Source organism: Enterobacter cloacae complex sp. 2021EL-01169, assembly GCF_020733125.1.
Taxonomy (GTDB): domain Bacteria; phylum Pseudomonadota; class Gammaproteobacteria; order Enterobacterales; family Enterobacteriaceae; genus Enterobacter; species Enterobacter roggenkampii.
Genome location: NZ_JAJFTC010000004.1, coordinates 224,212 through 270,730, shown reverse-complemented (window position 1 = coordinate 270,730; position 46,519 = coordinate 224,212). Strand labels below are relative to the sequence as shown.

Annotated in this window: 43 protein-coding genes and 1 pseudogene (1 of these 44 cut by a window edge); 28 read left to right on the top strand and 16 right to left on the bottom strand. The window is 57.9% G+C overall.

What is annotated here, in order from left to right; all coding sequences use genetic code 11:
* Positions 1-94, bottom strand: a 94-nt coding sequence (locus LLF79_RS14355) for a hypothetical protein (protein WP_223174913.1), incomplete at its 3' end; no start/stop codon positions are given.
* A 438-nt stretch (positions 95-532) separates the two neighbouring features.
* Here LLF79_RS14355 and LLF79_RS14350 point away from each other — a divergent pair.
* Positions 533-943, top strand: a complete 411-nt coding sequence (locus tag LLF79_RS14350) for an SgcJ/EcaC family oxidoreductase (RefSeq protein WP_021241204.1) — start codon at positions 533-535, stop codon at positions 941-943.
* A gap of 43 nt (positions 944-986) precedes the next feature.
* Here the strand turns inward: LLF79_RS14350 and LLF79_RS14345 are convergent, their stop codons facing one another.
* The gene (locus LLF79_RS14345; RefSeq protein WP_032651675.1) at positions 987-1,442 is read right to left on the bottom strand and encodes a hypothetical protein; all 456 of its coding nucleotides are present in this window, start codon (positions 1,440-1,442) and stop codon (positions 987-989) included.
* Between the two features lie 398 nt (positions 1,443-1,840).
* Positions 1,841-2,344 carry a helix-turn-helix domain-containing protein gene (locus LLF79_RS14340; protein ID WP_227879720.1) on the bottom strand — a complete coding sequence of 168 codons (504 nt, stop codon included), beginning with the start codon at positions 2,342-2,344 and terminating at the stop codon, positions 1,841-1,843.
* 61 nt (positions 2,345-2,405) lie between these two features.
* Between LLF79_RS14340 and LLF79_RS14335 the strand changes: the two genes are divergently transcribed.
* Positions 2,406-2,642, top strand: a complete 237-nt coding sequence (locus LLF79_RS14335) for a tautomerase family protein (RefSeq protein ID WP_021241201.1) — start codon at positions 2,406-2,408, stop codon at positions 2,640-2,642.
* A 64-nt stretch (positions 2,643-2,706) separates the two neighbouring features.
* On the opposite strand, the gene LLF79_RS14330 is transcribed toward LLF79_RS14335, so the two are convergent.
* Positions 2,707-3,591, bottom strand: coding sequence for a LysR family transcriptional regulator (locus LLF79_RS14330; protein ID WP_227879728.1), 885 nt, complete (start codon positions 3,589-3,591; stop codon positions 2,707-2,709).
* Between the two features lie 114 nt (positions 3,592-3,705).
* Here LLF79_RS14330 and LLF79_RS14325 point away from each other — a divergent pair, with 114 nt between their 5' ends.
* The 9 genes from LLF79_RS14325 to clcB all read left to right on the top strand — a co-directional run bounded on the left by LLF79_RS14325 (position 3,706) and on the right by clcB (position 12,794).
* Complete coding sequence (locus LLF79_RS14325; protein ID WP_059360334.1) at positions 3,706-4,833, top strand: alpha/beta hydrolase; 1,128 nt, start codon at positions 3,706-3,708, stop codon at positions 4,831-4,833.
* Between the two features lie 49 nt (positions 4,834-4,882).
* Positions 4,883-6,067, top strand: coding sequence for an MFS transporter (locus LLF79_RS14320; RefSeq protein ID WP_227879718.1), 1,185 nt, complete (start codon positions 4,883-4,885; stop codon positions 6,065-6,067).
* An 84-nt stretch (positions 6,068-6,151) separates the two neighbouring features.
* Positions 6,152-6,775 carry a glutathione S-transferase family protein gene (locus tag LLF79_RS14315; RefSeq protein ID WP_044596707.1) on the top strand — a complete coding sequence of 208 codons (624 nt, stop codon included), beginning with the start codon at positions 6,152-6,154 and terminating at the stop codon, positions 6,773-6,775.
* 159 nt (positions 6,776-6,934) lie between these two features.
* The gene (locus tag LLF79_RS14310) at positions 6,935-7,672 is read left to right on the top strand and encodes a YoaK family protein (RefSeq protein ID WP_070532734.1); all 738 of its coding nucleotides are present in this window, start codon (positions 6,935-6,937) and stop codon (positions 7,670-7,672) included.
* A gap of 276 nt (positions 7,673-7,948) precedes the next feature.
* Complete coding sequence (osmY, locus tag LLF79_RS14305) at positions 7,949-8,659, top strand: osmoprotectant ABC transporter permease OsmY (RefSeq protein ID WP_023327330.1); 711 nt, start codon at positions 7,949-7,951, stop codon at positions 8,657-8,659.
* An 18-nt stretch (positions 8,660-8,677) separates the two neighbouring features.
* Positions 8,678-9,577, top strand: coding sequence for an osmoprotectant ABC transporter substrate-binding protein OsmX (osmX, locus tag LLF79_RS14300; RefSeq protein WP_008502442.1), 900 nt, complete (start codon positions 8,678-8,680; stop codon positions 9,575-9,577).
* An 8-nt stretch (positions 9,578-9,585) separates the two neighbouring features.
* Complete coding sequence (gene osmW, locus LLF79_RS14295) at positions 9,586-10,233, top strand: osmoprotectant ABC transporter permease OsmW (protein WP_021241193.1); 648 nt, start codon at positions 9,586-9,588, stop codon at positions 10,231-10,233.
* Entirely contained in the window at positions 10,233-11,381 is a 1,149-nt protein-coding gene (gene osmV, locus LLF79_RS14290) for an osmoprotectant ABC transporter ATP-binding protein OsmV (RefSeq protein ID WP_008502444.1), read from the top strand. Before osmW ends, osmV begins: the two co-directional genes overlap by 1 nt.
* Before the next feature lie 102 nt (positions 11,382-11,483).
* On the top strand, positions 11,484-12,794 hold the full coding sequence (clcB, locus tag LLF79_RS14285; RefSeq protein ID WP_071580350.1) for a voltage-gated ClC-type chloride channel ClcB: 1,311 nt from the start codon (positions 11,484-11,486) through the stop codon (positions 12,792-12,794).
* Here the strand turns inward: clcB and bioD are convergent.
* The 3 genes from bioD to LLF79_RS14270 form a co-directional block, all read right to left on the bottom strand.
* On the bottom strand, positions 12,729-13,424 hold the full coding sequence (gene bioD, locus LLF79_RS14280; RefSeq protein WP_008502446.1) for a dethiobiotin synthase: 696 nt from the start codon (positions 13,422-13,424) through the stop codon (positions 12,729-12,731). The two genes, clcB and bioD, sit on opposite strands and share 66 nt — an antisense overlap.
* A gap of 130 nt (positions 13,425-13,554) precedes the next feature.
* Entirely contained in the window at positions 13,555-14,775 is a 1,221-nt protein-coding gene (gene mlc, locus LLF79_RS14275) for a sugar metabolism global transcriptional regulator Mlc (protein WP_059365155.1), read from the bottom strand.
* Positions 14,776-14,869: 94 nt separating this feature from the next.
* Positions 14,870-15,802, bottom strand: a complete 933-nt coding sequence (locus LLF79_RS14270) for a LysR family transcriptional regulator (RefSeq protein WP_063435706.1) — start codon at positions 15,800-15,802, stop codon at positions 14,870-14,872.
* A 121-nt stretch (positions 15,803-15,923) separates the two neighbouring features.
* Here LLF79_RS14270 and LLF79_RS14265 point away from each other — a divergent pair, with 121 nt between their 5' ends.
* Positions 15,924-17,177: an MFS transporter gene (locus LLF79_RS14265; protein WP_039266230.1), complete on the top strand. Its 1,254-nt coding sequence runs from the start codon at positions 15,924-15,926 to the stop codon at positions 17,175-17,177.
* A gap of 64 nt (positions 17,178-17,241) precedes the next feature.
* Here LLF79_RS14265 and LLF79_RS14260 read toward each other — a convergent pair whose 3' ends face one another.
* Together LLF79_RS14260 and LLF79_RS14255 are read right to left on the bottom strand one after the other, a co-directional pair.
* Complete coding sequence (locus tag LLF79_RS14260) at positions 17,242-18,633, bottom strand: APC family permease (RefSeq protein WP_023292582.1); 1,392 nt, start codon at positions 18,631-18,633, stop codon at positions 17,242-17,244.
* A 356-nt stretch (positions 18,634-18,989) separates the two neighbouring features.
* On the bottom strand, positions 18,990-20,408 hold the full coding sequence (locus LLF79_RS14255) for a glutamine synthetase family protein (RefSeq protein ID WP_008502452.1): 1,419 nt from the start codon (positions 20,406-20,408) through the stop codon (positions 18,990-18,992).
* 214 nt (positions 20,409-20,622) lie between these two features.
* Here LLF79_RS14255 and puuD point away from each other — a divergent pair, with 214 nt between their 5' ends.
* The 9 genes from puuD (at position 20,623) to LLF79_RS14210 (ending at position 30,179) form a co-directional block, all read left to right on the top strand.
* Complete coding sequence (gene puuD, locus LLF79_RS14250; RefSeq protein ID WP_023292584.1) at positions 20,623-21,387, top strand: gamma-glutamyl-gamma-aminobutyrate hydrolase; 765 nt, start codon at positions 20,623-20,625, stop codon at positions 21,385-21,387.
* A gap of 25 nt (positions 21,388-21,412) precedes the next feature.
* Positions 21,413-21,970 carry an HTH-type transcriptional regulator PuuR gene (puuR, locus tag LLF79_RS14245; protein ID WP_008502454.1) on the top strand — a complete coding sequence of 186 codons (558 nt, stop codon included), beginning with the start codon at positions 21,413-21,415 and terminating at the stop codon, positions 21,968-21,970.
* Between the two features lie 157 nt (positions 21,971-22,127).
* A complete protein-coding gene (puuC, locus tag LLF79_RS14240; RefSeq protein WP_227879716.1) occupies positions 22,128-23,621 on the top strand; it encodes an aldehyde dehydrogenase PuuC in 1,494 nt (497 codons plus the stop codon).
* Positions 23,618-24,898: an FAD-binding oxidoreductase gene (locus LLF79_RS14235; protein WP_025911468.1), complete on the top strand. Its 1,281-nt coding sequence runs from the start codon at positions 23,618-23,620 to the stop codon at positions 24,896-24,898. Before puuC ends, LLF79_RS14235 begins: the two co-directional genes overlap by 4 nt.
* A 25-nt stretch (positions 24,899-24,923) precedes the next feature.
* A complete protein-coding gene (puuE, locus tag LLF79_RS14230; RefSeq protein WP_227879712.1) occupies positions 24,924-26,195 on the top strand; it encodes a 4-aminobutyrate transaminase in 1,272 nt (423 codons plus the stop codon).
* Positions 26,196-26,345: 150 nt separating this feature from the next.
* Positions 26,346-27,833: a carboxypeptidase M32 gene (locus tag LLF79_RS14225; RefSeq protein WP_227879710.1), complete on the top strand. Its 1,488-nt coding sequence runs from the start codon at positions 26,346-26,348 to the stop codon at positions 27,831-27,833.
* A gap of 156 nt (positions 27,834-27,989) precedes the next feature.
* Complete coding sequence (locus tag LLF79_RS14220) at positions 27,990-28,529, top strand: thioredoxin fold domain-containing protein (protein WP_008502459.1); 540 nt, start codon at positions 27,990-27,992, stop codon at positions 28,527-28,529.
* A 174-nt stretch (positions 28,530-28,703) separates the two neighbouring features.
* Entirely contained in the window at positions 28,704-29,078 is a 375-nt protein-coding gene (asr, locus tag LLF79_RS14215; RefSeq protein ID WP_021241183.1) for an acid resistance repetitive basic protein Asr, read from the top strand.
* 279 nt (positions 29,079-29,357) lie between these two features.
* Complete coding sequence (locus LLF79_RS14210; protein ID WP_008502460.1) at positions 29,358-30,179, top strand: serine protease; 822 nt, start codon at positions 29,358-29,360, stop codon at positions 30,177-30,179.
* A gap of 1 nt (position 30,180) precedes the next feature.
* On the opposite strand, the gene LLF79_RS14205 is transcribed toward LLF79_RS14210, so the two are convergent.
* The 3 genes from LLF79_RS14205 to mdtJ all read right to left on the bottom strand — a co-directional run bounded on the left by LLF79_RS14205 (position 30,181) and on the right by mdtJ (position 33,106).
* On the bottom strand, positions 30,181-32,343 hold the full coding sequence (locus LLF79_RS14205) for a bifunctional diguanylate cyclase/phosphodiesterase (protein ID WP_227879709.1): 2,163 nt from the start codon (positions 32,341-32,343) through the stop codon (positions 30,181-30,183).
* A gap of 84 nt (positions 32,344-32,427) precedes the next feature.
* Positions 32,428-32,757, bottom strand: a complete 330-nt coding sequence (mdtI, locus tag LLF79_RS14200; protein WP_008502462.1) for a multidrug/spermidine efflux SMR transporter subunit MdtI — start codon at positions 32,755-32,757, stop codon at positions 32,428-32,430.
* On the bottom strand, positions 32,744-33,106 hold the full coding sequence (gene mdtJ / locus LLF79_RS14195; RefSeq protein ID WP_008502463.1) for a multidrug/spermidine efflux SMR transporter subunit MdtJ: 363 nt from the start codon (positions 33,104-33,106) through the stop codon (positions 32,744-32,746). The genes mdtI and mdtJ overlap by 14 nt, the downstream gene beginning before the upstream one ends.
* Positions 33,107-33,527: 421 nt before the next feature.
* On the opposite strand from mdtJ, the gene LLF79_RS14190 reads away from it, so the two are divergent.
* Complete coding sequence (locus tag LLF79_RS14190; protein WP_063435698.1) at positions 33,528-34,562, top strand: AI-2E family transporter; 1,035 nt, start codon at positions 33,528-33,530, stop codon at positions 34,560-34,562.
* A 3-nt stretch (positions 34,563-34,565) separates the two neighbouring features.
* On the opposite strand, the gene LLF79_RS14185 is transcribed toward LLF79_RS14190, so the two are convergent.
* Both LLF79_RS14185 and LLF79_RS14180 read right to left on the bottom strand, forming a co-directional pair.
* Complete coding sequence (locus LLF79_RS14185) at positions 34,566-35,513, bottom strand: zinc-dependent alcohol dehydrogenase family protein (protein WP_227879708.1); 948 nt, start codon at positions 35,511-35,513, stop codon at positions 34,566-34,568.
* A 25-nt stretch (positions 35,514-35,538) separates the two neighbouring features.
* Positions 35,539-36,564, bottom strand: coding sequence for an LLM class flavin-dependent oxidoreductase (locus LLF79_RS14180; protein ID WP_008500518.1), 1,026 nt, complete (start codon positions 36,562-36,564; stop codon positions 35,539-35,541).
* A 178-nt stretch (positions 36,565-36,742) separates the two neighbouring features.
* Between LLF79_RS14180 and yajD the strand changes: the two genes are divergently transcribed.
* Positions 36,743-37,090, top strand: coding sequence for an HNH nuclease YajD (gene yajD, locus LLF79_RS14175; protein ID WP_003857471.1), 348 nt, complete (start codon positions 36,743-36,745; stop codon positions 37,088-37,090).
* 37 nt (positions 37,091-37,127) lie between these two features.
* On the opposite strand, the gene LLF79_RS14170 is transcribed toward yajD, so the two are convergent.
* Positions 37,128-37,913, bottom strand: coding sequence for a MipA/OmpV family protein (locus LLF79_RS14170; protein WP_227879706.1), 786 nt, complete (start codon positions 37,911-37,913; stop codon positions 37,128-37,130).
* A 124-nt stretch (positions 37,914-38,037) separates the two neighbouring features.
* Here LLF79_RS14170 and LLF79_RS14165 point away from each other — a divergent pair, with 124 nt between their 5' ends.
* From LLF79_RS14165 to LLF79_RS14150, 4 genes and pseudogenes are all read left to right on the top strand, one after another.
* Positions 38,038-38,733, top strand: coding sequence for a response regulator (locus LLF79_RS14165; RefSeq protein ID WP_008500520.1), 696 nt, complete (start codon positions 38,038-38,040; stop codon positions 38,731-38,733).
* Positions 38,730-39,926: pseudogene (locus LLF79_RS14160) on the top strand (sensor histidine kinase). The gene LLF79_RS14165 and the pseudogene LLF79_RS14160 overlap by 4 nt, the downstream one beginning before the upstream one ends.
* Positions 39,927-40,004: 78 nt before the next feature.
* Positions 40,005-41,153, top strand: a complete 1,149-nt coding sequence (locus LLF79_RS14155; RefSeq protein ID WP_227879703.1) for an efflux RND transporter periplasmic adaptor subunit — start codon at positions 40,005-40,007, stop codon at positions 41,151-41,153.
* A complete protein-coding gene (locus LLF79_RS14150; protein WP_227879701.1) occupies positions 41,150-44,227 on the top strand; it encodes an efflux RND transporter permease subunit in 3,078 nt (1,025 codons plus the stop codon). Before LLF79_RS14155 ends, LLF79_RS14150 begins: the two co-directional genes overlap by 4 nt.
* An 18-nt stretch (positions 44,228-44,245) precedes the next feature.
* On the opposite strand, the gene LLF79_RS14145 is transcribed toward LLF79_RS14150, so the two are convergent.
* A complete protein-coding gene (locus tag LLF79_RS14145) occupies positions 44,246-45,013 on the bottom strand; it encodes an arylamine N-acetyltransferase (protein WP_227879700.1) in 768 nt (255 codons plus the stop codon).
* Positions 45,014-45,109: 96 nt separating this feature from the next.
* Between LLF79_RS14145 and LLF79_RS14140 the strand changes: the two genes are divergently transcribed.
* Positions 45,110-46,519: the 5' portion of a PLP-dependent aminotransferase family protein gene (locus LLF79_RS14140; RefSeq protein ID WP_227879698.1), read on the top strand. 36 nt of this gene lie beyond the right edge of the window; only the first 1,410 of its 1,446 coding nucleotides appear in the window; the start codon lies at positions 45,110-45,112; its stop codon lies beyond the right edge, outside the window.

Sequence of the window (46,519 nt, the reverse complement as noted above, 5' to 3'; positions counted from 1 at the left end):
CTTTATTGTAGGTGGGCCAGTTGGTGATTTTGAACTTTTGCTTTGCCACGGAACGGTCTGCGTTGTCGGGAAGATGCGTGATCTGATCCTTCAACTCAGCAAAAGTTCGATTTATTCAACAAAGCCGCATACAGAGACAGGTGGGCCATAATCATGTTCTTCGGCATGTAGAGTAATAGCAATAAGGAGGATAAACAATGTAAGAAATCTCAACTTCTTTTTCCCCTGATAAATACTGTTTCGTCAAATGACTGTCTTCCGGGGAGTTATCGACTTTGTGCAAAAAATCTTTAGTTACCCAAGGAAGTTATTATCCTGCTGTAGGGACTGCTGACACAAAACCTGACAGATGAAGGTTTTAATGACTCGATATCAGTTTAGAAATCGCCCCGTTGAGCTCACCACCCATAGCAGGCGTAACCTTAAAACTATCCGCTTCTATGCTAAACCTTCCAACCACAAAACCTGGTAGCTATACAAACACGCCAGACTGTTAAGTTAATACGCTTTCCCCCTCTCTGAGAAAATACGCATGACCCCACACCCGCTACGCCAGATAATCGAATCCTGCGATCGCGCCATCACCACCAAAAACTATGACGCGCTGATGAAACACTACGCCGAAGATGCAGCTCTGGTGGTCAAGCCCGGAATGGTTGTTAAAGGCAAAGACAACATCCGCAGCGCGTTTGTTGCCATCTCGGATTATTTCCAGGACCAATTGATTGCGGAACAAGGAGAGATGCAGGTGATCGAAGGCGGTGACAATGCCCTCGTTATCATGGAAACCGTTCTGCGTTTTCCTGATGGTCAGGGTGGAATAACGGAAATGTCGCGCCGCGCGACCTATGTTTTTCGGCAGGAAAGCGACGGTCGCTGGCTTTGTACTATCGACAACTCCTACGGCACGTCGCTTCTGGATACCGGGAACCGATCGCGTTAATCACACTTTCAAAGGGGCGCTGCCGCCCCTCCACGCCAGCCCCTTAATGCGCAGTAATGCGCGGCTCCTTCACAAACTCAGCCAGCAGCCACACCATATCGTGCAGCAGGCCTGTCAGCTCCTTCACTACGTGAGCGGGCAGCGTTCCCCCCATAACGGCTTGCGTCAGCGCCAGAACATAGTCCACCTGCGTTAAGGTGTCCTGCCAGCAGTCGGGCACGCAGGAGTTGGTTTTCTCACCCATGATCAACTGTTCAATCAGGTATGGCGGAAGATCGGCATCGCAGAGTGCGCGCAGCCTGCGCAGAGCCTCAAGGAGACGCTCGCACAGCGCAGTACGGCTCGCGACATCATCGGTTTCGACCAGCACGCTCACCAGCGCGGCGCAGTTGTCGGCGACGTCAAAGAGATCGGCATCGGCCGGAAGCGGTCGGGAGATACGTTGCAGAATGACGTTTTCGTCAGACGGGAGATAAGTCAATGTTGGGATAGTCGCCATACAAGGCTTCCTTCTATATGGAGTTTATTTAACCACCCTTTGAGTTCCTACGCTCGGGGGGTAGCGCTGACAGAGGTAGGAATACCGCCCATATAGAAAACGGCCAGCCTTACGGCTGCTCCGTCAGCGCCACCGTTATTGTAACGAGATCGGCACTGCTGCGACATACGTAATGTCACTATATGGTTGACGGGTTCCTACGCCCGATTGCGGATGTGCCGCAACGCAGGCACTTTACGACCGCGCCCCGTAGAGGAAAAGACATAACGCTGAATTTCATAAGGTTACTTTGCGGTTTGCGAGGCGCCTTCCAGAATGACAACGCTGCCCTAAATTTTAAGGGTATCAATCACCGCTCTCGCTGGGCTTTGACTCCCGGCAGTCCTTCAACCGCAGCTTTAAGCGTCAGTATGGTCAGGCGCCTTGGGCATGGCGGCGGAGTATTGGCTGTCGTGAAACGTTAACCGAACGTTTTTAGGATCAACGAACTTACCGTCGACGGTAACATAGGCGCTATTCACCACTTCTCCACTTTCTTTGTCTGTTAAGGCAATATGTGGTGCGTCGTGCAGTATGTTTTTATGACCCCACTCCATCAAAGAGAAAAGAATCGGCGCAAGGCTGCGGCTTTTGGCGGTAAGAACATACTCATACCGTTCACGCGCCCCTTCTTCCTGATAAGGGATTTTGCAAAGCAGGCCGAGTTCAGTCATTTTTTTTAACCGGTTCGCCAGCGTCTGCCGGGTGATTTTTGTATGATCCCGTATCGTTTCAAAGCGTGTTACCCCATAAAACGCCTCTCTCAGAATCAACAAAACCCATTGATCGCCAAGAAGCTCAGCGGCCGCCGCTAACCCACAAAGCTCAGGTAATAAGTACGGTAATGATTTATTTTTTGACATCTCTTCGTTTGCCTCGTAACCTGAGTATGATTTAAAGACTCAGTTATTTAAGGAGAATACAATGCCCTTCGTAAATGTGCAAACCATTAAAGGAATGATGAATTCGGAGCAAAAAAAAGAACTGCTACGTCGTATGACTGACCTTATTGTTGAAATTGAGGGAAACGGCGATCCTGAATTCCGGCGTTCAGTATGGATCCGTATTGACGAGCATGAACCGGAACAGTGGAGTCTTGGGGGAATACAGCCCACATCTGAAATGATTGCTGCAAAATTTGCCTCACCACAGCGGTCCTGATTTATTTTTAGTCATAGCTCACCGGCGGGCAGTTTGAATGTCCGCTCTCGTGATGTTATGCGCCCTAAATTTTCAGCGTATCGATCACAGCCCTCAGGGCAGGCGACACGTTGCGGTGCGGATAATAGAGGTACAACCCGTCCATGCGCAGGCTATAGCGCTGCAACACCCGGATAAGCGTTCCGCGCTCCAGATCGTCAGCCACCAGCTCCACCGGGACATAGGCCAGCCCAAGCCCCAGCCGGGCGGCCTCGGCTTCCATGTAGCTGTCAGACAGCGCCCATTGCCCCTCTGGCCGATGGGTGATTTTTTTCCCGTCCTGCACCAGTTCCCACTGATAGTCACTACCGTCGGCAAACTGGTAAGCAATGCAGGGATGAGCCACTAAATCGGCTGGCGTCTGCGGAAAACCGTAGCGTCTGAAGTGTTCCGGGGCAGCCACCGCGGCCATTTCCATATCAGGCGTGATACGCACAGCAATCATTCCCTGCCCCACTTCCGGCCCCAGTCTGACACCCGCATCGAACCGCTCGGCGATAATGTCGACGAAGCGGCTTTCATTGATCAGTTCCAGCCTGATGTCCGGGTAACGCTGTTTAAAAATGGCGAGCTTTGGCAGCAGACATTTATCGATAGCGTGCTGGCTGGCATTAATACGCACCGTGCCGGACGGCGTCTGACGATAGTGTGCCAGGGTCGCCAGACCCGTATCGAGCGTATCGAATGCAGACTCGGCGGTCTGATAAAGCTGTTCCCCGGCATGGGTGAGCGAGAGGTTGCGCGTGGTGCGGACCAGAAGTTGAACGCCCAATCGCTCTTCCAGCTCGCGAACCGAGCGGCTGATCCCGGATTGCGCCAGCCCAAGCCGAAGCGCGGCCGCCGTGAAGCTCCCCTCCCGTACCACCTGCATGAACAGGTACAGCTCATTATAGTTTTCCCGTTTCGCCATCATCCCCACCCATTTATAACAATATGATATGAATCCTAGCAGCTTTCGCCCTCTAATCAGCACTATTTCTGCTAACTATAATGACCGCAACACAACAACCCAGGGTTCATTTCTATGAAAACATTTACCCAAAAACTGTCCGTTGCGATGCTGCTATGTGCATCATTAAGTGGAGTGACAACAATGAGTTATGCAGAAACCACCAACCCAAACGCGCCTGTTTCGATGGTGAGCACATGGGATAAAACCTTTGCCGAAAGTGACAAAGTCGATCACCGTAAGGTGTCCTTCCAGAACCGATACGGGATCACTTTGGTAGGCGATCTGTATCTTCCCAAAAACCGCGGCGACCGCAAGCTGGCGGCGATTGCGGTCAGCGGGCCATTTGGCGCGGTCAAAGAGCAGTCTAGCGGCCTGTATGCGCAAACCCTGGCAGAAAATGGGTTTGTAACCCTGGCGTTCGATCCGTCCTATACGGGCGAAAGCGGTGGCCAGCCGCGCAACGTAGCGTCTCCGGATATCAACACCGAAGACTTTAGCGCGGCGGTGGACTTCCTCGGGTTGCAGAAAGAGGTTGATCGTAACCGCATTGGTATTCTCGGCATCTGCGGCTGGGGCGGTATGGCGCTCAACGCAGCATCCATGGACACCCGCGTGAAGGCGGTCGCCACCAGCGTGATGTATGACATGAGCCGGGCGATGGGCCACGGCGTGGGCGACGGGAAAGATCGCTATTCAACGTCTGACCGCCGTGCCGTTCTGCAATATCTGAACGCACAGCGCTGGAAAGATGCTGAGAACGGTACCTTCGCGCACGGCGGCCATGACATTTATGTCGATGAGAACGGCAAGGTGACGGCAGCTGAACGTATTCTGCCGGAGGCGTTACCTGACAACCCGAATCCGGTACTCAAAGAATTCTTTGACTACTACCGTATGCCGCGCGGCTTCCATGCGCGCTCCGTCAACTCCACCGGCGCGTGGACCGCGACCACGCCATTATCATTTATGAATATGCCGCTGCTGAGCTACGGCAGGGAAATTACTATCCCAACGCTTATCGTAACCGGTGAAAAGGCACACTCCCGCTACTTTGCGGAAGATGCGTTTAAAGCGGTCGGCAGCAAGCAGAAGGAACTGGTGATTGTTCCGGGCGCAAACCATGTCGATCTCTACGACAACGTTGCCGGGAAGATCCCGTTCGGCCAGTTTGAGCAGTTTTTCAAAACCAACCTGAAATAAACCTCTACGCCACCCGCCCTATACGGGTGGCTCTTTGTGAAATCTGACTATGTCTACACTGAGCCGCACCACATCACAGAACACAGAGCATGCACACTGGAGTGGCGTTTTTGCCATGACCCTGTGCGTATTTGTCTTGATTGCCTCGGAATTTATGCCCGTCAGCCTGCTTACTCCCCTTGCCAGAGATTTGGGCGTTACGGAGGGTCTCGCTGGCCAGGGGATCGCGATTTCCGGCGCGCTGGCGGTGCTGACCAGCCTCTTCCTTTCCCGGCTTGCCGGGAATATAAACCGCAAACACCTTCTTCTGGGCATGACGCTCCTGATGGCGCTCTCGGGGATGATTATCGCTTTCGCCCCAAACTATCTGGTTTACATGACGGGCCGCGCGCTGATCGGTATCGCTATAGGCGGGTTCTGGTCCATGTCTGCCGCAACGGCCATTCGCCTTGTTCCGCCGCATAAGGTTGCGCGCGCGCTGGCCATTTTCAACGGCGGTAACGCGCTGGCAACGGTGGTGGCCGCCCCGCTTGGCAGCTATCTTGGGGCCACTATTGGCTGGCGCGGCGCATTTCTTTGTCTGGTGCCCGTGGCGATAGTCGCGTTCATCTGGCAGTGTTTAAGCCTGCCTGACATGAACGCGCGTAAAAACGGTACATCACGAGCAAGTGTTTTTCGGTTATTCCGCCAGCCTGCCGTTTCCGTTGGTCTGCTGGCCTGCGGCCTGTTCTTTATGGGGCAGTTTGCGCTGTTTACCTATCTGCGCCCGTTCCTTGAAACCGTCACCCGGGTGAGCGGAGCCGGGCTGTCGCTAATTTTGCTCACCATAGGCGTTGCAGGTTTTGTGGGCACCCTTTTCGTTGCCCTGGTGCTTAATGCCGCGTTTTACATAACGCTGATCGCGATCCCTCTACTGATGGCGGTCATCGCAGTCGCGTTGATTCTCGCCGGGCATAACGTGTGGATTGTGGCCCTGCTGTCAGGCCTATGGGGGATGCTGGCAACATCAGCGCCGACGGGGTGGTGGACGTGGATTGCTCGAACGCTGCCGAAGGATGCTGAAGCAGGCGGTGGACTGATGGTCGCGGTGATCCAGCTCGCCATTGCGCTCGGCTCAACGGCGGGCGGTATAGCCTTCGATCGTTATAGCTGGCAGAGCACGTTTGCATTGAGTGGCATAGTGCTCCTCTTTGCGGCAGCGCTAACGTTTCTGCTTTCGCGTCTTCACAAATAACGCGCCGGATGATTTTTTGACGCTTTTCTTCACCGATCGTGTATTGTTTTTAAACAATAACATCCTCTAAAGGACACCTGCGCAATGATCAGCATCCTCGGCAAAACCACCTCCATCAACGTTCGTAAAGTGCTCTGGACCTGCGAAGAAGCGGGCATCACTTATCAGCAGGAAGATTACGGCAGCGGTTTCGCCTCGACGGAAACGGATGCCTTTCGCGCCCTGAACCCCAACGCCATGGTGCCGGTGCTGATAGACGGTGATTTCGTGCTGTGGGAGTCCAATTCCATCTGCCGTTATCTGGCGCGCAAGGCCGAACGTCACGATCTGCTGCCCGCAGAACCGCAGGCCTGCGCCAACGTTGAGCGCTGGATGGACTGGCAGGCCACTGAATTTAACAACGCCTGGCGCTATGTCTTCCCGGCGCTGGGGCGTAAAAACCCGGACTTTAACGACCCTGAGCGCATTGCGGCGGGAATCAAAGAGTGGAACCACTGCATCACCATTCTGGAAAACCAGCTGCAGCGCACCGGGGCCTTTGCGGCGGGCGAGACGTTTACCCTCGCGGACGTGGTGCTTGGGCTGTCGGTGAATCGCTGGAAAATGACGCCGTTTGATAAGCCAGACGTGCCCGCCATTGAGGCCTGGTTCGAGCGACTTAACCAGCGTCCGGCATTTTTGCGTCACGGCAATAACGGCATGATATAAAACTTAATGCCTGAATGAATACCGCAACGAGGCTGTTTTATTTAATTACGAAACCCTGATTGTCGTCAGAGGGAATAATAATTAAGCCATATCCTGGACAGCCCGTTGCACCGCTTTGCTAGCCTGAATAGTCAGGCAAAGCTCAACCCGGAGGTATTCTTGCTGATTAAACTCAAGAAAGAACGAACGCATAAGGAGGATCGCCGGCTTGCTCTCTGGCTGGCGACCTCGGCAGGTTTGCTGAACGCCATCGCCCTCGGGGCATTTGGCTTTTTCCCCTCACACATGACCGGCAACACCTCACAGTTATCCAGCGAAGTTTCTTCTACCGATCTGAGCGATATGATTTTCTTCGGCTCGATAATTCTCTCTTTTGTGGCTGGCGCCATTATTGCGCGCACGATCGTGATATGGGGAATTATCCATAACGTCAGGCTGGTTTTTTGCCAGATCCTTTTTGTCGAGGGGATATTACTGACCGGCGTTTCCTTCTACGAAATGTATTTCCATGCGCTCACCAGCAATCGCGAGATTATTCTTTTTCTCTGCTTTCTGATGGGCATTCATAATTCCACCTCCACGCAGCTTTCCGGCGGACGGGTAAGATCGACGCACATTACCGGCACGCTGACGGACGCGGGGATTTCCCTGGCCTCCGTCATGGTGGCGATGCTGCGCAGGGATTACTCCAAAGATACGGCGGCGCAAAAAAGTCAGCTAAAAACCCACTTAACCACCCTGTTTTCGTTCATTACGGGCGGCATCGCGGGGCTGCTGCTGTTCCGATGGATTGGCTTTAACGCCATGCTGACGCTGGGGGTGATGCTTGCGGTTGTCGCCACCGTCTCAATAATCACCGTCTCGTCGCGGGTTCGACGGGTTCGTGCCCCTCTATGAAGGTAATGACCTGTAATCGGCGTAAGCGCCCTTTAAATGTGACACTGTCACATCTAAATATTCGCTTTAGGACTATTCTGCCCGCCCCACAATCAGGCCTTATGCCATAAGGCCTGACCTCAGGTTGCCACTAGTTTCATGGGGTTACTGATTTTGCCCCTTCGCTGGAACCCTTCCCAAACGCTTGCTATAGGTCAATTACCCCTGCCGAAACATGGCATAACAACAGGCAACCGGTGGTTGCTATAACGCATGCGCACAGGGAGACACACCGCAATGCACCCATTATTCAAACGTTCGCTGCTGTTTGTCGGCGCCATTATCGTGGTTCTCGCCCTCCTCGTCTGGGGGATCGGGCTGGAGACCCTCAGAGCGCGTCAGGTTGACCTGATCTATCTCGGGCAACAGCATATGATTCTGGTTTTCTCATCAATGTTCTTTGCCCTGCTGGTGGGTATTCCGGCCGGTATTCTGCTGAGCCGCCCGGCCGCGCGGGGTATCGCCGAATATGTGATGCAAATCTTCAACGTCGGCAACACGCTGCCGCCACTGGCCGTGCTGGCGCTGGCGATGGTGGTGATTGGTATTGGCGATACGCCGGCCATCATCGCCCTGTTCCTCGCCTCGCTGCTGCCGATCGTGCGCAACACCTATGCCGGGCTGTGCTCGGTCCCGCCGTCGCTGCTGGAAGCGGCAAACGGCATCGGGATGACCAAATGGCAGCGTCTGCGCCAGGTTGAGCTGCCTGCCGCCTGGCCGGTCATGCTCTCGGGGATCCGCATCGCCACCGCCATTAACGTCGGTACCGCACCGCTGGCGTTCCTGATCGGTGCCAGCAGCTACGGCGAGCTGATTTTCCCCGGCATTTACCTGAACGATTTTCCGACCCTGATCCTCGGCGCGGCGGCCACCGCCCTGTTCGCCCTGATCCTCGATACCCTGCTGGCGGCGCTGGGTCGCGTGATGAGTCCCCATCTCGCTCGATAACAATAACAAGGAGCTTTTATGAGACTGATATCCAGCCTGGCGGCGCTGTGTGCCGCGGCGCTGTTCACCGGCCAGACCATTGCGGCCCCGCTGATTCTGGCGACCAAGAGCTTTACCGAGCAGCACATTCTCTCGGCGATGACCGTGCAGTACCTTCAAAAGAAAGGCTTTCAGGTGCAGCCGCAAACCAATATCGCCACGGTGATCTCCCGCAACGCGATGATCAACAAGCAGATTGATATGACCTGGGAGTACACCGGCACGTCATTAATCATCTTTAACCATATCAACAAGCGCATGTCGCCCCAGGAGTCTTACGAGACGGTGAAACGTCTGGACGCGAAGCACGGTCTGGTCTGGCTCAAGCCCGCCGACATGAACAACACCTATGCGTTCGCCATGCAGCGCAAGCGCGCCGAGGCGGAACATATCAACACCATGTCGGAGATGGTGGCGAAGATTGAGCAGATCCGTAAAACCAACCCGGACAAAAACTGGCTGCTGGGCTTAGACCTGGAATTTGCCGGGCGCAGCGACGGCATGAAGCCGCTTCAGGCCGCCTATAAGATGGACCTGGACCGCCCGCAGATCCGCCAGATGGACCCCGGTCTGGTTTATAACGCGGTGCGCGACGGCTTCGTCGACGCCGGGCTGATTTATACCACCGACGGGCGCGTGAAGGGCTTCGATCTCAAGGTGCTGGAAGACGATAAAGGCTTCTTCCCGAGCTATGCGGTCACCCCGGTGGTGCGTAAGGACACGCTGGAGGCCAATCCGGGCCTGGAAGAGGCGCTCAACACCCTCTCGGCCCAGCTCAACAACGACGTTATCACCGAACTGAACAAGAAGGTGGATATCGACCATCAGTCACCGCAGCAGGTCGCCCGTGATTTCCTGCGTAGCAAACAGCTGCTGTAGGAGGCGCTATGGAGACGATTCACTACATTCTGGACAACTGGGACTACCTCTTAACCCTGACGCTGCAGCATCTGTGGCTGGTGGCGCTGGCCGTGGGCTTAGCCATTCTCATCGGCGTCCCGCTCGGCATTCTGATTGTTCGCCACAGGTGGCTGGCGACGCCGGTGCTGGGGATTGCCACCATCGTGCTGACCATTCCGTCCATTGCGCTGTTTGGCCTGATGATCCCGCTCTTTTCGCTGATCGGTCAGGGGATTGGCGCCCTGCCCGCGATCACGGCGGTGTTTCTCTACTCGCTGCTGCCGATTGTGCGTAACACCCATACGGCGCTCGACAGCCTGCCGCCGGGCCTGCGTGAAGCCGGGCGCGGCATCGGCATGACCTTCTGGCAGCGCCTGCGCTGGGTCGAAATTCCGATGGCGCTGCCGGTGATTTTCGGCGGGATCCGCACCGCCGTGGTGATGAACATCGGCGTGATGGCGATTGCCGCAGTGATCGGCGCGGGCGGTCTGGGCCTGCTGCTGCTCAACGGCATCGGCGGAAGCGATATTCGCATGCTGATTGCGGGTGCGCTGATGATTTGTCTTTTAGCGATTGTGCTCGACTGGCTGCTGCACCGTCTGCAGGTGGTTCTGACTCCGAAGGGGATTCGATAATGATAAAACTGGAAAACCTCACCAAACACTTTTCACAGAAGCACGGCCAGACCTTCAAGGCCGTCGACAACGTCAACCTGAACGTGCCCGAAGGGGAAATGTGCGTCCTGCTCGGCCCGTCCGGCTGCGGGAAGACCACCACCCTGAAGATGATTAACCGCCTCATTACGCCGAGCAGCGGGACGATCCTGATCAACGGCGAAGACACCAGCGGGATGGACACCGTCACCCTGCGCCGCAACATCGGCTACGTGATCCAGCAGATTGGCCTGTTCCCGAACATGACCATCGAAGAGAACATTACCGTCGTACCGCGCATGCTGGGCTGGGATAAAGCGCGCTGCAAAACCCGCGCCGAAGAGCTGATGGATATGGTGGCGCTGGATCCGCATAAGTTCCTGAATCGCTATCCGCGCGAGATGTCCGGCGGCCAGCAGCAGCGCATCGGCGTGATCCGCGCCCTGGCGGCAGATCCTCCGGTGCTGCTGATGGATGAGCCCTTCGGCGCGGTGGACCCGATTAACCGCGAGGTGATCCAGAACCAGTTCCTCGAGATGCAGCGCAAGCTGAAAAAAACCGTCATGCTGGTGAGCCACGATATCGATGAGGCCCTGAAGCTTGGCGACCGTATTGCGGTGTTCCGGCAGGGGAAAATCGTCCAGTGCGCCAGCCCGGACGAACTGCTGGCGAAACCGGCGAACGAGTTTGTCGGCTCGTTTGTCGGTCAGGACCGCACGCTGAAGCGCCTGCTGCTAGTCTCGGCGGGCGACGTCACCGACCAGCAGCCGACCATTACGGTGCGGGGTTCGACGCCGCTGCCAGAAGCCTTTGCCACCATGGATGATAACGATATTCGCGCGATTACCGTGGTTGACGAGCACGGCAAGCCGCTGGGCTTTGTGAAGCGTCGCGAAGCGCGTAACGCCAGCGGGACCTGCGCCGACATCCTGCATCCGTTCCGCATGACCGGCAAAGCCGAAGACAACCTGCGCGTGGTGCTGTCACGCCTGTATGAGAGCAACACCAGCTGGATGCCGATCGTGGATGAGGACGGGCGCTACAACGGCGAGATTTCTCAGGACTATATTGCCGAGTATCTCAGTTCAGGTCGTACGCGTCGGGCGTTGAATATACATAGCGAGAGCTAATCTTTCCGGCCGGGCATCGCCCGGCTTTTCCGCACGCATACCTTTTGCTAACCCCGCGATTTCCCGCCACAATATTGTATCTTTCCCGTTTACTCGCGACCCATGCAACGTCTTCATACGTACCCCGACATCCGCGCGATGTTTCGTCGACTGCTGATTGCTACCGTCACCGGCGTGCTGGCCGCGCTGGCCGTGGCGGTGTTCCGCCACAGCATGTATCTGCTGGAGTGGCTGCTTCTCAGCAACGACAGCGGCAGCCTGGTGAATGCCGCCTCGTCGCTCTCACCCTGGCGGCGCGCGCTGACGCCCGCGCTGGGCGGGCTGGCTGCGGGACTGTTACTATGGGGATGGCAACGGCTGACCGCCCAGCGGCCTCATGCCCCCACCGATTATATGGAAGCGCTGGAGACCGGCGACGGTCAGTTTGATTACGGCGCCAGCCTGGTGAAATCCCTTGCCTCGCTGCTGGTCGTGGCAAGCGGAAGCGCCATCGGGCGTGAAGGGGCGATGATCCTGCTTGCCGCCCTCGCCGCCTCCTTTTTTGCCCGGCGCTTTACGCCCAAATCCGAATGGAAGTTATGGATCGCCTGCGGCGCCGCGGCCGGGATGGCCAGCGCCTACCATGCTCCGTTAGCCGGAAGCCTGTTCATTGCGGAGATTCTGTTTGGCACCCTGATGCTGGCCTCGCTCGGGCCCGTGGTTATCGCGGCGGTAGTGGCGCTTCTCACCACGCAGCTCCTGGCGCCGGGAACCGGCACGCTCTACGCGGTCCATCTGAGCGGCACACTCACCGCAACTGATTATGCCCTGCTGGCCGCCATGGGGCTGCTGGCGGGTCTCTGCGGACCGCTGCTGATGTGGCTGATGGCGTTCAGCCACGGGCTATTCCTGCGCCTTAAGCTTTCGCCCCCGTGGCAGCTGGCGCTCGGCGGTGCGATCGTCGGGCTACTGTCTCTTCTGACGCCGAAGGTGTGGGGGAACGGCTACAGCGTGGTGCAGGCTTTTCTGCTCGCCCCACCGCTGCTGTCGATCGTTGCAGGCGTCTTTATCTGTAAACTACTGGCGGTACTGGCGAGCAGCGGTTCGGGCGCGCCGGGCGGGGTGTTCACGCCCACGCTGTTTGTCGGCATGGCGACAGGGATGCTGTTTGCACAGCTTTTCGCGCTGTGGCTGCCGGGCGCTGAGACGGCGATTCTGCTTGGGCTGGCGGGGATGGCGACGCTACTCGCCGCGACCACGCATGCGCCCATTATGTCGGCGCTGATGGTCTGTGAAATGACCGGGCAATATTTTTTACTGCCCGGTTTGCTGGTCGCCTGCGTGCTGGCGTCCGTGCTGTCGCGGACGTTACGCCACGACTCGATCTACGGTCAACACGCCACTGAGGGCAGAGAGATCGATGTATTGCGCTAGCTCGCGCTGCTCGGCGCGAGGCAGATAAGGCAGTTCGCCCACCAGTGGTCCGGGTAGTTTGGTGCTCAGCACGTCGATGATCTCCGCATAGTGCGCCAGACCAGGGTTGATGCGGTTGGCCACCCAGCCAACCAGCGGCAGGCCGTCATTGGCAATCGCCTGCGCCGTCAGCAGCGCATGGTTGATGCACCCTTCCTGGATCCCCACCACCATCACCACCGGAAGCTGTTCCTGCACCACCCATTCCGACAGCGGGCGCAGATCGTTCATCAGGCTGCGCCAGCCGCCCGTGCCTTCCACCACCACGTGATCGACCTTCTCGCACAGGCTCGCCAGACCGTTGGACAGCAGAGGGTAATTAATCAGGCCGCTGTGCGCCACGCTGCTCTCCTCTTCGCTTAACGCAATAGGATTGATCGCGTGATAAGGCAGTTCCAGTGACGAGACGCTTTGCAGTACCAGGGCGTCTTTATTACGCAATCCCTCTGGCGTCTCTTTACTCCCTTTTGCGACCGGTTTGTACCCTGCCACGCGTTTACCGCTTGCTGCCAGCGCCTGCAGCAATGCGCGGGATACAACGGTCTTGCCGACAGAGGTATCTGTACCAGTAACAAAGAAACGCTTAAGCATGACTCACTCCACCTCTTGGGTATGCTTCGAAAATATAAACCAGGTAAATAATTCAGTGGAGGAAGTCTACGGGATGCGTGCGCTACCCGGCTTGAGATAGCGCAATTTTTCTTACATCTGCAAAAAAGAGTTAACCCTGTAACAGGCGGATCAACAGCGAGCCGTTATACATGGCATCTTTGACCAGCGCGGCGCCGGCCATCGTGCCCTGATTGGAAAACTGGGTACTTTCTACCGCAATGTTCCGGCTGTAGGCGGGAAGTGACTGCTGCTGAATACAGGCCGTAATCGCCGGGAAGAGGATCTCCGCCGCCTGGCTCAGCGGTGAGCCAATAAGGATTTTTTGCGGGTTGAAGAGGTTCACCATAATCGCCAGAATGCGGCCAACGTTATTCCCCACCCCGGTAATGATGTCCTTCGCCAGCAGATCGCCCTGACGCGCCGCGGCGCAGAGAGAATCCACCGTGAGGGGTTGTCCGTGCAGCGATGAGCTCATGGACTGACTGAGCCTGACCTGCGCCAGCTCCAGCACGCTTTCCACGCTGGCAATGGTCTCCAGACAGCCGTGGTTACCGCAGTAGCAGCGCTTACCGTATGGGTCGACCTGGGTATGGCCAATTTCCACCAGACTGCTGCTTCCGGCGTGGAGAAGACGTCCGTCGGTAATGACGCCTGCCCCGACGTTATGATCGATAACCACCTGAATCACATCCCTCGCCCCGCGTGACGCGCCGAACAGCGCCTCCGCCATGGTCCAGGCGCTGATGTCATGCTGAATATAGACCGGCACGCCGGTATGGTTTTTCAGCACTTCGCCCAGCGGCATCTCTTTAACATCGTCGTAAAACGGCATGCGGTGAACAATGCCATTTTCGGTATCAATAATCCCCGGCATGGTGATGGCAATGGCCGTTAAGCGTTCAAGCTTCTGCTGGTGACGAATAAAGAAGCGATCGATATGCGAAACAATCGCGTCGAGGAGCGGTTCCCCGGCGTTGAGCGGCAGATCAAGACGGTCTTCCACCACCAGCTTGCTGCTGAGATCGCGCAGCGCAAGGAAGATCTCCCCCCGGCTGATGCGCAGCGACAGGTAGTGCCAGGCTTCCGTCTCCACCACCAGCCCGACTGCCGGACGACCACGGCTGCCCGGCTCCTGAATTTCCGTCTCCTGAACCAGGTGCGCTTCCAGCATCTCGCGGACAATCTTGGTAATACTGGCGGGTGCCAGCTGTGCCAGGCGCGAAAGATCGATACGCGAAACCGGACCAAGCTGATCAATCAGGCGATACACCGCGCCAGCGTTGGTCTGCTTAATCTGATCAATATGCCCTGGCTGACTATCAGCGACCACCTCGTACTCCCTTATTTTCGAGCTTCGAAATAAACTGTTGGCTATGGTGAAGCACTTGCAGGGCTGCCGTCAAATATTTACTTAGCCATGTGATTTACTGCACATTTTTGCCCACTTTTCCCTGAAAATGCCGCCCGGCGGAGGCGTTCATCAACTGCTGTTTGAAGCGCTGTGCGGCATGGCTCTGTTCGCGATGTTTTGCCCAGACCAGCCACATCTCTGAAACGGCATCCTCTTCGGCGATGGTCACCCAGCGCATTTCGCGCAGTTGTACCCGTTTAAAGGAGGCCGGAAGAATAGACACCCCCAGCCCGGCGGCGACCAGGCCGATAATGGTCATCGCTTCCCCGACTTCCTGGGTGATGACCGGGGCAAGATCGTAGCGGCGCATCAGCCCCAGGATATCGTCATACAGACCCGTTCCGACCTGCGGGTCAAAAAAGACAAACGGCTCGTTTGCCAGCTCTGCCAGCGAAATCGCCGGACGCGACGCCAGCGGGTGATCGTGCGGGATCATGGCCATCAGCGGCTCGCGCAGGATCACCTCCCACGCCAGCGAGTCCGGCAGCTGGGTATTACGCATCAGCCCCAGATCCAGCGAACCTTCATTGAGCGGCGCGATCTGCTCGCGGGTGTTGATCTCGCGCGTTTGAATATGCACATCCGGGAAATGGCGACGGAATGACGACAGGGTTTCCGAGACGGCGCTGATAAACGGTGCCGACGAGGTAAACCCGATGCGCAACTCTCCGGCCTCCCCGAGATAGAGCCGTTCTGCCCGGGCGGCGGCGTCCTCGACCATGCTCAGAATTTGTCGGCTGTCGATGAGAAACTGCTTACCCGCCGCCGTCAGGCTTACGCTGCGGTTGGTGCGGGCCAGAAGGCGCGCCCCGACCTGCTGCTCCAGGATCTGAATCTGCTGGCTTAAGGGGGGCTGAGAGATGTTCAGCCGCGCCGCCGCTCGGCCAAAATGCAGCTCTTCGGCGACAGCGACAAAGTAGCGGAGATGACGCAGCTCGATATTCATATTTCTAAAGTATCATTTGAGATTATTAATATATTAGACAGAATATTTACATTTTCCTACCCTTATCAGGTGGTCATACCCGTCACCAGAAATCACGGGGATGTTTAAGCAAGGAAACTGTGTGAGTCGTACAACTGCCATTGATATCGATCCGGCGAGCGATATCGATGATTTACCTGCAACATCGCAGCCGGTTCAGTTCATTAAACGTGGTACCCCCCAATTTATGCGCGTCACGCTGGCGCTCTTCTCCGCCGGTCTGGCGACCTTCGCCCTGCTCTATTGCGTTCAGCCGATCCTGCCCGTGCTCTCCCATGAGTTTGGCGTTTCACCCGCCAGCAGCAGCGTATCCCTCTCTATTTCAACCGGTATGCTGGCGGTTGGCCTGCTCTTTACCGGGCCGCTCTCTGACGCCATCGGCCGTAAACAGGTGATGGTAACCGCGCTGATGCTGGCCTCGGTTTGTACGCTACTCTCGACCATGATGACCAGCTGGCACGGCATCCTGGTGATGCGCGCGCTGATCGGGCTCTCGCTCAGCGGCGTGGCGGCGGTCGGGATGACCTACCTCAGCGAGGAGATCCACCCGAGCTTTGTTGCCTTCTCTATGGGGCTATACATCAGCGGGAACTCGATTGGCGGGATGAGCGGACGTCTGCTGAGCGGGGTATTCACGGACTTCTTTAGCTGGCGTATTGCGCTGGCGGTCATCGGCTGTTTCGCGCTGGCGTCTGCCCTGATGTTCTGGAAAATTCTGCCGGAATCGCGTCATTTCCGCCCGACATCGCTGCGCCCGAAAACGCTGTTTATCAACTTCCGCCTGCACTGGCGCGACAAGGGGCTGCCGCGCCTGTTCCTGACCGGCTTCCTGCTGATGGGCGCCTTCGTCACGCTGTTTAACTATATTGGCTATCGCCTGATGCTCTCGCCGTGGCATCTGAACCAGGCTATTGTCGGTTTACTCTCGGTGGCTTATTTGACCGGTACGTGGAGTTCACCGAAGGCCGGGGCAATGACCGCCCGCTATGGCCGCGGCCCGGTCATGCTGTTCTTCACATCGGTGATGCTGGTCGGCCTGCTGCTGACGCTCTTCTCCTCCCTGTGGCTGATTTTTGCCGGCATGCTGCTCTTCTCGGCAGGGTTCTTCGCCGCCCACTCGGTCGCCAGCAGCTGGATAGGCCCACGCGCGCGTCGCGCCAAAGGTCAGGCATCGTCTCTTTATCTGTTTAGCTATTACCTGGGGTCCAGCATCGCCGGGACGCTCGGCGGCGTGTTCTGGCATCACTACGGCTGGAACGGCGTGGGCGGGTTTATCGCGCTAATGCTCTGTGCCGCACTGCTGGTGGGCGCAAGTCTTCATAAACGTCTGAGATAATATGCTCGCGGGCGGACGTCCGTTTCCCGAAAAACGGCACCAGCGTACTGGTGCCGTTTTTCGTTCAGGAATCCCAGGCCTGTTCTATCTTACCGGCTTCAAACTGCGGAGGCGGTTTTCGGAAACGGCGCGTGAGCCATGTCAGGTAAAGGATCCCCAGCGCCGCCCAGATGAGGCCAAGCGTCAGGGACGTCGCTTCGAGGTTTATCCACAGCACGCCGACCGTGACGGCACCAATGAGCGGCAGCAGGAGATAGTGGAACCGATCTTTCCACGTTTTGTTCATCCCCTTACGCCGCCAGAAATGGTTGTACACCGAGAGATTAACAAACGTAAACGCCACCAGCGCGCCAAAGTTGATCAGCGCCGTCGCGGTCACGAGATCGAAGTACAGGGCCGACAGCGCCACTATCCCAACCATAATGACGTTCAGGGCTGGCGTACGCCATTTCGGATGCACGTAGCCAAACACCCGCTCCGGAAACACGTTGTCACGCCCCATCACATACAGTAAGCGAGAGACGCTGGCGTGCGAGGCCAGGCCTGAAGCGAGCGTATTCACAAACGTGGTACACAGAAACACCGACTGGAAGAGCTTGCCGCCCACGTACAGCGCGATTTCCGGCAGCGCAGCGTCCGGGTTTTTGAAGCGCGCGATCGTCGGGAAAAAGAGCTGCATGAAAAACGAGGCAACAATAAATATCAGCCCGCCATACAGAGCGGTGAGGAAGATGGCTTTGGGAATCACACGCGCCGCGTTTGGCGTCTCTTCCGATAGCGTGGTGACCGCGTCAAAGCCGAGGAAAGAGAAGCAGACGATAGTCGCGCCGGTAATAATCGGAATCAGGTGTGCGTTCTCGCTGATAAACGGCTGGAGCGACCAGACGGTGCCGACGCCCTCTCCCTTATGCAGACCGTGCACCACCAGTATGACAAACACCACCATGATGGCGATCTGCACCAGCACAAACAGGGTGTTAAAGTTGGCGACCAGATTCACACTCTTCAGGTTCGCCAGCGTCAGGATCGTCACAAACCCCACCACCCAGACCCACGGCGGGACTTCGGGGAACAGCGCGGAAAGGTAGATCTTCGCCAGCAGCACGTTGATCATCGGCAGGAAGAGATAATCCAGCAGCGATGACCAGCCGACCATAAAGCCTAAATGGGGGCCGATCGATTTCTGCGTGTAGGTGTACGCAGAGCCCGCTTCCGGGAACTGTCGTACCAGTTTGCCGTAGCTGATGGCGGTAAACATGACGCCAGCCAGCGCCAGGAGATACGAGGCGGGCACGTGGCCGTTGCTGATACCGGACACAATGCCGAAGGTATCAAACACGGTCATGGGGGTGAGATAAGCCAGCCCCATCATGACCACCTGCCAGAGCTTGAGGGAACTGCGCAGCCGGGTTCTGCCGGCCATGCGCGGCGAGTCAAGAGAGGTGTTAGTCGCCATAAACCGTCCCCCCCATGCTTACCGTGGTTTGCAATCGCGCTGTCCTTAACGCAAACCTGCTTAGCAAAGGGGGAAGTTGTAAAGAACACACGCGATCGTACCAGCGCACCGTCTCTGGCTCGCACTCACAGCAGGCGCCTGACTGGCCCCCTTCGCCCTGCGGATAGTTGAACATCTGCATCATTTCCTACCTCGTCACACAGTGTCGTTAAGAAAATCCCTGTGCCGCCTGCGCTCCATAACGCGACTCCCGGGAGAAAGCTGGCGTGCCAGCGAACAGTTAGGCCAGGCTCCGCGCAGGCCGTTTGGTGATACGTGTCAGATGAAACAAAGCGGCCCCTTACCGGGGCACGTCATCAGGCGTTTTTCAGCATCCACTCAATTTCCGTTTCGGTAATCAGGCGTTCAAACTGCAGTAATTCATCGTTTTTGCAGGCGTGATAGACGTGGCAGAAACGTTCGCCCAGCCGCTCGCGAAGGCTATCGTTTTGCATAAATTCCCACAGCGCATCGCTCTGACGAATCGGGAACGGCAGTCCGTCCTGCTCCAGACCGTTGCCTTCCACTTCTTCCTGCAGGGGTAAATCGTTATCCAGCCCATGTAAAATGCCGGCAAAAATCGCCGCCATCACCAGATACGGATTCGCGTCAGCGCCCGCCACCCGGTACTCGACCCGATGGTTATGGCGATCGCCGCAGGGGATACGCAGGGCAACGGTGCGATTATTGTGTCCCCATGACGCCTGCGTCGGCACGTACATCCCCGGCTGGAAACGGCGGTAGGAGTTGACGTTCGGTGCCAGCAGCGCCATGGACGCAGGCATCAGGTCGATCATCCCGGCCAGCGCGCGTTTCAGCAGCGCGGAATCCTCGCCGTTGGCGTCTGCGAGCACGTTTTCGCCTCGGTTGTTTTGCATGCTGATGTGGATATGCATCCCGCTGCCCGCATGTTCTTCATACGGCTTTGCCATAAACGTGGCGTGCATCTTATGTTTTTCCGCCATCTGCCTGACGAGACGTTTAAGCGCCAGCGCATCATCGCAGGCGTCGAGCACGTTTTCCGTATGGTGCAGGTTTATCTCAAACTGGCCCGGGGAGGCCTCAGCCACTGCCCCGTCGGCGGGGATCAGCTGCAGCTGCGCCAGTTCGTCAATGTCGTTCAGCACGTCAGCAAAATGGTTAAGATTATCAACCGAGTAGACCTGACTCTGCGTGTTACGCACGTCGGTCCCCGGCGCGCAGGGTGGCTGCAGATAGCCGTCGGCATCGCGTTTACGGTCAAGTAAATAGAACTCCAGCTCTACCGCTACCACGGGGAACAGGCCGCGCTGGCGCAGCTGCTGCCAGAGTCGGTTGAGTACGTTCCGCGGCTCAACGTCAAAGGGAGCGCCATCTTCATCGACCATGGTGAGCTGCACCTGACCAATGTATTCCGGGTCGGCGGCGGACGGCGTCAGGGTGCCCGGCACCGGCACGCAGATACAGTCCGGCTCGCCGAGCTCCTGCCCCAGACCCGCCTCTTCCACGACGTTACCTAAAATGTCCATGGCGAAAACCGATGCCGGGAAATAGCAGCCTTTTTCAAGCTTGCTCAGTCCGGCAACCGGGATGCGCTTGCCGCGAAAACAGCCGTTCAGGTCGGTCAGGAGGACATCAATAAACTGGGTGTCAGGATACTTTTCTAAATAGCGCTTCACTTCCTGCGTAAAGGCGCTGCCCCGCCTCTCATCCGTGTGCTGCACAAAGTTCTCAACTTCTACGATATTGGTTTCCATGATTTACCACCGTTTTTGGGATTTGCGTTCGCTGCTCTGGACTGTCAAATATAATGTCCACCCTATCGAATCTGTATGCAAATAAATTGTTTGTCAAATGTTAAATTAAGTTTGCAAAAGGCAGATCCCGTTGCTAGATTGAGAAAATATTGAACGAAAAGGCCGTTTGTCAGGCGAAAATGGCCTAAATTTAGTCCACTTTGTGAGGGCGATCATGGAAAATATAATGAACAAGCCAGTTATTGGCGTGGTGATGTGTAGAAACAGGCTTAAGGGTCATGAGACCCAGACCCTGCAAGAAAAGTACCTGAATGCCATTATTAACGCGGGGGGTTTACCAATTGCCTTACCGCATGCGCTGGCAGAGCCAGAGCTGCTCACCGCTCTGCTGCCAACGCTTGACGGAATTTACCTGCCGGGCAGCCCAAGTAACGTGCAGCCGCACCTTTATGGTGAAAACGGCGATGAGCCTGACGCCGATCCCGGGCGAGATCTTCTGAGTATGGCGCTGATTGCCGCCGCGCTCGAAAGGCGCATCCCCATTTTCGCCATCTGCCGGGGGCTGCAGGAACTCGTTGTTGCAACGGGGGGGACGCTGTATCGCCGCCTGTTCGAGCAGAACGACCTGCTCGAGCACCGGGAAGATCCTGAACTGCCGGTTGAGCTACAATACGCCCCGTCTCATGAAGTTCAGGTTCAGGAGGGAGGACTGCTGTCTCAATTAATACCAGGCTGTAACACATTTTGGGTAAACTCGTTACACGGGCAAGGTGCACGGACGTTAGGACCACGGCTTCGCGTGGAAGCCCGCTCGACGGATGGGCTGGTCGAGGCGGTCAGCGTTCATGACCACCCTTTTGCCCTCGGCGTGCAATGGCACCCCGAATGGAACAGCAGCGAGTACGCCCTGTCCCGTATGTTGTTTGAAGGTTTTATCACCGCCTGTCAAAGCCACATTGCCGAGAAGCAACGGCTTTGACCACTACCGTAAAGGAAATGCAACTATGAGCGATGACGGACTGGCGCCAGGGAAACGTCTGTCTGAGATCCGCCAGCAGCTGGGTCTCTCGCAGCGGCGTGCCGCCGAACTGTCTGGGTTAACACACAGTGCCATCAGCACCATTGAGCAGGACAAAGTCAGTCCTGCTATCAGTACGCTGCAAAAGCTGCTGAAAGTTTATGGGCTGTCGCTCTCGGAATTCTTTTCGGAACCGGAAAAACCTGATGAACCGCAGGTGGTTATTAATCAGGAAGACCTTATCGAAATAGGCAGTCAGGGGGTTTCGATGAAGCTGGTTCATAACGGAAATCCGAACCGTACGCTGGCGATGATTTTTGAAACTTACCAGCCTGGAACCACGACCGGAGAGAGGATCAAACACCAGGGTGAGGAGATCGGTACGATACTGGAAGGTGAAATATTGCTGACGATTAATGGCCAGCAATATCACCTGGTTGCGGGGCAAAGCTATGCCATCAATACCGGCATACCGCACAGCTTCAGCAACACCTCGGCAGGCATCTGCCGCATTATCAGTGCCCACACCCCTACCACGTTCTAATTACCACTCAGTCCCGGCGTAAGCGCGCTTACGCCGGGAAATATAAAAACGATCGCTGTCGGCATTTAACGGGTTAATTCCCGGGATGCCCCACGGCTTCGTATTGCCTGAAACGGCCATGCCTTTATTTATCTGATTGCGAAAGAAAGGAGTGAATATGCATTTTCAGCACCTGACTTACTGGCAGGATAAAGCAAAAAACAGCGCCATTGAGACCCGGTTATTTATTAACGGTGCCTATTGTGACGCCGCCGATAACACCACGTTTGACACCGTCAATCCCGCGACCCAGCAGACGCTGGCGAACGTCGCACGGGGCAAGCAGGCGGACGTGGACCGCGCGGTTCAGGCCGCGCGTGCGGTATTTGAGCGCGGTGACTGGTCGCAGGCGTCTCCGGCGCAGCGCAAGGCCGTGCTCAATACGCTCGCCGATTTGATGGAACGCCATAGCGAAGAGCTGGCCTTACTGGAAACGCTGGACACCGGTAAACCCATCCGCCACAGCCTGCGCGACGATATTCCCGGCGCGGCGCGCGCTATTCGCTGGTACGCCGAAGCGGCGGATAAAGTCTACGGCGAAGTGGCGCCTACGGGGCCGGGCGAGCTGGCGATGATCGTGCGCGAGCCCATCGGAGTTGTCGCGGCCATCGTCCCCTGGAACTTCCCGCTGCTGCTGGCCTGCTGGAAGCTGGGCCCGGCGCTGATCGCGGGCAACAGCGTGGTATTGAAACCATCGGAGAAATCACCGCTCACCGCCCTGCGGCTGGCCGGACTGGCGAAAGAGGCGGGCCTGCCTGACGGCGTGCTGAACGTGATAAGCGGTTACGGCCACGAAGCGGGCCAGGCGCTGGCACTGCACCCGGAGGTCGAGGTGCTGACGTTTACCGGCTCTACCCGTACCGGCAAGCAGCTGTTGAAGGACGCGGGAGAAAGCAACATGAAGCGCGTCTGGCTGGAGGCGGGCGGCAAAAGCGCCAACATTATCTTTGCCGACTGTCCGGACCTGGACAAGGCCGTGAGCGCGACCGCCGCCGGGATTTTTTATAACCAGGGGCAAGTCTGTATCGCCGGCACCCGCCTGCTGCTCGAAGAGAGCATCGCCGATGAATTCCTGACAAAGCTGAAAGCGCAGGCCCGCCACTGGCAGCCGGGCGATCCGCTCGACCCTGACAGCACGATGGGCACGCTCATCGACGCCGCGCACGCCGATACCGTTCACACGTTTATTCGCGAGGGAACCCGGAAAGGTACGCTGCTGCTGGACGGGCGGGAACAATCATGGCCTTCCGCAGTCGGTCCAACCATTTTCGTCGACATCGACCCTGCCTCCCCGCTGTGCCGGGAAGAGATTTTCGGGCCGGTGCTGGTCGTCACCCGTTTTAAAACCGAAGAGGAAGCCTTAACGCTGGCCAACGACAGTGAATATGGGCTTGGCGCGGCGGTATGGACCCGCGATCTCTCGCGCGCGCACCGCATGAGCCGCCGCCTGAAAGCCGGCTCGGTCTTCGTCAATAACTATAACGACGGTGATATGACCGTCCCCTTTGGCGGCTATAAGCAGAGCGGCAACGGTCGCGATAAGTCCCTGCACGCGCTGGAAAAATTTACCGAACTGAAAACCATCTGGATTGCCCTGGAGCCTCAATCATGACCGAACATACCACCAGCTACTACGCGGCCAGCGCGAACGCTTACGAACCCTTCCCGACGCTTAACGAGTCGATCAGCTGTGACGTGTGCGTGGTGGGCGGCGGCTATACCGGCCTCTCCTCCGCGCTGCATCTCGCCGAAATGGGCTACGACGTGGTGCTCCTTGAAGGCGCGCGCATCGGCTTCGGCGCCAGCGGACGCAACGGCGGCCAGCTGGTTAACTCCTACAGCCGCGACATCGACGTGATTGAGAAAAACTACGGCCCCGATGCTGCCAGAGCCCTCGGGAGCATGATGTTTGAAGGCGGGGAGATCATCCGGGAGCGTATCCAGCGCTATCAGATCCAGTGCGACTATCGTCCCGGCGGGCTGTTTGTGGCGCTAAACCATAAGCAGCTGGAGACGCTGGAGGAGCAAAAGGCCAACTGGGAACGCTACGGCAACACGCAGCTGGAGCTGCTGGACGCCAGCGCCATCCGCCGGGAAGTCGACAGCGAACGCTATACCGGCGCGCTGCTGGACCGCAGCGGGGGGCACATTCATCCGCTGAACCTGGCGATCGGCGAAGCGGACGCCATTCGCCTGAACGGTGGGCGGGTGTATGAACAGTCCCCGGTGACTGCCATTCAGCACACCAGCCCGGCCGTAGTGAGCACGCAGCATGGTCAGGTGACGGCCCGCTACGTGATCGTCGCCGGGAATGCCTATCTGGGCGATAAGATCGAACCGGAGCTGGCAAAACGCAGCATGCCCTGCGGCACCCAGGTGGTGACCACCGCCCCGCTGCCGGAAGAGCTCGCCCGCACGCTGATCCCCAATAACTACTGCGTGGAAGATTGTAACTACCTGCTGGATTACTACCGTCTCACCGCCGACAACCGCCTGCTGTACGGCGGTGGCGTCGTGTATGGCGCGCGCGATCCGGACGATGTCGAGCGCCTGGTGATGCCAAAGCTGCTCAAAACCTTCCCTCAGCTGGCAGGCGTCAAAATCGACTACCGCTGGACGGGCAACTTCCTGCTGACCCTGTCGCGTATGCCGCAGTTTGGTCGTCTGGATAAAAACATCTATTACATGCAGGGCTACAGCGGCCATGGCGTGACCTGCACCCACCTGGCCGGACGGCTGATCTCGGAACTGTTGCGCGGTGACGCTGAGCGCTTTGATGCGTTTGCCAACCTCCCGCACTACCCCTTCCCGGGCGGCCGCAGCCTGCGGATTCCATTTACGGCGATGGGCGCGGCGTACTACAGCCTGCGCGATCGTCTTGGCGTATGATCGTTTCGACAAAAGGGTATCTGACATGAGTAACCAGGAATTTCATCAGCGCAGACTTTCTGCCACCCCGCGCGGCGTTGGCGTAATGTGTAATTTCTTTGCCCGCTCGGCGGAGAATGCCACGCTCACCGACGTGGAAGGCAACGACTATATTGATTTCGCCGCCGGGATCGCGGTACTGAATACCGGCCATCGTCATCCTGAACTGGTGGCCGCAGTGGAAAAACAGCTTCACCAGTTCACCCACACGGCCTACCAGATTGTGCCGTATGAAAGCTACGTTTCATTGGCCGAAAAACTTAACGAGCTGGCCCCGGTGCAAAGCCCGGCCAAAACGGCGTTCTTCACAACGGGCGCGGAAGCGGTGGAAAATGCCATTAAAATCGCCCGGGCCCACACCGGCAGGCCGGGTGTGATTGCCTTCGGGGGAGGCTTTCACGGCCGAACCTATATGACCATGGCCTTAACCGGCAAGGTCGCGCCTTATAAGCTGGGATTTGGCCCCTTCCCGGGGTCGGTTTACCACGTGCCGTATCCCTCCGAGCTGCACGGCATCACGACGCAGGATGCCATCACGGCGATAGAACGCCTGTTCAAAGCAGATATTGAGGCGAAACAGGTGGCGGCGATTATTTTTGAACCCATTCAGGGTGAAGGCGGATTCAACGTCGCCCCGCCAGAGCTGGTGGCCGCCATCCGCCGTATCTGTGATGAGCACGGGATCGTGATGATTGCCGACGAAGTGCAGAGCGGCTTCGCCCGTACGGGGAAACTGTTTGCGATGGAACACTACGCGGACAAACCCGACCTGATGACGATGGCTAAAAGCCTGGCAGGCGGAATGCCGCTGTCCGGCGTGGTGGGCCGCGCCGAAATCATGGACGCGCCGGCTCCCGGCGGCCTGGGGGGCACCTATGCAGGCAACCCGCTTGCCGTGGCCGCCGCGCACGCGGTGCTGAAGATTATCGACAACCAGTCGCTGTGCGCGCGCGCCCGTCAGCTGGGCGATCGGCTGAAAGCCACGCTGGAGGAGATTCAGGGCACCTTCCCCGCGCTCGTGGCGATAAGGGGAAGAGGATCGATGATTGCGGCGGAGTTTTTTGACCCCGAGAGCCGTGAACCGTCAGCCGCTATCGCGCAGGCGATCCAGCAAAAGGCGCTCGCCCAGGGCCTGCTGTTATTGATCTGCGGCCAGTACGGCAACGTGATCCGCTTCCTTTATCCGCTGACCATTCCGGACGCCCAGTTCAACCAGGCGCTGGCGATCCTGCAACAGGTTATGCGCGATAAGTCCTGAGTGCCCACCGAAAACCGTCTTCCGGAATGCCGGGGACGGTTTCAACGGAGGAGATCGGCACAGATTTCCTCCGCGTGGGAAATGTTGGGGAATTGGGTCTGTTTCATTGTATGCTCCCTGAAACACATCCCCGGCATGAGGAAATAAGAATTGCAAAAAATATCAGCCTATCAGTCACTTGTGAAAACCTTCCAGCGTCTCTCCCGCTTCTCGCACCTTACCTCCATCGCCAGCTGGGACATGTTCACCATGATGCCGCCCGGCGGCAGCGCCGCGCGCGGCGAGGCGCTGGCGGAGATGAGCGTCCTGCAGCACCAGATCCTGACCGATAAAAAAGTCGGCGACCTGTTAGCGGCGGCGGCAGGTGAAGATCTGAATGACGTCGAACAGGCCAACCTGCGCGAAATGACGCGCCACTACCAGCAGGCAACCCTGCTGCCGGAATCGCTGGTGGAAGCCAAATCCCTGGCGGGCAGCAGGTGCGAGCACGCCTGGCGCACGCAGCGTCCCGCTAACGACTGGCAGGGTTTTTCCGCCAACCTGAAAGAGGTGGTCAAACTCAGCCGTGAAGAGGCGCGCCTGCGGGCGGAAGCCAAAGGCTGCACACCGTATGACGCGCTGCTGGATATTTTTGAGCCCGACATGACCAGCGCCCGTCTGGACGTTCTGTTCGGCGATATGAAATCCTGGCTGCCGGACCTGCTGGCAAACGTCGTGGAAAAGCAGGCGCAACGTTCGTTTGTTCCTCCTCAGGGCCCGTTCCCGACCGCAACACAGCGCGAACTGGGCCTGGAAGCCATGAAAATGCTCGGCTTCGATTTTAACGGCGGTCGCCTCGACGTGAGTGCGCACCCGTTCTGCGGCGGCGTACCGGAAGACGTGCGCATCACCACGCGCTACGACGAGGATGAACTGCTCAGCGCGCTGTTTGGCGTGATCCACGAAACCGGACACGCGCGCTACGAACAAAACCTGCCGCGCGCGTGGGCAGGACAGCCGATTGCGCTGGCCCGCTCAACCGCGATCCACGAATCCCAGAGCCTGTTCTTTGAGATGCAGCTGGGACGCAGTGAAGCCTTCCTCAACCATCTTCTCCCTGCGGTGCACGCCCGCTTTGGCAGCCAGGCGGCGTTCAGCGAAGAGAATTTTATTGCCTGGAACCAGCGCGTGAAGCCGGGCTATATCCGCGTCGATGCGGACGAAGTGAGCTACCCGGCACACGTGGTGCTGCGCTATGAGATTGAGCGCGCGCTGATCAACGGCGAGATCGAAGTGGACGATATCCCTGCCCTGTGGGACGAGAAAATGCAGGCCTGGCTCGGGTTATCCACCAAAGACAACTACCGCAACGGCTGTATGCAGGATATTCACTGGACCGACGGCGGTTTTGGCTACTTCCCATCCTATACGCTGGGGGCCATGTATGCCGCACAGCTGTTCCACGCCGCGAAAACGGCGCTTCCGGGTCTGCAGGCCTCCATCGCTGAGGGCGATTTTTCCGCACTCTTTGAGTGGCTGCGTCAGAACATCTGGCAGCACGGCAGTCGCTTCAGCACGTCGCAGTTAATCACCCAGGCGACGGGTGAAGATCTGAATATCCGTTACTTCCGCGAGCATCTGACCTCCCGTTATCTTTAATCCCTCTGCCGGAGCCTGCTCCGGCACTCTTCTCACCCTTTTCAATAAGAATATGATTTAGCACATATTGCCATGATTGCGCCGGGTGTATGAATGCGTGTCCTTCCGACACAATTAGACTGCTATCAGGCCAGGATTAAAAAAATAAAGGGATCAATGATGAAAGGCATAATGAAAACGGTGTTAGCGATTCTGTGTGCGACCAGTTTAAGTACTTTCGCAGCCACGGATAATACCCCGCAAGACGCGTTCAACGATATTACCCGCTCTCTTGCAGACCTCCAGCCCATCACGTTTCAGGCTCCCGCTGAAAAATATAAGCTGCTGGTGTTTATTGATAATCAGTGCATTTACTGCAGCAATGTAGTGAAAAACGTTAAGCAATATACGGATGCCGGTTTGACGATGTCGTTTCTGACCGTTGCGCCCAGCGCCATTCGCGACTCGGTAATTGAAGATATGGGGCGCGTCTGGTGTTCAGCCGATAAGGTCAAAAGCCTGCAACAAGCGATGGCGGGATTTTTACCGAATAACGACACCACGACAGCGTGCTCCGATCTGATCGCGCGGCAATCTGCACTGGCAGAACGTTTGGGCATTAGCGTCACCCCGGTAATGGTGGTTATTGAGCCTGAATCACGGTCGATTATAGGCAGTCAGTCTCCGGCGGCTATTCTGGCCACACTGAAAAGATAACAGAGACCTGTACGAGCAGCGGCGTTTGGTCTGTTCGTACACTTTTCTCCCCTCTGTACATTCCGTTACACGCCGATACCAATCACTCACGGAAACCCCGAATTTACAGGGATATAGTTATTTCAACGGCCCCGCAGTGGGGTTAAATGAAAAACCAAATTCGAGGGTATGAACATGAAAAAAGTATTAGCTCTGGTTGTTGCCGCTGCTATGGGTCTGTCTTCTGCTGCGTTCGCTGCTGAAACCACTGCTGCACCGGCTGCTGCGGCACCTGCTGCAACGACCACCGCGGCGCCAGCAAAAACTGTCCATCACAAGAAACATCATAAAGCCGCTAAACCGGCTGCAGAGCAAAAAGCCCAGGCCGCTAAAAAGCACCACAAAAAAGCGACCAAACCAGCTGCAGAGCAGAAAGCCCAGGCTGCTAAAAAGCACCACAAAAAAGCGACCAAACCGGCTGTAGAGCAGAAAGCCCAGGCTGCTAAAAAGCATCACAAAAAAGCAGTAAAACACGAAGCTGCTAAACCAGCTGCACAGCCAGCTGCGTAAGAGTACAAGCTAAACCGTGCCCTTCGGGGCACGTTGGTAAACCGGCGCTGAACCGGAACAGGTTCCGCGCCGTTTTTTTTATCCGGAGGGCGTATGCTGCGGCGCTATCGGTTTGAGCTGATTCTGATCCTGCTTATTTTATGCGCGCTCATCGCCAGCCATTTTTATCTTTCCTGAATGTAGCACGCTGATTTTACTCCCACTTTAGCGCTGTCCCGTCTATAGTATTTTCATAGGGTTCACTTTTAATAATCATAATTACCCCCACCAGAGTGAGATATGCGTAAATCTGTTGTGTTGTTACTGGGAACGTTTGGTCTTTTTTCTGGATTCTCACATGCGGATGATGGCGGTGATGACACCATTAGCGCGAAAGAGCTAAAGACGCTTTTTTTCAATCATGACGACCGTACGCGCGTCGCCGATCCCACCCAAGCGCCCTGGGATGCTATAGGTCAACTGGAAACCGCCAGCGGTAACTTATGTACTGCGACGCTGATCACCCCTCAGCTTGCCCTGACGGCAGGCCACTGTCTGTTAACGCCGCCAAACGGCAAGCCGGATAAAGCGGTGGCCTTGCGGTTTGTGTCGCAAAAAGGCACCTGGCGCTATGAAATCCACGGCATTGAAGGCCGGGTCGATCCGTCTCTCGGCAAACGGCTGAAACCGGATGGTGACGGCTGGATCGTGCCACCGGCGGCCGCCTCATGGGACTTTGGCCTGATCGTTTTACGCTACCCCCCTTCCGGCATTACGCCGCTGCCGTTATTTGACGGCGATAAAGACGCACTCACCGCCGCGCTGAAAGCCGCCGACCGGAAGGTGACGCAGTCCGGCTATCCAGTCGACCATCTGGATACCCTTTACACCCACACCGACTGTATTGTGACGGGCTGGGCGCAAACCAGCGTACTCTCGCACCAGTGTGATACGTTGCCGGGCGACAGTGGTTCACCGCTGATGCTGAAAACAGATAACGGCTGGCAGTTGATTGGCGTGCAGAGCTCTGCACCGGCGGCGAAAGATCGCTGGCGGGCCGATAACCGGGCCTTGTCCGTCACCGGTTTTCGCGACAAGCTGGAAGCGCTGGCGCAGCAGTAAATCAGCATCGTCTGACCTGATGTAACGCCCTGATTGACTCAATCGGCATCGGCTGGCTGAACCAGAAACCCTGCAGTTGATCGCAGCCAGCCAGCCGCAGCAGTTTCATTTGTCTTTCGGTTTCGACCCCTTCGGCGACCACCGCCATCCCCAGCGCGTTGGCGATCCGCACCGTGCCGCTCACCAGCGCGGCCGCCTGTTCATCGTGGTCCACCAGCCCGGCCAGGGATTTATCAATCTTGATGGTGTCGAAGTTAAAACGCCGTAAATAGCCAATGCTGGAATAGCCGGTGCCAAAGTCATCCAGCGCCACCGCGGTGCCCAGCGCTTTAAGATTGGCTATCGCCATACGGGCACGCTCCGGATTTTCCAGCACATAAGACTCCGTGACCTCCAGCTGCAGTCGGTTGGCAGGAAAATGGGTGGTCTCCAGCACGCTGGCCACTTTGTCTTCGAAGGCGGGATCGCGGAATTGTGCGGGAGAAATATTAACGGAAAGCGTTAAGTCACCGTATGGCTGGAGATCCTGACAGGCGCGCTGCAACACAAACTGGCCCAGTTTGTAAATCAGGCCGCTGGTCTCCGCGATGGCGATGAAGGTATCCGGGCCCAGCGGCCCTTCCGGGCGACGCGGCCAGCGGACTAACGCTTCGACGCTGCGCATTTTCTGGCTGCGGGCGTCAATAATCGGCTGATACCAGACCTCAAACTCATCGCGCTCCAGACCATTACGGATCTGATTTTCAATCGCCAGCTTGCGCTCACGGGCGCTGTTCAGCTCGGCGTCGTAGTGGGTGATACGCCCTTTCCCGCTCATTTTGGCATGGTACATGGCAATATCGGCGCGACGAAACAGCTCGGAACTGGTGCATTCAATCAGGGTTCCGCTGGCGATCCCGATACTGGCCCCGATATGGATGGTGCGTTCCCCCAGCTGAATCGGGGCGGAGAGAGAATCCAGCACCGACACGGCAAAAGCGGTGGCCTGTGACTCTGCCTTATCACCGCCGATTGTCATGGCAAACTCATCCCCGCCCATACGCGCCAGCATTCCCCCCGGCGGCACGCGTTCACTCAGCGTTTTCGCAATCGCCACGATGAGATCGTCACCCACGCTGTGGCCGTAGATGTCATTCACGTCTTTAAAGCCATCCAGATCGATAAACACCACGCTTTTGACGTCGATATCTCCGCGTAAGCTCACCCGATCCAGCGCCTCGATGAGCGCTCGCCGGTTCGGCAGATGGCTTAGCCAGTCCGTTCTGGCCACCAGACGTGCCTGGCTTTCTCCGCGCGCAAGCTTGTACAGCCCCACGCTGCTCACCAGAATAAAGAGCAGGATCAGGGCCGATGCCAGCACGACAATCTGGGTGATATCAGAGGATGCCGCCCGGGCGGCCTGCGCTCCCGGAAGCCGTGCCTGCCAGTTAAGATAGCCCAGCAGCTCCCCTGCCGAACTGCGCAGCGGCATACTCAGCTCGTTAATTTTATCCGGCGTAAAGTGCAGGTTATCGATCTGAAAGGTCGACCCCAGGTCGGATAAAATTCTGGCGTTCAGATGACGGGTGATTACCAGATAGCGGCGCGTTCCGTCGGTAACCTGTAATCTTCCGACCATCGGGCGAATCAGCCCAATACCCACAAAGGCGACGCCGCTTCGCGTTTTGCTGATCCCGGCATAGATATTTTTATCGCCTGATAAGGCGCGCGCGTGCTGAGCAATAAGCGCCTTCAGCCCCTTACCGAAAAAATCGAGATTCGTCTCCTGAAATGGCTGACTTTGAAACGATCCCCAGATGACGTTGAAATGCTCATCAAGCACGAAGGTGCCATCATAGAGGTTGTTGATTTTAAAGCCGGCGCCCCAGGTGTTATACAACCAGTTGGTATCGAGCGTGGGACGGTAGGCCTCCCGCACCGCATCGTCCCAGACGGCGTTATCCAGCACCAGCGAGGAGACGCGGTTGACCGATGTCTGGATGGCCCCCTGCACGGAAAGCGCCGCGCGGTGTTCATCAATTTCATTGGTTTTGGTGCTGATAAGATGCAGGGAAAGATAGAGGAGTGCGACGACGGAGATGATTAAGCCGATGCCCGCCATAAAGACCATGGCAAACAACGTTCTCGCGGTGGGAATATTGCGCCAGCTTAATGTGCGATACATCCGCCATCCTCTTCAGGGTTTTGCTTTTCTAAGCGTAATACAGGCAGCGAATTTCGCTGCCTGTAAAGGATGGCTTTATGAGCGTCAGGCGAGTTTTATCATAATCATACCGGCAAGCAGCAAGATGAGTCCCATCCAGCCCTTGTTATTTAAACGCTGACCGAAGAGCACCCAGCCTGCGGCCAGCGTGGCGGCGATACCAAAACCGCCCCACAGCGCATAGGCCACCGACAGGTCAATCCCTTTTACCGCCTGGGACAGCGCGCTGAACGCGCCCAGAACCGCGGCAATCGACATCAGGCCGTAGAGCTTACGGCGAAAACCATCGGAGAATTTCAGCAGAACGTTCGCCAGAATTTCCAGCACGATGGCGAACCCCAGCCAGGCCGCATGAACCCACTCAAACTGTTGCATGGTTCTGCTCCTTCTGCACTTTAGACGGCTTACGGGTACCTGATTTAATCAGCACAATACCCGCGACCAGCGTCGTTAATCCGGCGACCTTCATTGTTGTTAATGTTTCGTCAAATATCAGAACGCTGAACAGCGTAATCAACAAAATACCGATCCCTTCCCACAGGGCATACGCGACGCCCAGCGCAATTTTTTTCACCGCAAATGAGAGGAAAATATAAGAAAGCGAAATCATCACCAGCATCAAAATAAAACCAGTATTGCCATCGCTGACGCTTGCCCACTTCATCGACAGCGTGCCGGTAATTTCAGCAATAATAGCCAGTGCTAATAAAATCCAGTAAAACATCTTTTTCTCCTGCTTGAGAATATAATCCATCGTGGCCCGCTGCGTGCAGCAAACCCAAAAATACGAATTGAAATCAGTCAGCTAAGCGCTTAGCGCCAGCTCAGGCAGAAGAAATGACTAGAGTGCGGTGCGCCAGTGTTGCTCACCAGAAAGCAGGCAGAAAGAGGTGGAGTATACAGCAGTATTGTTTGAAGAGTACGTCCTGAACATATTGTCCATAAAATTACAATTATCCGCGTTGTTGCTTCTCGTCTTTGCGGATGAAAATTGTCCTCGGTAGTTAAACACACCGAATTTGTACCATAAGCCAGGATTTTACTCAAAGTCTTTGCAATTCTTTACCCACCCCGTTTGATTTTGGTTAGTTTATTGCAACGCCTTTCGCCTTTATTATAAAAATAACGAAAATTGCGGAGTCACCATGGCTAAACCCATCATTACCCTGAACGGGTTAAAAATTGTCATCATGCTGGGCATGCTGGTGATCATATTGACAGGCGTGCGCTTTGCCGCCGACATTATTGTGCCCTTTATTCTGGCCCTGTTTATTGCGGTGATCCTCAACCCGCTGGTGCAGCGCATGGCGCGGCTGCGCATCCCGCGCGTGCTGGCCATCACGCTGCTTATCAGCATCATTATTGTGGCGATGGTGCTGCTGGTCGCTTATCTGGGGACCTCGCTCAATGAACTGGCGCGAACGCTGCCGAAATATCGCTCTTCGCTGGCGATCCCCCTGCTGCAGCTGGAGCCCTGGCTGCAGCGCGCGGGGATCGAAGTCTCGGTTGAGGAACTCCTGAAATATATCGACCCCAATGCGGCGATGACGATCGTCACCAGCCTGCTGACGCAGCTTTCCAACGCCATGACCTCCATTTTCCTGCTGTTCTTAACGGTGGTGTTCATGCTGCTGGAGGTGCCCCAGCTGCCGGCAAAGCTGCAGCAGATCATGGTCCGTCCGGTTGAAGGAATGGGGGCGATTCAACGCGCGCTGGACAGCGTTTCCCGCTATCTGGTGCTGAAAACCGCCATTAGCCTGGTGACGGGCGTTGTCGTCTGGGTGATGCTTCTGGCGCTGGACGTCCGCTTCGCGTTCGTCTGGGGGTTACTGGCGTTTGCGCTTAACTACATTCCCAACATCGGCTCCGTGCTGGCGGCGATCCCCCCTATCCTTCAGGTGCTGGTTTTCAGCGGGCTTTATGACGCGCTGATCCTGCTGGCCGGATACCTGGTCATCAATCTGGTGTTCGGTAACATACTGGAACCGCGCATGATGGGCCGGGGCCTGGGGCTGTCCACGCTGGTGGTCTTTTTGTCCCTGATATTCTGGGGCTGGCTGCTCGGGCCCGTTGGGATGCTGCTCTCCGTTCCGCTCACCATCATCGTCAAGATTGGTCTGGAGCAGACGGCGGGCGGGCAAAGTATCGCCGTGCTGCTGAGCGATATGAGTCATAAATAGCCGTCATTCCGCCATCGACAGGAGGGGCTTGCGGGTCCTTCCACCTTCACGATAAGCGCTGAGCGCCCTTCGCCACTCCGCCAGCGGGTACACCGTAACGTCGCTGTACTCACTGTCGGGCAACCTCAGCCAGATGCGATCGAACTCCGCGCGCCACGCCTCAACGCTGAGCGCATCCAGACCGTTTCGGATATGGAACCACGCCACGCGCGGCGCAGGCCGCCGCTGTGTGAAGGCTTGCCCGGACAGCAGCCCGTAGCAAACAAACATGCCCGGCTCGGGCATCACGCTGAGGATCGCTTCCGCAAGCGGCCCGCCGGTGGCATCGTAGACGATATCGCTGCGTGCGGCGACGGCGCCGATTCTGTGCGCGTCATGCTGCGCGACAGGCGTGATCCCCATCGCCTCCAGCCGTTCAGCATGCACGGCGGAACGGTGAATGCCGTACACCGCTTCCGCCCCCGCCTGACGCGCCCACTGCCCCAGCAGGATGGCGCAATCGGATCCCGCAGCCGTGAGCAAGACCCGCTTTCCGCGCGGCGGGTAGCGGGCCAGCATCATCTGCGCCGCCAGCGGGTTGATGTAGGCCCGCGCGGCCAGGCGCGAGTCGACAGCGTCTGGAACGGGTATCGTATACTCTGCCGGGCAGTCCACATAGCGCTGCCAGGTGCCCTGACCGCGCAGCGGCAGGACGCGCTTACCCACCAGATGCTTAAACGAGGCGGGCGCCCCGGTGACAACCCCGACACCTTCATACCCCGCGACGGCGGGTAACGGGGTTCGGTGGCGATAGGCGCCGGTGATGGGGATAAGATCGGACGCGTTGACCGGAGAAAACAGCATCCGCACGCGGAGCTGTCCGGGCGCAAGCGCGCCCAGCGGCGCGTTTTCAGGTTGCAGAACAGATTCTGGCTCGCCAAACCGGCGATACCAGAGGGCCAGATTTTCCATTACGATCTCAAGGCTGATAGCGGAACTACTCGCGCCAGCCCATTGCCGGTGCGACATGTTTGAGAATAGACTCAATCACGTGCGCATTATAATCCACCCCCAGCTGGTTCGGTACGGTCAGTAAGAGCGTATCCGCCTCGGCAATCGCCTCGTCTTTTTTCAGCTGTTCAACCAGCTTGTCCGGCTCCGCGGCATAGCTGCGCCCGAAGATGGCGCGCGTTTTCTCATCAAGATAACCCACGCTATCGCTGTCGTTGCGGCTGGCACCGAAATACATCCGGTCACGGTCGTCCATCAGCGCAAAAATACTGCGGCTAACCGACACGCGCGGCTCGCGCGTATGCCCTGCGTCTTTCCAGGCCTGACGGTACGCGCGGATCTGTTTTGCCTGCTGAATGTGGAACGGCTCGCCGGTTTCATCGTCCTTCAGCGTTGAGCTTTGCAGGTTCATGCCCAGTTTTGCCGCCCATACCGCCGTCGCATTAGAACCCGCGCCCCACCAGATACGCTCGCGCAGCCCTTCTGAATAAGGCTCCAGACGCAGCAACCCCGGTGGATTGGGGAACATTGGCTGTGGGTTCGGTTTGGCAAACCCTTCCCCACGCAGCACCTCAAGCAGCACCTCGGTATGACGACGCGCCATATCCGACTCGTTTTCCCCTTCCTGCGGGACATAGCCGAAATGCCGCCAGCCATCAATAACCTGCTCCGGTGAGCCCCGGCTGATGCCCAGTTGCAGGCGACCGCCGGAAATCAGATCCGCCGCGCCCGCATCTTCGGCCATGTACATCGGATTTTCATAGCGCATGTCGATTACGCCGGTGCCAATTTCGATGGTTTTTGTTTTTGCCCCTATAGCGGCCAGCAGAGGGAACGGCGAGCTAAGCTGTCGGGCGAAGTGGTGCACGCGGAAATAGGCGCCGTCTGCCCCCAGCTCTTCAGCCGCCACGGCTAAATCGATGGACTGCAGCAGCGTATCGGCCGCCGAGCGCGTGCCGGACTGCGGTGAAGGCGTCCAGTGACCAAAGGATAAAAATCCGATCTTTTTCATAACCCTGTGTCCTGATAATGCGTTGCGTTCTGTCCACTTTACGCATTACCCGGTAAGAATAAATGCCGTTTATTTAACGGAATGGTTCAAATAAATTGACATAACTGACGGGTTCGTCACGACGCAATGTTATGGGATATACTCTTCCCCACTCTTTTCATGGCAGGTAAAACCGGCAATGGCTTTGATCCCCAAAAACTACGCGCGGCTGGAAAGCGGCTATCGCGAAAAAGCATTAAAAATTTATCCCTGGGTGTGTGGACGCTGCTCGCGCGAGTTTGTCTATTCCAATCTGCGTGAACTCACGGTTCACCATATCGATCACGACCATACCAACAACCCGGAAGATGGCAGCAACTGGGAGCTGTTGTGCCTGTTTTGCCACGATCATGAGCATTCGAAATACACCGAAGCGGATCAGTACGGCACCACCGTGGTGGCCGGGGAAGACGCGCAAAAAGACGTGGGCGTCGCCACGTTTAACCCGTTTGCCGATTTAAAGGCGATGATGGATAAGAAGAAGTAATCCTCTCGCCCCCTCGCTCACATCATGATCCGCGAATTTAGAATGTCCAGGTGATAGCGGCGGTTGCAGACCCCTCATTACGCCGCATCACGATCGGGCTTTGATTGGCATGGTCGCCAAGCCAGGTATAGTCCGCGCTGAGGACAGTTCCCCAGTGAGCATCGAACTGATGGCTCCAGGTCAGGCTGGTGTCGACGCCGTAAAATCCACCCGGCGCAGCATAGCGGCGATAGCCGGTGCGGCGGCTCTGCTGCTCACTGACCCCATACCAGGTATTCAGGTAACGGCTGTCGCCAAACAGGGCCGCAGACTGAAAGGCTATCGTGTCCTGGTTATTTTGTACCGGGATCAGCGTAACGGAGGCCTGATAGCTTGCCCCCTGACTGTCGGTTAACGGCAGCGTCGCTTTGCCTTCCATGCTCAGCCATGGCGCAGCCTGCCAGCCCACGGCAAGGCCGGTATTCAGGGTGGCATCAATATCCTCCATCCCTTTCAGGTTGTTTGCCCCCTCGCGCCAGCCAGAATTTTTATCAGCCCTTCCGGGATCGTCGCCCAGCGTGTGTTCGAAATACCAGCCGCTGTCGTTTTGCAGGTCATATCCCACCCCTTTTTGTGCATCAACAAAGAAAGCGCCTTTGCGTCCCTGCAGCACAGGAACCACCTGCCACACCTGCTTGTCTGAGCCTGAGTAACGCGGGGCATATTGCCCTCCCAGCCCGACGGTTAAGGAATCAGACGCGGTGTCATCATCCGCCTGCGCGGCGGATGCCACGACCATCAGAAGCGGGACGGACATATACAGGACTTTTTTTATCGCTATCATACTGCTCTCCTTACAGACGCTGGCGTCTCCTGAGACAGGAACAGCCACACAATGTTGGCGCAGTATGATTTGGCTGAATCAATGAATCGTCGGGATAGTGTTAAGAAATGGTCAAGGTGAACGGATGTTATCCAGAAGAGTGCTGATTATTGAAGATGACGCCGATGCGGCTGGCGTGCTCGAAGCCTATTTACGGCGTGAAAATTACGACGTGACCATTACCGGAGACGGTCTTTCCGGGCTGGATATGGCGCAGCGGTGGAAGCCCGACCTCATCCTGCTGGACGTAATGCTGCCGGGACTTAACGGCACCGAGGTGCTGGCGGGCCTGCGTCGTAAAAGCGATGTGCCGGTGATCATGGTCACGGCCATGGGGGATACTCCCGATCGCATTGGCGCCCTGCGCTACGGTGCCGATGATTACGTGGTGAAGCCTTATCATCCGGGCGAAGTGGTGGCGCGGGTGCAGGCGGTGCTGCGGCGCAGCAGTAAAAAAGAGACAGAGGAAAAGATCCTTCGCTGGCAAACGCTGGCGGTGGATGTCGCCGCCATTGTGGCGTGCGTGGACAACGGCGACGACGCGCCTGTGATGCTCGATCTTACGCCAACGGAATTCTCGCTTCTGGCAACGCTGCTGCGCTCGCCTGCGCACCCGTTCTCCCGCCAGTATTTACTGGAACACTGCTTGCCGGAAAGCGAGGCGCTGGAGCGCGTGGTGGACACCCATATTTATAACCTGCGTAAAAAACTCGAAGCGGTGGGTATTTCCGGCGTGCTGATCAACGTGCGCGGCGTGGGTTACAGGTTCAGACAGCCATGATAAAAAACCGGCACGCCTCTCTGTGGCGCTGGATTTGCGCGCGCATTTTAGCGCTGGCCATCGGCAGCGTGATCGTCATTGCCACCTGCATGTGGCTGCGCTATGCGGTCCAGAACTACTGGATCATGGGCAGGATGCCGCCGGCAGTCCGGCAGGAGTTTCTTACGCTCAGCCAGAACCCGCAGGCCAATCCGGCCCGCTTCCACTCGATTGTGGATACCTGGTGGGGCCTGAGCTATTCCACACCGTCCATCGCCTCAGCGGACTGGGTCACGGTGGCCCTGCTGGTGCTGGTGATGATCCCGTTTATTGTGGTGATGGGGCTCAAACACGCCCGCCCGCTGGCGCTGCAGTTCAGCCGCCTTCGCGATGCGGCAAAGGATGTCGCCGAAGGGCAGTTTGGCCGTTAGGCAGAGCTCATCAAGGATGCACCGGCAGAAATGGTCAGCTTTGCGACCGACTTTAACTCCATGACGGGGCAACTGGCCCGCTATGAGAAAGAGCTCCGCGCCTCGCACGTCGCGATGGCGCACGAGCTGCGCTCGCCCCTGACGGCCGCCATCGGGCGTCTGCAGGGCATGCTAGACGGCGTGTTTGATGCCAGCCCGGCGCAGCTGGGCATGGTGATGAAACAGCTCCAGCACCTCAACCGCCTCACCGACGAGCTCCACCTTCTCTCTTTGGCAGACGCGGGTAACCTTGTGCTGGAGGATCAGCCGTTCTGTCTGGATGAGCTGATTCAGGAGCGGGCTGCCTGGATCATGCCCCAGGCGGATGCGCATCATTTCAGGATAACGCTGTGTAACCCGCACACCAGCCCCTTCCGGGGCGATGCGTTCCGTATGGGGCAGGTCGTTACCATCCTCATGGAAAATGCGCTACGTTACGGACGCGAAGGCGGCCACCTTGAGGTGGCGCTGCATTACGCCAGCGGGCATTACATCCTCGAATTCACCGATGACGGGCCGGGCGTGTCGCCCCAGTTCTTACCGGAAATGTTTAAACGCTTTAGCCGCGAGGAGCAGTCCCGCGCGCGGCATTCCGGCGGCAGCGGCCTCGGTTTGTCCATCGCCCGGGCGATTTGCGAGGCGCATGGGGGTGAGATTAGCGCGTCATTACCGGAAACCGGCGGCCTTGCGGTGCGCATTTTGTTGCCCTGGCATCCGTCTGATAATGAAAATCTCCCCTCTTGATAAAGCCTTGACAGAACATCGAATCTTTCTCGACGTAGCGCGCATTTAATAACGCCATTCCCTTTATGGAGCGGCGTTATGTCAGACGAATTTTTTCTCTCCCTCCGCCACTGCCTGCATCATTTGTACGGCGTGGCGCGCACCTTTTCCTGGCTGCATTTTCTTCCCCTGGCCCTGCTCGCGCTGGCGATTTTTCCGCTGGCCGGCTGCGGTGATAAACACGAAAACAAACCTGACCCAGTGCGTAAGGTACGCTACGTCGTCGTTGGCTCCGCCCAATCCCTTCCCGCGCTGGAAAGAACCGGTGAGATCCATGCCCACGATGAAACGACCCTGAGCTTTCGCACCGGAGGCCGGATACTGACGCGTAGCGTTGATATTGGCGACCGGGTCACTGCCGGACAGCTGCTGGCCACGCTTGATAATACGACCGGGCAAAACCAGCTCGACAGCGCCGCGGCCGACTATGAAGGCGCCAAAGCCTCTGCCCAGGTCGCCGCGCTTAACGTCAGTCGCATGCAAAAGCTTATGCCAACGGGCGCGATAGCCCGCACGCAGCTCGACAGCGCCCGGGCTGACTGGCTTGTCGCCCGCGCGCGCTTAAAAAGCAGCGAGGCCGCATGGCGAAATGCCCGCGAAAGTCTCGGCTGGACGCGCCTGATCGCGCCGCAAGCGGGCGTCATCACGGCCGTGAGCGCCTCTGCGGGACAGGTTGTCAGCGACGGCCAGTCCGTGCTGACGCTGGCGACCGGGGAAGCCCGCGACGTGGCGTTTGATATTGCCGCGCCCGATGCGATCTCGCCTCTGGATAAGGCGGTTTTGCAGGTTTCCCTGCTCGGCGACCCGTCAGTACAGGCGTCTGCCCTGCTGCGGGATATCACCCCGCAGGCCGATCCTCAGACCCGCACGTGGCGCGTCAGAGCCACCCTGCAAAACCCGCCGGAGGCCATGGCGCTGGGCGCCAGCGTCACCGTGACGTTGCCCTCCGCCGCCCCGCACGGGTACGCGCTTCCCGCGTCAGCGCTGACTCGCGTCGGCGACAAACCGGCCGTTTTTGTCATTACCCCGCAGTCGCGGGCGCAGCTGCGCGTGGTGATACCCGTCGGCTATACGGCCTCCTCCGTCATGATTGCCTCCGGCCTTGAGCCAGGCGAGCGGGTGATTACGGCAGGCGTGAGCACATTACGATCCGGCGAGCCGGTGATGGCCGGAGAGGTTCAGCCATGAACACAGAACCGAAAGCGAAATTTAACCTCTCCGCCTGGGCGCTTAAGAACCAGCAGATGGTCAGCTTTTTCATGCTGCTGGTGATTGCGATGGGCGTGTTCTGCTATGAAAAGCTGCCGCGTAACGAAGATCCGGCATTCACTATCAAAACGGCCGTCGTCTCCGCGCAGTGGCCGGGAGCCTCCGTGACGGATACCACCCGCCTGCTGACCGATACGCTTGAAAAAAAGCTGCAGGAAACGCCCTGGCTGGACTATCTCGAAAGTGAAACCCGTGCCGGACGCACCGTTATCCACGTCAACCTCCGTGACGATACGCCCCCGCAACGCGTGCCCAATATCTGGTATCAGGTTCGCAAAAAAATGCAGGACATCGCGCCGTCCCTGCCCGAAGGGGTGCAGGGTCCTGCCGTGGATGACGAGTTTGACGACACGTTCGGCACAATTTACGCCTTTATTCCCGAAGGCTTCACGCTGCGGGAGGTGCGGGATCGCGCAGAGACAATACGGCGCGAGCTCATGTCCCTGCCGGATATGGGCAAAACCACCCTGCTGGGCGAACAGCAGGAGCAGTGGGTTCTCGCCTTTTCTCCGGCGCGCCTGGCCGGTATGGGGCTGGATATTCAGGACGTTGCCGACGCCCTCCGGGCGCAAAACGCCGTTGTCCCGGCAGGAACGATGCGTACCGGGCAGGAGAACATGGCGATAAAGGTCAGCGGGGCGCTCACTACCGAAGAGAGTTTGCGCGCCGTCACGCTGCACGTTAACAATCGCTATATTCCGCTGACCGACATTGCCACCGTCACCCGGGAAATCGCCGAGCCACCGGCCCCGGCCTACCGGGTGAACGGCAAACCGGCTATCGGGCTGGCGGTGTCGATGGCGCCGACAGGCAACATGCTGCGTTTCGGTGCTGCGCTGAACGCAAAAATGGCGGCCCTCAGCGCCGGGCTGCCGCACGGTATTGAGATGGTGAAAGTCGCCGATCAGTCAGCGGTGGTGAGTGAAGCGGTAAGCGGGTTTATCCGGGTACTTATCGAAGCCGTTGTTATCGTGCTGGCGGTTTCATTTGTCTCGCTGGGTTTGCGGGCCGGACTGGTGGTGGCGACGGCCATTCCGCTGGTGCTTGCCATGACGTTTGTCGGCATGATGCTCGCCGGCATCGGCCTTCAGCGTATCTCGCTCGGGGCGCTGATCATTGCCCTGGGCCTGCTGGTGGATGACGCCATGATCGCCGTCGAAACGATGGTCTCCCGACTGGAAGCGGGGGATTCCCGCCGACACGCGGCCACCTATGCATTCAAAACGACGGCCTTCCCGATGCTCACCGGTACTCTGGTCATGATTGCCGGTTTTATTCCCGTTGGTTTTGCGGCCTCCAGCGCCGGTGAATACTGCTTCTCCCTGTTTGCGGTGGTGCTCATCGCCCTGCTCTGCTCCTGGGCCGTCGCGATCCTGTTTTCGCCGCTAACGGGCACGTGGCTGCTGCCGGAAAAAGTCAGACATCACGCGGCAGGACCGGGACGGATCGCGCGCGGGTATGGACGGCTTTTACGCCTGGCGCTCCGCCACCGGCTAGCTACCGTACTGATTGCGCTTGCCGCGCTGGGGCTGTCAGCGTACGGCACGACGTTTATGCAGGGCGAGTTTTTCCCCGCCTCGGACCGGCCCGAGTTGCTGGTCAGCCTGACGCTTCCGGCCAACGCGTCGCAGCCGGAAACCCTCAGAGAGGTGGAAAAGCTGGAAAAAGCGCTGGCCGACAACAGCAATATCGATCGCTTTTCGACGTACGTTGGCTCAGGCGCCATCCGTTTTTACCTGCCGATGGACGTGCTGCTGGAAAATGAAAATATCGCCCAGTTGGTTGTGGTCGCGAAGGATCTTGCGGCGCGGGATCGTCTGCACGCACAGCTCAACACGATCCTGGCGACGCAATTTAGCGACATCATCACGCGCGTGTCGCCCCTTGAGCTGGGGCCTCCCGTCGGCTGGCCCATCAAATACCGGGTGAGCGGGCCGGATTATCTGCAGGTCCGGGCGCTTGCGAACCGTCTCACGGACGCGATTGGCCGCTCCCCGTTCTCACGCGACGTTAACCAGACGGCCGGAGAGCCGGAGAGGGTCATCACCCTTAAGGTGAATCAGACGGCGGCCAGAGCGGCGGGAATATCGTCAGAAAGCCTCGCCCGCACGCTGAACACCGTCTGGTCCGGCAGCGTTGTCACGTCCATCAGAGATAATGACCGCCTTGTCGACGTGGTGCTCAGGGCCGAGGACAGCGCGCGCCAGAGCACCGCCACCCTCTCCTCACTCACGATTCAGGGGAATGACGGTAAAAAAATTCCGCTCAGCGCCGTCGCAACGCCGGTCTGGGGCGTGGACGATCCGGTCATCTGGCGCCGCCAGCGCGTGCCCTTTATCACGGTGCAAACCGACCTCGCCCCGGGGCTGAGGGCTGAAGCGGTATCCGCCGCGCTGCGTCCGATGGTGGATAAACTGCGCGCGAGCCTGCCCGCAGGTTACAGCATTGAAGAAGGCGGCGCGGTTGCCGAATCGGATAAGGGGAACAACTCCGTCTTTACCGTTCTTCCGGTAACGCTGGTCATCATGCTGTTGCTGCTGATGCTTCAGCTGCGGCGATATTCCCGGATGCTGCTGGCGCTCCTGATGGCCCCGTTTGGTTTACCGGGGATCGTGCTGGCTATGCTGCCTGGCGGCACGCCGATGGGGTTTGTCGCGCTGCTGGGCGTCATCGCCCTGGCGGGGATGATCGTGCGTAACGCGGTGATATTGATTAGCGAGGTTGACAGCAATCTTGCTCAGGGGATGGCAAACGATGCCGCGATTATGGCAGCGGCGGAGCACCGGGCCAGACCCATCTGTCTGACCGCCTGTGCCGCCATTCTGGGGATGATCCCCATCTCTCACCAGGTCTTCTGGGGCCCAATGGCCTATGCCATCATCGGCGGGCTGCTGGCTGCGACGCTGGTGACGCTGACCGTGTTACCCGCGTCGTTTAGCCTGCTGTTACAGTGGGGGGCTCAGCGCAAAGCCGCAGCCGACGGGCCGGGCTGAGTCCCCATCTTTCTCCGATTACGCGGCGGTCAGCGCAAAACGGTCTTTCAGGACATGGCGGATGTCCTCCTCCGCCAGCTGCCGCGTTTCAGTGCCGTTCGCCGTGATGGTTTTCAGCATATCGCCCAGCAAAATCTGGCGTCCTTCCGGGCTGTGCACCACCACCACCCGCTTCTGCACAAAAATAGCCTCAGGATGCGTGGAGTTAAGGTAGTTGGCCGGAACGAAATCAATCCACTCCTGGGGCGTGAGATCGAAGCCGTATTGCCGGGCCCATTCGCCTTCCACCTTCGCCTCGAGCAGATATTCACCCTCCGCGCTGCGGCTCAGGCGAAACGTGTCGAAATCCTGGGTGATTTCCACGTCAAGCGTGTCCAGCGCCATTGGCGCGCGGATGCCGTAGCTGCCGAACCCGAGATCGCAAAGCCACTGGCGGCTCTCCACCTCGGCGATGAGCGCCATATGGGTTTTCGGACGCCGCGCGGGGTAGAACATCGGGCGCGCCGCCACGAAACGGTAAGGAATGCCAAGTGCTTCCAGCGCCATGGCAAAAAGCCCGTTAACCTCATAGCAGTACCCGCCGCGCCCTTTCTTTAACACCTTCTCGGCAATGTCGTCTGGTGCCAGCGAGACAATTTTACCCGCCTGCACGTCCAGATTTTCAAAGGGAACGGAAAAGAGCTGATGACGCATCAGCGCATGCAGGGTGGACGTATCGGCCGCCGCCGGCCCGGTGTAGTTTATGCGTTTGAAATACGAGGAAATGTCGAAATTATCGCTGTGCATAATGCCTCCTTGTCCTGAACATGCCGGACACTATAGATGGCGCACATCATTGGCTGTATAGTCAGTTTTATCGAAAATTAGCCTGAACAGATACCCATGTCTGCCCCCTCCCCACACTATCGCCGGATTGCTGAGCGTCTGCGCCTCACGCTCTCTTCAGGCGCATTGCGAGTCGGTGACCGGATGATCTCCGCGCGTAAACTGGCCGAACGCGAGCACGTGAGCCTTCCGACGGCGCTGGAGGCCCTTCGCTGCCTTGAGGCTGAAGGGCTGATCGTTGCGCGACCGCGTTCAGGTTATTACATCCGCCAGATCAGCCTCCCTCCGCGCGCGGAGCCCGCGCGTTCCACGCCGGGCCCGGTGCCCGTGACTATGTCCGCCGTGGCCCGGTCGCTGTTCAGCAGTGCAGAAGCCCGGCTGATCCCGCTGGGCGCCGCCCTGCCCGATCCCGCGTGGCTGCCAGGAGATGCGCTACAGCGGGCGTTACACTCCGTGGGCCGTCGTCTGGACGCGCATGGGCAGAGCTACAGCCTGCCGCCGGGAAGGCGTGATTTACGAAGCAAGATTGCGGCGCGTGCTGCACAGTGGGGAGCCCGTTTCGGCGCGGACGATCTGATTATTACCGCAGGCGCGACGCAGGCGCTGCGCCTGGCCCTGCGGGCCGTGTGTCAGCCAGGTGATGTGGTGGCGGTGGAGCAGCCCGCCTACTTTGGCACGCTCCTGCTGCTGGAGGATTTAGGCTTGAAGGCGTTAGAAATTCCCACCGATCCTGCTGAAGGTCTGTTACTGGAACCGCTGGCTGACGCCATCCACTGCCACCGTCCCGCGGCCGTCCTGGCCTCGCCCACCGTGCAAAACCCATTGGGTGCCAGCATGCCCGTCGCGCGCAAGCAGGAACTGGTTGCTCTGCTTGAAGAAGCCGGTATTCCTCTGATTGAGGACGACGTTTACGGTGACCTGGTCGGTGACGGGCAACGTCCTCCGGCCTGCAAAGCCTTCGACCAGAACGGGAATGTGATTTACTGCAGCTCCCTGTCTAAAACGCTTGCACCGGGGTGGCGAATCGGCTGGATTGCCGCCGGACGCTATTACCCGCAGGTCTTGCAGGCCCGCATGGCCGGAGACTGGGCCGGTGCGCCGCTGCTGGAAGCCGCGACGAGCGAGATGCTGGCAAACGGCGACTACGACCGTCACCTGCGGCGGCTAAAGCGGCGGATCGCAGAGGGAATAGACGCCGTCGTGGCGCAGGTCGGGGCCAGTTTTCCCCCCGGTACCCGCGTAAACGTCCCCGCAGCTGGCTTTCTGCTGTGGGTCGAACTTCCTCCGCAGGTCAACGCGCTGGAGGTGCATCGCCGCGCGCTGGCGCGGGGTATTGGCGTCAGCCCCGGCCCCCTGTTTTCCCCTGGCGCAGAACTCACGCACTTTCTGCGGCTAAACTGTGCAAACGAACCGACGCCCCGCCTGCTCAATGCCGTGGAGCAGATTGGTGCGCTATGCCATGAGCTG

What these genes read in the sequence shown, in the direction of transcription:
- LLF79_RS14350 (WP_021241204.1), top strand. Translation starts at nt 533, where the DNA reads ATGACCCCACACCCGCTACGCCAGATAATCGAATCCTGCGATCGCGCC.
- LLF79_RS14345 (WP_032651675.1), bottom strand. Translation starts at nt 1,442, where the DNA reads ATGGCGACTATCCCAACATTGACTTATCTCCCGTCTGACGAAAACGTC.
- LLF79_RS14340 (WP_227879720.1), bottom strand. Translation starts at nt 2,344, where the DNA reads ATGTCAAAAAATAAATCATTACCGTACTTATTACCTGAGCTTTGTGGG.
- LLF79_RS14335 (WP_021241201.1), top strand. Translation starts at nt 2,406, where the DNA reads ATGCCCTTCGTAAATGTGCAAACCATTAAAGGAATGATGAATTCGGAG.
- LLF79_RS14330 (WP_227879728.1), bottom strand. Translation starts at nt 3,591, where the DNA reads ATGGCGAAACGGGAAAACTATAATGAGCTGTACCTGTTCATGCAGGTG.
- LLF79_RS14325 (WP_059360334.1), top strand. Translation starts at nt 3,706, where the DNA reads ATGAAAACATTTACCCAAAAACTGTCCGTTGCGATGCTGCTATGTGCA.
- LLF79_RS14320 (WP_227879718.1), top strand. Translation starts at nt 4,883, where the DNA reads ATGTCTACACTGAGCCGCACCACATCACAGAACACAGAGCATGCACAC.
- LLF79_RS14315 (WP_044596707.1), top strand. Translation starts at nt 6,152, where the DNA reads ATGATCAGCATCCTCGGCAAAACCACCTCCATCAACGTTCGTAAAGTG.
- osmY (WP_023327330.1), top strand. Translation starts at nt 7,949, where the DNA reads ATGCACCCATTATTCAAACGTTCGCTGCTGTTTGTCGGCGCCATTATC.
- osmX (WP_008502442.1), top strand. Translation starts at nt 8,678, where the DNA reads ATGAGACTGATATCCAGCCTGGCGGCGCTGTGTGCCGCGGCGCTGTTC.
- osmW (WP_021241193.1), top strand. Translation starts at nt 9,586, where the DNA reads ATGGAGACGATTCACTACATTCTGGACAACTGGGACTACCTCTTAACC.
- osmV (WP_008502444.1), top strand. Translation starts at nt 10,233, where the DNA reads ATGATAAAACTGGAAAACCTCACCAAACACTTTTCACAGAAGCACGGC.
- clcB (WP_071580350.1), top strand. Translation starts at nt 11,484, where the DNA reads ATGCAACGTCTTCATACGTACCCCGACATCCGCGCGATGTTTCGTCGA.
- bioD (WP_008502446.1), bottom strand. Translation starts at nt 13,424, where the DNA reads ATGCTTAAGCGTTTCTTTGTTACTGGTACAGATACCTCTGTCGGCAAG.
- LLF79_RS14270 (WP_063435706.1), bottom strand. Translation starts at nt 15,802, where the DNA reads ATGAATATCGAGCTGCGTCATCTCCGCTACTTTGTCGCTGTCGCCGAA.
- LLF79_RS14260 (WP_023292582.1), bottom strand. Translation starts at nt 18,633, where the DNA reads ATGGCGACTAACACCTCTCTTGACTCGCCGCGCATGGCCGGCAGAACC.
- LLF79_RS14255 (WP_008502452.1), bottom strand. Translation starts at nt 20,408, where the DNA reads ATGGAAACCAATATCGTAGAAGTTGAGAACTTTGTGCAGCACACGGAT.
- puuD (WP_023292584.1), top strand. Translation starts at nt 20,623, where the DNA reads ATGGAAAATATAATGAACAAGCCAGTTATTGGCGTGGTGATGTGTAGA.
- puuR (WP_008502454.1), top strand. Translation starts at nt 21,413, where the DNA reads ATGAGCGATGACGGACTGGCGCCAGGGAAACGTCTGTCTGAGATCCGC.
- puuC (WP_227879716.1), top strand. Translation starts at nt 22,128, where the DNA reads ATGCATTTTCAGCACCTGACTTACTGGCAGGATAAAGCAAAAAACAGC.
- LLF79_RS14235 (WP_025911468.1), top strand. Translation starts at nt 23,618, where the DNA reads ATGACCGAACATACCACCAGCTACTACGCGGCCAGCGCGAACGCTTAC.
- puuE (WP_227879712.1), top strand. Translation starts at nt 24,924, where the DNA reads ATGAGTAACCAGGAATTTCATCAGCGCAGACTTTCTGCCACCCCGCGC.
- LLF79_RS14220 (WP_008502459.1), top strand. Translation starts at nt 27,990, where the DNA reads ATGATGAAAGGCATAATGAAAACGGTGTTAGCGATTCTGTGTGCGACC.
- asr (WP_021241183.1), top strand. Translation starts at nt 28,704, where the DNA reads ATGAAAAAAGTATTAGCTCTGGTTGTTGCCGCTGCTATGGGTCTGTCT.
- LLF79_RS14210 (WP_008502460.1), top strand. Translation starts at nt 29,358, where the DNA reads ATGCGTAAATCTGTTGTGTTGTTACTGGGAACGTTTGGTCTTTTTTCT.
- LLF79_RS14205 (WP_227879709.1), bottom strand. Translation starts at nt 32,343, where the DNA reads ATGTATCGCACATTAAGCTGGCGCAATATTCCCACCGCGAGAACGTTG.
- mdtI (WP_008502462.1), bottom strand. Translation starts at nt 32,757, where the DNA reads ATGCAACAGTTTGAGTGGGTTCATGCGGCCTGGCTGGGGTTCGCCATC.
- mdtJ (WP_008502463.1), bottom strand. Translation starts at nt 33,106, where the DNA reads ATGTTTTACTGGATTTTATTAGCACTGGCTATTATTGCTGAAATTACC.
- LLF79_RS14190 (WP_063435698.1), top strand. Translation starts at nt 33,528, where the DNA reads ATGGCTAAACCCATCATTACCCTGAACGGGTTAAAAATTGTCATCATG.
- LLF79_RS14185 (WP_227879708.1), bottom strand. Translation starts at nt 35,513, where the DNA reads ATGGAAAATCTGGCCCTCTGGTATCGCCGGTTTGGCGAGCCAGAATCT.
- LLF79_RS14180 (WP_008500518.1), bottom strand. Translation starts at nt 36,564, where the DNA reads ATGAAAAAGATCGGATTTTTATCCTTTGGTCACTGGACGCCTTCACCG.
- yajD (WP_003857471.1), top strand. Translation starts at nt 36,743, where the DNA reads ATGGCTTTGATCCCCAAAAACTACGCGCGGCTGGAAAGCGGCTATCGC.
- LLF79_RS14170 (WP_227879706.1), bottom strand. Translation starts at nt 37,913, where the DNA reads ATGATAGCGATAAAAAAAGTCCTGTATATGTCCGTCCCGCTTCTGATG.
- LLF79_RS14165 (WP_008500520.1), top strand. Translation starts at nt 38,038, where the DNA reads ATGTTATCCAGAAGAGTGCTGATTATTGAAGATGACGCCGATGCGGCT.
- LLF79_RS14155 (WP_227879703.1), top strand. Translation starts at nt 40,005, where the DNA reads ATGTCAGACGAATTTTTTCTCTCCCTCCGCCACTGCCTGCATCATTTG.
- LLF79_RS14150 (WP_227879701.1), top strand. Translation starts at nt 41,150, where the DNA reads ATGAACACAGAACCGAAAGCGAAATTTAACCTCTCCGCCTGGGCGCTT.
- LLF79_RS14145 (WP_227879700.1), bottom strand. Translation starts at nt 45,013, where the DNA reads ATGCACAGCGATAATTTCGACATTTCCTCGTATTTCAAACGCATAAAC.